Below are 57,671 nucleotides of genomic sequence, written 5' to 3' on the forward strand. Positions count from 1 at the left end.
ACGCAATTCTTGAAAACATTCAAGATAAATTAACGAATTACCAAGTACTTCATTTTGCTACTCATGCTTCTGCTAACGATGAATATCCAGACTTTTCATATTTGGCTTTTACGCCAACAGAAAATCAAAGTAACTTATGGTATATTAAAGATATTTACAACACCAAATTAAATGCCGATTTAGTTGCACTTAGTGCGTGTCAAACTGGAATTGGAAAGGTAGAAAACGGAGAAGGAAGCATTAGTTTAGCGAGAGCTTTTTCTTACGCTGGTGCAAAATCACTTGTTAAAAGTTTATGGAAAGTTAACGATAGATCTTCTTCTGAAATTATGAGTCTTTTTTACGGCAAACTTAATAAAGGAACCAACAAAAAGAAAGCTTTGCAAAGTGCTAAAAAAGAATATTTAGAACAAAGTGTTACTGAGCTTCAACATCCTTTTTTCTGGGCTGGTTTCATATTAAATGGAAATACCAAACCTGTAACTAATTCATATAATTATATCTGGCTTCTTTTTATTGGAATTCCTTTAGGATTTGTATTTGTTTTCAGGAAAAAACTATTCAATTTTTTCAAGTAAAATTTTAGATTCTTTTTTCTTAAAATCACCCGTAGAATTTATCACCTCAAGTAAATATTTTTTTGCTCTTTCTTTTTTACCTAATTGTAGATTTGATAAAGCTAAATACCAGTTTGCTTGAGTTCTATATTTTGTTCCTTGAGTCAAATAAAATTGTAAAATTTCACTTCCCTCCTGCTGTTTATTTTGACTTAATAATGAAATTCCTTTGTAGAATAACAATTCTATATTTTTTGATTCTTCATAAGCTTTGTTAAGTAATTTTTCAGCTTTTGAAAAATCGCCCATTTCATATGCTATAAAAGCATTTCGCTTAATATTATGTAATGTTTCACTTCTAGTGATTGGATATTCTACATTACTGTAAGGAGCAAAATAAGCTGCATATAATTCTTCGTTAGAATTACCATCTGAATTAAAAAAATATACGGTTCCCAAAAAAGATAACATTAATGAAATCGAAGCTGCGACCAACCATTTTTTCGAAAGAACAAACCTGTTTTTAATGGTATAGTTTTGTTCTAACTCTTGGAGAAACAGTTTCAAACTTTTTCTTTCTGCTAATTGAATAGCAATCTGTACATCTTTTTGAAAAGAAAATTCTTTTGCAAAACTCATATCACTTTTTAAAAGTTCATGAAGCGTAATTTTTTCTTCTGAAGATAAATTATTTTGAAAATACTTGTCAATTAAGGAGGACTTGTTCATTTAATATTGATTTTAATTACATGTTTAATATTTATCTTTCTAATTCTTTATCTCATACAACCTTTAATGTTTACATATTAAAAAAGTAAACATTATGTAATCTTTTTTTATTTACATGTTAACCTTTTAAAAGATTCTCCATCAAGTTATAAACATATAATGTTATCATCATTTCTGTAAAAGCGAAATCTTGTTGCTAAAAATGCGCTATCTAATAAAACTTCTAGAAGTTATATAGTAGAAAAGTTGTTTTCCTTTATGTTTTTATTTCTACTAGCCCTACTTAATGTCTTAAGTAGGGTTTTATTTTTCTATAGAAATACAAGGGTTAGAAACTTTTTTTAAAAAAAATCATTAAAAATGTTAACCTCTAAAATTTCACAACATTAATGAGTGTAAAACAACAAATAATAAAAAATGAAAAAATTAACATTCACTCTTTTATTCATAGTTCTTTCAATTACTATGTACTCACAAACTAAAGTTGGACTTCAAGCTGCTTACGGAACAAATTCAGAATTTGGTATCGGTGCTAAAGCTTCATTTAGAATTACCGACAAATTTTTTGCATCTCCTTCTTTTAACTATTATTTCGGAGAAAGTGTGCAAGGAGCAAGTTCATCTATTATTGGAATCAATGCTGATGCGCATTATATTTTTCCTGGAAAGAACGGATTGTCTTTTTATCCGTTAGGAGGTTTAAACTTCACAAGATCTAGCGTATCTGCATTAGGATTTAGCGCTTCAACAACAGAAATCGGATTTAATGTTGGTGGTGGATTAAACTATGATTTATCATCTTCTTTAACAGGAGTTTTCGAAGCCAAATACATATTAAGTGCATTCGATCAAGCTGTATTTAGTATTGGTGTTCTATATAATTTATAATCAAAAAAAATAGTAAAAACATAAAAAGTAAAACAATGAAAAATTTAAAAAACTTATTAATCGTATTCGGGCTAATTATTTTAACAGCTTGTAGCGACAGCAATGAAGAAAATGTTATTGATAACATAGATAGAGATTTATCTGAAGTTAATGACGATTTAGTAGAACGATTAAATGATGTCGTATTACCTGCAAACCTTACAAGTAATTCAAATTTAGGAGCTCAACAAACAACTGCTATATTTAGTACTTTTCAAGCATTAGGAACTTCTTTTACTACGTTATTTAATATTCCTGCAAATGCTAGTTCTAGACAAGCAAATGTATCTTCAAGAAATAGTAATACACTTAACTCACAAACCTACACTTGGTCTGATGGAGTTACTACAGTAAATTATACGATTTCTGAATTAATAGATCGTTTCACTTTTGTTTATGATGTGACTGGACCAGAGTTCACTGGTAAATTTATGGACGGATATAATTTAAAAGATGGAAGCTATGCTGAATTCAATATTTATGATACTGAAAATGGTGGAGTTGCTTTAAACTTCAAGCTAACAGTAACATCTACTTCTGTTACTTGTGAATTTACTGATAACGATGGAAACAGATCTATATTAGTTTCTAACAGCGATGGTTCTGGTAACCTTGAAATCTATGAAAATAACACATTAACAATAAGATCTACTTGGAATGCTAACGGAAGCGGAACATTAACTGATTTTTCTTCTGGAGAAACATTCACTTGGTAGAACATTATTTTTTTTCATATCATTTATTTTAATTTAATGAAGACTCATTTTTAATCATCTAAATGAGTCTTTTCCTTAAACTTGAATAATTTTTAAGTATCCTCATATAATAGACCCTAATAAAAAAAGCACCTTAATAAAGGTGCTTTTTTAGTTCATTTCAATTATTTAAATAACTTATAGTGACGCAGCATACGTTAATAAGTCTACAATTTTAGTTGCATACCCATATTCATTATCGTACCAAGAAATCACTTTAAAGAAATTCTCGTTTAATTCGATACTTGCTCCAGCATCGATAATAGATGTTCTAATGTCAGATACGAAATCTTGAGAAACAACCTCATCTTCTGTATATCCAACGATATCTTTTAATTCTCCTTTAGAAGCTTCTTCTAACTTCGCTAAAATTTCTTTTAATGAAGTAGCCTCTTTAGTTCTAAAAGTTAAATCTACCAAAGAAACATCTGCGGTAGGAACACGTACAGCCATACCTGTTAATTTCCCTTCTAAAGCTGGAATTACTTTAGTTACTGCTACAGCAGCTCCAGTAGAAGTAGGAATCATGTTACGTAATACAGAACGACCTCTTCTCCATTTAGAATTTGGACCATCAACTGCATCTTGACCAGAAGTTGCAGAGTGAATTGTAGTCATTAATCCTTCTTCTAAACCAAAATTATCATGTACAACTTTAGCTAAAGGAGCTAAACAGTTTGTAGTACAAGAAGCATTAGAAATAATAGTTTCATCTGCAGTTAATGTGGTATGGTTTACTCCCATTACATACATATTAGCATCTTTAGAAGGAGCTGAAATAATTACTTTTTTAGCACCACCTTTAATATGTAAGCTTGCTTTTTCTTTAGTTAAGAAGAAACCTGTAGATTCGATAACATAATCTGCTCCAACTTCATCCCACTTTAAATTCTCAGGATTTCTGTCAGCTGTAATTCTAATTGTTTGTCCGTTTACAACTAAGTTACCATCTTTAACTTCAACAGTACCGTTAAAACGACCGTGAACAGAATCGTATCTTAATAAATAAGCTAAATATTCTACATCTAATAAATCATTTATCGCTACTACTTGAATATTGTCTCTTTGGATAGCAGAACGGAAAGCTAATCTTCCGATTCTACCAAATCCATTAATTCCTATTTTAATCATTTTTATTGTTTGTTTTTATTTGATTTATGTCGTCATGATATCCGACACTCTTAATAATTCTTTATCTATTGAGTTTTGTCCCTTTATTGCTTTTTCTAGATCAGTCGAAACAACTTCGTTATCCTTTAACCCTACCATTAAATTAGATTTTCCATCAATTAATAGTTCTACAGCACTTACTCCTAATCTTGAAGCTAATACTCTATCAAAACAACTAGGTGAACCACCTCTTTGCATATGTCCTAAAACAGAAACTCTAACTTCATATTCAGGCATATTGTCTTCAACGTAATCAGCAAGTTGATAAACATTCTTACCAGATTTATCACCTTCAGCAACCACTACTATACTAGAAGATTTACCTGATCTTCTACTTTTCTTTAATGATTCTAACATACGTTCTAAACCTAAGTCTTCTTCAGGAATTAGAATTTCTTCTGCTCCTGCTCCAACTCCAGCATTTAAAGCGATAAAACCTGCATCTCTTCCCATTACTTCCACAAAGAATAATCTATTATGAGAAGATGCTGTATCTCTAATTTTATCGATAGCTTCCATTGCTGTATTTAAAGCTGTATCGTAACCTAAAGTGTGAGATGTACCATAAATATCATTATCAATAGTACCTGGTATTCCAATTACTGGAAAATTATATTCACTATTAAAAACTACTCCTCCGGTGAAAGATCCATCTCCTCCAATAACTACTAAACCATCTACACCTTCTTCAATAAGGTTTTCATATGCTTTGGCTCTACCTTCTTTAGTCATAAACTCCTTTGAACGAGCTGACTTTAAAATAGTTCCTCCTTTATGAATAATATTGTTTACGCTACGCGCAGACATTGGAGTGAAATCTCCTTCAATCATACCTTGGTACCCTCTATATATTCCGATACATTCTGTACGATAATATGCTGCTGCCCTTACAACAGATCTAATTGCTGCATTCATTCCTGGAGAGTCTCCTCCAGAAGTCATAACTGCTATTTTTTTTACTTTTTGTCCCATAAATGTTGATACCAAAGTTACTTATATTTTGCTGTTTTCTGAGATAAAAATGCGAAATCGTTTTCGATTTTTCTAGTATTTTACAGCTTTTTAAAATAATTATTTACATTAGCATAAACTTAGTCAAATGAAGCTTACAATACTCGATTACTCCATAATTATAATTTTCTTTTTACTATCTCTTTACATAGGAATTAGAGCCTCTAAATCGGCTAAGAAAAGTAGTGCAGAATATTTTTTATCTGGTAGAAATATGCCTTGGTGGCTTTTAGGTATTTCTATGGTAGCTACAACTTTTGCTGCTGATACTCCCGGTTTAGTAACAGAATTAGTTCGTACTCATGGAGTTTCAGGAAACTGGGTTTGGTGGGCTTTATTGTTAACAGGAATGCTAACTGTGTTTTTTTATGCCAAGCTTTGGAGAAAATCAGGTATTACTACAGATTTAGAGTTTTACGAATTACGATATTCAGGTAAAGTTGCCGGTTTTTTAAGAGGTTTTAGAGCGATATATCTTGGTGTTATTTTTAATGTAATTACTATGGCTGGTGTATGTTTAGCTGGAGCAAAAATTGCTAATATTTTATTAGGATTATCGCAAGCTGAAACTTTATTATATTCCTCTATAATTATAGTTATTTATTCTTCACTTGGAGGATTAAAAGGTGTATTATTAACCGATTTTGTTCAATTTATTATTGCAATGATCGGTTCGATTTGGGCTACTATTTATATTGTCAACTTACCAGAAATTGGTGGTTTAGATCAATTATTACAACATACTGTTGTTAATGGAAAATTAGATCTTCTTCCAGATTTTTCTAATAAAGAAATGTTAATCACATTATTTATTATTCCTTTTGCTGTTCAATGGTGGAGTACTTGGTATCCTGGGGCAGAACCTGGTGGCGGCGGATATATTGCACAACGAATGTTAGCTGCTAAAGATGAGAAAAATGCCACTTGGGCAACTCTTTTCTTCAACTTTGCTCATTACGCCATTCGACCATGGCCATGGATTTTAGTTGGATTAGCTTCATTAGTTATCTTTCCAGATATTTTAAGTATTAATAATACTTTTCCAAACTTAACTAAAGAAATGCGAGGGGATGATGTTGCTTATGCTGCTATGATGACGTATTTACCTGCTGGTTTATTAGGGTTAGTACTTACTTCTTTAATTGCTGCTTTTATGAGTACAATTTCTACTCAGTTAAATTGGGGAAGTTCATACATTGTAAATGATTTTTACAGCCGTTTTATAAATAAAGATGCTTCTGAAAAACAAAAAGTTATTGTAGGAAGATTATCTACAGTAATCTTAATGTTAATGGCTGCTTTGTTCTCTTTTTATTTACAATCTGCAAAAGATGTTTTCGACTTACTATTACAAATTGGTGCAGGAACAGGGTTGTTATTTATATTAAGATGGTTCTGGTCTAGAATAAATCCATATAGCGAAATTGCTGCAATGGCTATTTCTTTTATTATTGCGATTTTCTTTTTTATAAATAGTAAAATGTCTGAACCTTTTATCGAAATTAAAGGATATTGGCAACTTATCATTGGTGTTTTTGTTACTACTTTAGGTTGGATTATAGTTACGCTAGCTACTAAACCTACAAACAAAGAAACTCTAGATTCATTTAATCAATTAATCTTTGAAGGAGATGATAAGTTTAAAAACATAGGAACTAAAATTGTAGCTTTCTTCTGTTCTGTTATTGGTATCTACGGATTCTTATTTGCCACTGGTAATTTTATCTACGGAAACCTAGGATACGGAGCGATTCTTACAGTAATTACGATTGTTTGTAGTATTGTAATACAACAATTATGGAAGAAAAAATTATTAGAATAAACTAAGAATGATTCAAAATAAAATTTTGAAATTCATCTTCATTGAAAATACTTGGAAATAAATCTTTGATTACTTTATGATGATTAAAGTTTATTTCCAATCCTTTTTTTAAGTGATTAAAAGCGTATTCTTCTTTATTATTAATTTTGAATAAACCGAATAAACGATATTCTATTTCAGCAAAGTCTTTATAAACTTTTTTGGCTTTTAATAAGATATTTAAAGCATCATCAAACTCACCTAAGAAAAGTAAAACATCAGCAATTGCAATATAAACTTCAATATCAATATCTCCTAGATTAATACACGTTTGAAAAGCTTTTACTGCTTCCTGATAAAAATTAAGTTTTATATTAATTTGCGCATACTTTCTCCAATACATCGGATTAGAGTCATCTATCTGCAGCGCTTTATTTACGTAATAAACTGCTTTATGATAATTACCTTGTTCAAAATAAGCATCTGTAAGCAATAACCATCCTCTATCTAACAAAGGATCTTCATACACAGCTTTTTTAAAATATTCTACTGCTGTTTGCTTATCTTTCAATTTATCGTAGCACTCTCCCACTCTTATATACGCATAAGCTGTAGGATCATCTAATTCTAAAGTTACTATGTAATTTTCAATTGCTTCTTGATAACGACCTAAGTTTTCTAAAGTTTTGGCTTTTTCAAGATAACCACCAATAAATGTTTCATCAATTAAAACAGCATACTCAAAAGCTTTTAAAGCTTTATCAAACATATTCAATTCGTAATATTGCTTTCCTAATTGATGCCAAGCAACTTCACTATACGGATTTTTATCAATGTAAACTTTCAAATAGTTTATAGACTCTTCAAAATTTTCTTCCATCTCAAAACAATAAATAATATTGTAAAGTGATGAGTAATCTTCAAAATCTACATCTATACATTTTGCAAAATTAAACCTTGCGTTTTCATAATCATCTAGGTATAAATACTCCATACCTAACATAGCCCAAACATCTACAGGATCTTCAACAAAATCTAAAGATTGTTTTAAAACTTCTATAGCCTCTTTATGCTTTTTATGTTTTGATAAAATTGTGGCTTTCTGTAAAAATACCTCGTCATTATGAGGTTCTATAGCTTCTATGTCTGCTAATAATTTTACAGCTTTTTCAATTTCGTTATCAAAAACTAAAATTTCAACGTTAAGTAATTTGAGATTTATTGATTCTGGATGCTGTTCTAATCCTAACTGAAGCGCCTTTTTCGCCAATGAATGCTTCCCAACATTCAAGTAATGCTCAATTATGTTTTCAAACTCCGAAGTATCGAAAAAGTATACCTCGTTGGTTTTTAACATAGATTCGAATTTTGACAAAGACATTTAGAATAAAATTAGATTTACTATAAAGCTAATACAAGAAGTTTTTTTTTTGACACGAAGAGATTTTAGTTTTCAACAAAATAATTAACAGGTTTTATGCGGGTAAATTCAATGTTTAAAATCATTATTACTACAAGTTCGCTTTCGTTTGATTTACCTAAAATATTTTTCTATATTTGGAATGATGTTGAAAAAAACAAAATAACTAATATTAAAAAATTATGAGCAAATTTGACGAAAAAGTAGAACTGTACACGAAATTTATGAATGAAAAAAACTTAAGTTTTGATGCAGATTTATTAACGGCTGTAACTAAAGGTTTAGGACCATCTATTTATAAAAGAGATGCAGAAACTGTTTCTGGTTCAGATCCAAAAGAATTAGAAACTGTAAAGAAAAACTTCTTAATCAAGAAATTAGGTTTAGAAGACGGTCCTAGTTTAGACGAAGCTATTGCTGAAGTAGTTGAACAAATCGGTAAATCTGAAAGAAACAAATATCGTGCTGTTGTTTACTATCTTTTAACTAAGAAATTTGGTAAAGAATCTGTATACGCAAAGTAAACTAGCGTTCTAGACATAAAAAATAAAACCTGTATTGTATTTTCAATACAGGTTTTTTTATTTTTGTTTTTACAAACAACCTAAAACTTATGTCACAATTTATTAGCGTCTTCGATATGCTAAAGATCGGTGTAGGACCATCGAGTTCGCATACACTTGGACCATGGAGAGCTGCTCAATTATGGATTAAAAGATTAAAAGAGCTTGATTGTTTTGATAATATACACCATGTAAAAGTAGATTTATACGGTTCTTTATCATTAACAGGTAAAGGCCATGCCACAGATTTAGCTGTATTATTGGGCTTAAGTGGAACTGACCCTGAATTTATTCCAATAGATTCTATAACATCTATTATAGATAAAATCAAAGAAGACAATATTCTTTTTTTAAACCTTGAAAAAGAAATCGATTTCGTAGAAAATAACATCGAATTTCATAGAGAATTTCTTCCTTTTCATGCCAACGGTTTAACTTTTAGAGCTTTTGATAAAAATGATAACGAAATTTCTACTGAGACATATTATTCTATTGGTGGTGGTTTTGTAATTCAAGAGAATGCTCAGAAAGAGGCAGCAACAAATACAGAAGTTTCTTTTCCTTATCCTATAAGTAAAGCCAAAGATTTAGATCAATATTGCAAGGAAAATAACAAATCTATCTCTGAAATAGTTTTTGCAAATGAAATTAAACTTCGTTCTGAACACGAAGTAAATGCGAAATTAGATTCTATTTGGGAAACTATGTTAGAATGTATGTACATTGGATGTCATACTGAGGGAATATTGCCTGGTGGGTTAAATGTAAAGCGAAGAGCTTTTTCTACTCACGAAAAACTGATTAAAGGAAGTCAATATAAAGACAAAGACGAATGGATTTCTGCTATAAGAAGTACTGAAGTTAAATTTAGAGAAATCTTGAAATGGGTAAGTTGTTTAGCTTTATCTGTAAATGAAGTAAATGCTTCTTTAGGTAGAGTTGTTACAGCTCCTACAAACGGTAGTGCTGGTGTGATACCTGCTGTTTTAATGTATTATATGGTTATTGAAAATCATGACGCTACATTAGAGCATGTTCGAAAATTCTTATTAACTGCTGGAGAAATTGGTAGTATTTTTAAGAAAAACGCTACAATTTCTGCTGCGATGGGTGGATGCCAAGCTGAAATCGGAGTTTCTTCTGCGATGGCTGCTGCGGCACTAACTGAATTATTAGGTGGTACTCCTGCTCAATGTTTAGAAGCTTCTGAAATAGCCATGGAACATCATTTAGGTTTAACTTGTGATCCTATTGGTGGATTGGTTCAAATACCTTGTATTGAAAGAAATGCAATGGGAGCCATTAAAGCAATTAATGCTGCTGAATTAGCCTTAGAAGGAAATCCTGAAGATGCCATTGTTCCTTTAGATAAAGTAATAGAAACTATGTGGGAAACCGCAAAAGACATGAATAAAAACTATAAAGAAACGTCAGAAGGTGGATTAGCAATTACTGTTGGCTTAGCTGACTGTTAATCTTAAAAAATGAAATACGTAAAAACAAAAAGCGATACTTTTAAAAGTATCGCTTTTTTAATATTCTATAGTGTATTTCTATTATCTAGTAAATACCAATTCGTTTTCTTTAGACAACTCTTCTGAAAATCCATAACCATCGATATCAAAAGCTTTTAATTGATCAACAGTTTCCACATCATTATCAATAATGTAACGTACCATTAATCCACGAGCTTTTTTAGCAAAAGTCATAATGGTTTTATATTGTCCATTCTTAAAATCTTTAAATACTGGAGTTATCATTGGAACTTTCAACACCTTTTTTGGAAGCGCTTTAAAATATTCAGTACTTGCCAAATTCACTAATAATTCACCATCTTCTAGTTCATCATTTAAAGAATCTGCTAAAGTAGTATCCCAAAACTTATATAAATTTTCTGTTCTTCCTACCTTTAATTTTGTTCCCATTTCTAATCGATATGGTTGAATTAAATCCAAAGGTTTTAGTAATCCATATAATCCTGATAATATTCTAAGTTTATCTTGTAACGCAGGAATCTTATCTTCTTTTAATGTCATTACATCAATTCCTCTATACACCTCTCCTGTAAAACTAAATACTGCTTGTTTTGCATTATTTAAATCAAACGGCATATTCCAACTTTGGTTTCTATCGTAATTAAGCGCACTTAAATCATCAGAAATTTTCATAAGCTCTGATAACTTCTTTCTTGATAAAGTTTTAAGCTTTTTATTTAATTTTTCTGACTGATCTAAAAACCTCGGAGTTGAATAATCTTCAGTAGTTGCTTTAGTCTCAAAATCCAAAGACTTTGCTGGAGAAATAATTATTTTCATCTTAAGTCTGTTTTTATAGTAAGTAAAAATACAACCCTAGATATAATTAAAAAAATTACTTCCAGTTTAAAATCCTATTGTAGAATAAGTTTTTTGAATACTAGATTTTAATTAAATAATAAACAATAATAACACCCACCAGAAAATTGGTATTCCTTCAATCCAAAATGAAGTATAATACTTCTGTTGTTTTATCGAAGCTCTTTGTAAACCAAACAATAACGTGAAGAATATAATCGCATAAACAAACTTAATACTTGGTGTTGGCGTGATTACAAATTCAATACAAACCGAAACTAATAATAGTATGAAACCAACTTTTTTAGTTCTTTCTACTCCGATAATTTGTGGTATGGTTTGTAAATATTTTTTATCATACTTCATATCTCTGATATCGAATGGTAATGTAAGCACTACGACAAAAAGAAATCTTTGAATGAAATGTAAAGTTTTAACTCCATTTGAAATATCGTGATTTATTAGAGGAATTAAAGAAGTAACTCCTGCCCAAACTAAAGCTATAATAAAAATCTTTATTGTTCCTATGCTTCTAAGATTTTTAGATAAACCTTTAAATACTGGTACTGCATAGAATAATGTTAATAGTGAAAATGGAACAAAATAATATAGAATTTCAAAATCTATCTTGGTTACATAAAACAGCATCAATAAAAAACATACTAGAGAAAACAACTGAATTAATCTCAAATTCTTAGTTAAACTCATGTGATGAAGTTTTGCTATCCCTGCATATTTCACAAAATTATACCCAGTAATAGTTCCATAAAAAATAAAGTAATTCAACTCTTCTTGATAAGGAAGATGAAAATAAAATTCTGTAATTCTTATAAAAGAATACACCGATAAGGCAACATGTAAACTTGAATTTATATAGAATTCAAATATCAATTTTAAATATTTCACTCTGTAAAAGTAATTATTTGTTTAGAACTATTATGGATAGTTGAAAACTTGTGTATTGAGATTTAAAAAATTTTCAATATTTAGTTATTTTTGCACATTAAAATTAACAACACAACAAAATGAATACAAATTTATTTCAATTACGACATATTGGACCTAGAGCACATGAAAAGGAAACTATGTTGAAAACAATTGGTGTAGATAGTATTGACCAACTAATTTACGAAACCATACCTGATGATATTCGTTTACAAAATAATTTAGATTTACCAGCAGCTTTAAGTGAATATGAATATTTACAGCATATTAACGAACTTGGTGCTAAAAATAAAATCTTTAAGAGTTATATCGGGTTAGGATATCACGAGGCAATTACTCCTAGTGTTATCCAAAGAAACATTTTAGAGAATCCAGGATGGTATACAGCTTATACTCCGTATCAAGCTGAAATCGCTCAAGGAAGATTAGAAGCTTTATTAAATTACCAAACTATGGTTTGTGATTTAACAGGAATGGAGTTAGCTAATGCTTCTTTATTAGATGAAGGAACAGCTGCTGCAGAAGCAATGGCTTTATTATTTGATGTTAGAGAACGTGCTAAAAAGAAAGCTGGTGCAAATAAGTTTTTTGTTTCTGAAGAAATACTTCCTCAAACATTATCTGTTCTTGAGACAAGAGCTATTCCAATTGGAATTGAACTAGTAATTGGAAATCATGAAAAATTTGATTTTGCTGATGAATTCTTCGGAGCAATATTACAATACCCAGGAAAACACGGTAGCTTAGTAGATTATTCTGAATTTGTAAGCAAAGCAAATGAAGCGAATATTAAAGTAGCTGTTGCTGCAGATATTTTATCTCTTGCTATTTTAAAAGCTCCAGGAGAATTTGGAGTTGATGTTGTAGTTGGTACTACACAAAGATTTGGAATTCCTTTAGGTTACGGTGGACCTCACGCTGGTTTCTTTGCTACTAAAGAAGCTTACAAACGTAGTATTCCTGGTAGAATTATCGGACTTACTAAAGATAAAGATGGCGGACCAGCATTACGTATGGCGCTACAAACTAGAGAACAGCACATTAAACGTGAAAGAGCAACTTCTAATATTTGTACTGCTCAGGTTTTATTAGCTGTTATGGCTGGTATGTATGCTGTTTATCACGGTAAAGAAGGAATCGAATATATTGCAAATAGAACACACAGTGCTACACAAACTTTAACTTCTGCGTTAAATCGTTTAGGTTTTAAGCAAAAGAATCAGTCGTATTTTGATACAATCGTTGTTGAAGTAGAAGCTGATCAGTTAAGAACTGTTGCTGAAAAAAATGAGGTAAACTTTAATTACATTGATAAAAACCATGTTTCTATTTCTTTAAATGAAACAGTAGGTTTAAAAGAAATCAATGCAATTGTTGATTGTTTCGAGCAAGCTTTCAATATTCAAGATATCACGATCACTGAATTTATCTCAGAAGATATTATTCCTGAAAATATTAAAAGAAATACTTCATTCTTAGACCACGAAGTATTTAACACGTATCATTCTGAAACAGACATGATGCGTTATATTAAAAAGTTAGAGCGTAAAGATCTAGCTTTAAACCACTCTATGATTTCTTTAGGTTCATGTACAATGAAGTTAAATGCAGCTTCTGAAATGTTACCTTTAAGTAATCCACAATGGGGGAATATTCACCCATTTGTTCCTTTAAATCAAGCTGAAGGATATCAAACTGTACTTAAAAACTTAGAACACCAATTAAATATTGTTACTGGTTTTGCTGCAACTTCTTTACAACCTAACTCTGGTGCGCAAGGAGAATTTGCAGGTTTAATGGTAATTAGAGCTTATCACCAAGCAAACGGAGATACGCATAGAAATATTTGTTTAATTCCATCTTCTGCTCACGGAACAAATCCTGCCTCTGCAGTAATGGCTGGAATGAAAGTTGTTGTTACAAAAACAGATGAAAAAGGTAATATTGATGTTAATGATTTAAGAGAGAAAGCTGAATTACACAAAGATAATTTAGCTGCTTTAATGGTTACTTATCCTTCTACTCACGGAGTATTTGAAAAAGCTATTAAAGAAATTACTCAAATTATTCACGATAACGGCGGACAAGTTTACATGGATGGTGCAAACATGAATGCTCAAGTAGGATTAACAAATCCTGCAACTATTGGAGCTGATGTTTGTCACTTAAATTTACATAAAACATTTGCGATTCCTCACGGTGGTGGTGGACCAGGAGTTGGGCCAATTTGTGTTGCTCCTCAGTTGGTTCCTTTCTTACCTACTAACCCAGTTATTACTACTGGTGGAGATAATCCTATTACTGCTATTTCAGCTGCTCCTTGGGGTTCTGCTTTAGCTTGTTTAATCTCTTATGGATATATCACAATGTTAGGTTCTGAAGGATTAACAGATTCTACTAAAATTGCAATCTTAAACGCAAACTATATGAAAGAGCGTTTACAAGATCATTTCCAAACTTTATATACAGGTGAAATGGGACGTGCAGCTCACGAAATGATTTTAGATTGTAGAGAATTTAAACAAAAAGGAATTGAAGTTGTAGATATTGCAAAACGATTAATGGACTATGGTTTCCATGCTCCTACAGTATCTTTCCCTGTTGCAGGTACAATAATGGTTGAACCTACAGAAAGTGAAAGTTTAGGCGAATTAGATCGTTTCTGTGATGCTTTAATTTCTATTCGTAAAGAAATAGAAGCAGCTTCAAAAGATGATCAAAATAATGTATTGAAAAATGCTCCACATACATTAGCTATGCTTACTAATGATAGCTGGGATTTTCCTTACACAAGAAAAGAAGCAGCTTTTCCTTTAGAATATATTGAAGACAATAAGTTTTGGCCTACTGTTAGACGAGTAGACGATGCTTATGGTGATAGAAATTTAATTTGTTCTTGTAATCCTATTGAGGATTATATGGAAGCAGAAGTATAACACTAAAAAAAGCCTTGCGAATTGCAAGGCTTTTTTTATTTATCTATGTATGAAATAATCAATAATGTGTCATCAACAGAGTTTATTATAGTATTAGAACCTACGGATAATAAAACTCCTTCATTTACATATTCTCCTACAACTTCAATAGTGCCTTTAACAACATATACTAAACTTTCTCTATTTAAAGTATAACTTTCTTTTCTAGATAAATTTGCAACATCTATTTGTGTAGAATTACCATCTTTTCTCCCATATACATTTACAACCTGATCTTTCTCTGCTTTATGAACTCTAAAACTAGCCTTATCCTCTACTCTTTCAGGAATTAACCATAATTGTAGCATTCTAGTTGTTTCTTTTCCTTTATTGATTTCATTATGCATGAAACCTTCTTTTCCTGATTTTTGAACCTGAAAATCTAACGACTCTAAACTTACACCATGCTCTAAAGAACCTTCATGATCTAATTGTCCATCTACTACAAAAGTTAATACATCTATATATTGATGCGGATGCAAACCTGTAGCTACTCCTTCTCCAAACCAACTATCTGCAAAATATACTAAATTGCCAATCCCTTCCCAAGTTCCATCTTTTACTCCAGATCTTGGTCCGTATTTAGAATTTACGATTAATCTTTTCTGAACGATTCCGTGAAAACCTCCTGTTTCTATAGAATTTCTATCTAGTTTTTCTATTATATTTTTCATTTGCTTGGATTCTAACACGAACTTAGTCTACAGGAAACAAAGAAAATTACATTAAAAATGAGCAAAAAAGAAACCGCAACTCAGAAGCTTAAAAAATTATTGAGTTGCGGCAAAATTGAAATTTTTAGATATATAACACTACGATTTACCCCAAAAATGATTTGTGTTATAAGAAGTTCTTCAATTTTTAGCTAAGTAATTTCAAATTTTAAACAAACCCTTCTAAACGTTTAAAATTTGTAATAGCTTTATAATAGTTTACAACAAATAAACTCAAAACTGTATAATCATAAAATGAAAGCTAATAGCAATTACTTTCATAGCTACTGTAAATATACTAATTACTTAGCATCAAATTGTTAACGGACTGCTAAATTTCTGTAAATTATTTTTCCGTAAAAAAAATAAAAGGAAACAGCTTCTATAAGAAACCATTTCCTTTTTCCCAAAATGTTAATAATTGTGTTAATAATCCCAGTTTAAAGTTACAGAAACTATTAACTTTCTATTCTATTATTCAGATTAATACACTAAAAAGGATCGATAAAATTAACATATGTTAAGACGAATGGTAATTTCACACCCTATAAAATATTTGATTAAATACTTAATTTCTATATTTAAGAACTAAAAACACTAATTGCATAACATGAAAAACTTAGCCTTAAAAATTGATAAAAATGATTTGGAAGAACTACAAAAAGCTAAAGAATTACTGGAAAATCCTGGTATAGCAATTAAACTAAGTGTCATGATTGGAAATCCGATTCAGAAAGGTTTAGAAGCACTTCCTAAAAATTGGAATGAAAAACTATCAGACATTACTAAAACTTCGCTTTTAAAAGCAGCAGATGCCGCAATTTTCACTATTAAAGATAATAATAAAGAAAAATCTAATAATCTTATGCATAAAATTGCTGTTGGTGCAACGGGTACAATCGGCGGAATATTTGGATTATCTGGACTTGCTGTAGAATTACCACTCACTACTACGATTATTTTACGTTCAATTGCAGATATTGCACGTTCTCAAGGTGAATCTGTAAAAGAGTTAGATACAAAGCTAGCTTGTTTAGAAGTTTTTGCCTTAGGTGGAAATAGTGTTGAAGATGATAATATCGAGACAAGTTATTATACTTCTCGAGCTTTTTTAGCAAATACAATAGCGCAAACTAATAAGTTCGTGGCACAAAACGGAGTTTTCCATGAAGGAACTACTGTTTTTTTAAATGTTATTGGTAAGGTAGCAGAACGTTTCGGAATTCAGGTAACTGAGAAAACCATAGCACAATCTGTTCCTGTAATTGGTGCTGCTGGTGGAGCTTTAATAAATACACTTTTTATTACTCATTTTCAAGATATGGCTAAAGGTCATTTCACCATTCGAAAATTAGAACGTAAATACAATAAAGAATTAATTCAACAAGTTTACGAACAACATAAAAAGGTTTAGTTAATTTTTACTTTGTTAATATAATTTAAGAAAAGTAGCAGTTTTAAGCTCATTTTTTATCATAGTTCTAACTTCATATTAACGCTTTCTTAGTAGAGAAAGCAACGCTACAAGAATAGTTTTGGCTCGTAAAAACCAATTAAATTTAATTTTTATGAAAAAACTATTATTCTTAACTCTCTCATTTTGTGTCTTTGCTATGAGTGCGCAAAATAATGAGGGGAAATTTGCTATTGAAAAAGGAACATGGAACATTAGTGGAAATTTATCTATTGAAGCTAGTAACTCTACCACTGAAAGATCTGAGAATACTACAAACTTTGAAAGCAGTAATTCTGGATTTAGTTTTACTCCAAGTGTCTCCTACTTTCTAAGTAACAATCTTTCCATAGGCTTGGCTGTTGGATATGGATACTTTGAAAATGAAAATACTAATGGAATAAATCAAAATTTACAGTTTAGAAACCAATATTCTATTGCTCCTACAATTAAAAAATTATTTCCTGTAGGTAAAAATTTTGCTTTCTCTTTACAGGGTGAATTAGGTTATATGCACTCTAAATCTAATACTTCTGATGGTGCGTATAGACTTTCTCAAAACACATACTCTATGACCTTAAGACCTGGTATCGATTTTTTTGTCACCAAAAAGTTAGCTTTACAAGCAAACATAGGAGCATTACAGTATAGAAACATGAATAGTAAGAGTGACAACAGCATTAATCCAAGTGCTTACTCTAAAGGAAACTCACAAACTTTCAATTTCAACTTAAATAGTGCAAATATTTTATTTGGATTATCTTATTACTTGTAAAAAAATTAAAAACCCCAGTAAACTGAGTTTATTGGGGTTTCATTAATTCAAATAATTTTCTTCTTTTCAAGCTACACTAACAATCCTTTGTAATGGTATTAAAGTAGATTTCTTAAGAATTACAGATTTATCTGTAACTCCCCACACTGTGGTTTCTACTCGTTTGTACCCTTCTTGATCTACAAAAACAATTTTTACTTTTTGTTGTTCTAGATTTCCTAGTGAAAGCGCTCTATTCAACTCTAATCTTCTATTGATTTGATCACTTCTTCCTGCTAACACTTCGTTTTTAGGGAACTTAAAATACTTTATTTGTTCTTTCTCAACATTTTGAACACTATTATTTAATTTCATATGGGGTAGGGATTAAAAATTAATTAAAGTAATGTGCTTATTTACACGTTACTGCAATATAAGATTAATATTTTCATTTTAACAACATATCAGTCTAAAAAAAAACACATACCTAACAAAACAAATAAATTATTTACACAATTTTAACAAAACTAACATTTCTTTAAATAATTAATAGTTTAACTTTAATCATCTTTCGCGAAATAGACAAACCCTTGAATGTCTTAAAATCATCAAGGATTTTTAATTTTAAAATATCTTAATTATGAAAAAACAAATTTTAAATCTGGGAAAAGTTTTAAACAAAGCAACACAACAAGAAGTTAATGGAGGAATACTAAGACCAATTCAACAATTATGTGTTGGAACTGGTACAGGAGGCGGGAGTAGTGAAGGAAATTCTACTGCATGTATAGGAAAGCCTGCTGGTTTTAAATGTACCATAAATGGTTATTTAGCAGCATGTAGTGGTAACGGAACTGGTTTCTGGTTCTACTAGAAACTAAACTATTTTAAACACGAAATAATTTCAAACTTTTTATTGAAGTGAATAATAGTAACTTCAGTAAAAAGTTTTTTTAAATGCACTTTATAATTCAAGTGTTTATTCGCTACTAAGACAAAACGTCCTTTATTTTTTAAGCAATCTTTTACTTGAGAAAATAGATCTAAACTTACTTCTATATTATTTTCATGTTCAAAGTGAAAAGGAGGATTACTTAGTACTAAATCATAATTTTCTTTAGGTAGAGACTTTAAATTATTGTCACAAACAAAATTAGTACGTTCTGTAGGAAGATTCATTTTAGAAGAATCAACGGCTAAATTAAAATCATCTACAACAGTAACTTTGGCTTCGGTATTTAATTCTAACACTTCACTTGCTATAATACCATTTCCTGAAGCTACATCTAAAACATTTAATTCATTTGAGTTTACTTCTAGATGGCTTAACAAAAATTGCGTACCTATATCTATACTTTTTGAAGAAAAAACACCATAGTATTGTTTTAAAACTCTATCCCTCCAAAGTATTTCATTAATTAACTCTTCATTTTTTAAGATGTTAGGTTTAGGACTTTTAAGAATTAGTAACCTAGCTTTTTTCCACGCTTTACTCTGCGAAACATCCTCAAAGTATTTTTCTACGATTTTCAAAAAAGAAGCACTGAAATATTTTGTCATGAACCCACAAACAACCTCAGTTTGCTCATTAGAATTTGCATGTATATTTGAAAGGAATAACTCAAAAAGCTCTAAAGATTTTGGGATCTTTATTAGAGCACATTCCACAGAACCAAAATCATCTAAAGATGTTAAAAAACTATTTTGACTTTCAAGTTTATTCGCTAAAATGTTTTTTTCAATTGCTTTTTTCTGACTAGCATACGTCCAAACCGTATGAAGTTTTTCTGTTTGTAAAATACAGTTCCAAACACCAAAACGATCATTAAACAAATGATAACTGCCAAAGTTTTTATCCTCTAAATAATTTAGAACTAATAACTCAGCAGCACTCCACGCTTTTAAAGACTTATCGTTTGTTGCTGGATATCTATGTAGTTGATATTCTTTCTCCTTAAATTGAAGTAACGTTTCCAAATAAAATTAATTAGTGTAATACTTTTTCAGAAAAGTAAATTTTTTCTAAAGATGTTAAATCTCCTGCTTTGTTTCTTCTAAATACATCTTTTGCTGTAATATCATCAATTGAAGATTTTCCCATTGCTGAAACCATTTCTTTAACCGCTAAAATTGTTTTAGTATGGTAATTTTTTACTCTTATATTTTTGTCTTTAACGACCAGTGCTTCAACTAAATCTTCATCTTGTGTGGCAACACCAACTGGACAAGTATCTAAATTACATTCTCTAGCTTGAATACAACCTAAACTCAACATAAAACTTCTAGCCATTCCAATAGCATCAGCTCCTAAAGCTTTAAATTTTACAATATCAAAAGCATCAATTGCTTTACCACTAGCTATAATTTTAATCTGATCTTTAAGACTATATTTTATTAGCATTTTATTTACAAAAGCAAGTCCCTCTAATAAAGGTGTACCAACATAATTTGAAAACTCTAAAGGAGCAGATCCAGTTCCTCCTTCTCCTCCATCTACTGCAATAAAATCTGGATAATTTTTAGCTTCAGCAAAAGCTTTAATCATAGCTTCTATTTCTTCATTATTCCCAACACAAAACTTAATTCCAATAGGCTTTCCGTCACTTAACTCTCTAACTTTCTGTAAAAAAGCGATCATACCTTTAAAATCTGAAAAAGCAGAATGTGAAGGCGGTGAATCTACTCTTGTAAAAGGTTCTACAGAACGAATTTTTGCAATTTCTTCTGTATTCTTTTTAGCTGGTAATATTCCACCATGACCAGGTTTAGCACCTTGTGATAATTTTATCTCTATCATTTTCACTTCTGGTCTAACAGCATTTTCTTTGAAAATTTCATCATCAAAATAACGCTTTCCATCAACAGTTTTTCCTGCTCCAAAATATCCTGTACCTACCTGAAAAATTAAATCTCCACCTTGTAAGTGATACGGAGAAATACCTCCTTCTCCTGTATTGTGAGCAAAATCTCCCATTTTAGCACCTTGGTTTAATGCCATAATTGCATTTTTGCTTAAAGAACCAAAAGACATTGCTGAAATATTAATGATAGAACTTTCGTATTTCTGAGAACATTTATCTGAACCGAAAGTTATTTTTTCTCCTACTACTTCTTTATAATCTGTAGGAAATAAAGAATGCTTTACAAATTCATAACCTTTTTCATAAACATTATGTTGCGTTCCAAATGGAACAGTTTCTACTTCTTTCTTAGCTCTTTGATATACTATACTTCTTTTTTCTCTGTTAATTGGCGTACCATTTAAATCATCTTCAATAAAATATTGCTGAATTTTCTCACGCTCTTCTTCAAAAAACCATCTTAATCTTGCTATAATTGGAAAAGCTCTCATTAAAGAATGACTTTTTTGAATGAAGGCATCGTAAAACGCTAACAAAGTAAAAGCAGAAGCAATAGTTAATAATATGAAATTTCCTAGGTCTGGCATAAAATAAACCAACACACCACACAATAGGTTTATCACAATAACTATTGCTAAAATAGTATCTCTCATTTTTCTTGAATTTTGTTTGTTTACAGGCTAAGATACAAGATTTAACTCATAAAAAAAGCACTAACAATGTTAGCGCTTTTATATTTTTATGTTTGAAAAGTTTATTTCTTAAACTTCGCGTATTTGTTCTTGAACTTGTCAATACGTCCTGCAGTATCTACTAACTTAGACTTACCTGTGTAGAATGGGTGAGACGTTCTAGAAATTTCTAACTTAACTAATGGATATTCTACTCCTTCAACTTCAAGAGTTTCTTTTGTATTAGCAGTAGACCTTGTTAAGAATACATCTCCGTTAGACATATCTTTAAAAGCCACCATTCTATAATTTTCTGGGTGTATACCTTTTTTCATCTTTAAAACTTTTAATTTAGTGTGAATTTGTTTAAAATTGGTAAAGTTTTAAACGCCTTCAAGTAAAATCAAAAACCTGCAATGGCTATTTGAGGGTGCAAATTTAACCCTTTTTTTTAAATTGCAAACAAATAAATTGTTTTATTTGTAGTGAAATAAAAGAACTAATACATTCAACCACATTTTATATGAAAGTTTCGTGTTTTTCAAGCATCATTATCGCCTTAACATTCACTTTATCATCTTGTAGTGAAACTAATTACGATTTCAAAATACAAAGTAAGAAAAAAGTAAGTTTTGGTGAACAAGTCCAAGTAGATTTAAAAGAATCGAGCAACAAAAAAGTCGATAGTATTAAAATATATTTGGATAAAAAGGAACTGGCATTAACAGATAACAAAACTACAATAAATACTAAAGAGTTTGGTATTGGTAAACACGACATTACTGCATTAGCTTTTGTTCCTGGAAAAGTTGAAAAAGTTCGTACTTCACTTGAAGTTTTCTCAAATGTAACACCTAAAGTGTATAAATTTGAAGTGGTAAATACTTTTCCTCATGACAAAACATCGTACACACAAGGTTTAGAGTTTCATAATGGTTTCTTATATGAAACTACAGGAAGAAAAGGTGAATCTAGATTACGTAAATTAAATGTTGAAACTGGAGAAGTTCTTCAGCAATACGATCTTAGCGACAAGTATTTCGGTGAAGGAATGACGATCTTTAACAATGAAATTTTTTGGTTGACATGGCAAGCTAGAAAAGGTTTTGTATTTGATTTGGAAACTTTTAAAATGAAAAAGGAATTTTCTTATGGTGACAGTAATCAAGGTTGGGGATTGACTCATTCTGATTCTGAATTAATTAAAACCGATGGAAGTAACAAAATTTGGTTCTTAGACCCAGCTACACAGAAAGAAAAAAGAAACGTTCAAGTTTATGCGCTTAAAAAACCTATTAATAAACTTAATGAAATAGAATATATTGATGGTAAAATTTACTCTAACTACTGGAAAACTGGTAAAGAAATTAAACCTACAATTGCAATAATTGATCCTAACTCTGGAAGTGTAGAAGCACTTATAGATATGAAAAGCTTACGCCAAACTATACTTAGAGAACAAAAACTAGAAACAGACGATGTATTAAACGGTATTGCTTACGATACTAAAAACGATCGTTTATTCGTTACTGGTAAACACTGGGGTAAATTATTTGAAATCAAAATCATAAAAGAATAGAAATTATGACCAAGCTTATACAGACTGTTTTAATTATCGCATTAATAACTATAGTTAGTTCTTGTAGAAAAGATTTCAGCACTGTTCCTAGCTTTGGTAATTTAGAATTTTCAAGAGATACTGTTTTTCTTGATACTATTTTTACAAATATTGGATCTGCAACTTACAACTTAAGAGTTTACAACAGAGGCAACAAAGCTATTTCTATTCCTCAAATTCGTTTAGAGAATGGGACAACTTCTAATTATCGTTTAAATGTAGATGGCATTCCTGGAAAAACATTTGAAGATATAGAAATACTTGCCAACGATAGTATTTTTGTTTTTGTTGAAACTACTATAGATTTTTCTTCTATTCCTGATCCACTCTACACAGATCGAATTCTATTTGATAACGGTATGAATCAACAAGATGTGGATTTAGTTACTCTTGTTCAAGATGCCACATTTATTTTTCCAGATAGAGATCCGATAACAATGGAAATTGATAATCTAACTTTAGATGGGCAACAAACTACATTACAAGGTCGATATTTAGAGGATAGCGAACTTACGTTCACCAAAGATCGTCCGTATGTAATTTATGGTTATGCCGCAGTTCCTGCAAACAAAACATTAACCATAGAAGCTGGTGCTAGAATCCATTTTCATGATAATTCCGGTCTAATAATCGATAAAGAAGGAACCTTAAAAGTTAATGGAACTTTAGATGAAAAAGTTGTATTTGAAGGTGATCGTTTAGAAAACTCTTTTAGTAGAGTTTCTGGTCAATGGGGAACAATTTGGATGCGTGCTGGAAGTAGAGAAAATGAAGTGAATCATGCGCAAATTAAAAACGGTATTATCGGAATTTTAGTAGACAGCATTGGTTCTAATAATGCTCCTACACTACGATTAACAAATACAGAAATCTATAATCAAACTAGTTTTGGAGTTTTAGGTAGACAAGCAAACATTGTTGGAGAAAATGTTGTAATTGGAAATGCTGGTCAAGTTTCTTTTGCAGGAACTGTTGGAGGAGCTTATAACTTTACACATTCTACTTTTGCAAATTATTGGAATAGAAGTTTACGTTCTTTACCTGCTGTTTTAATTAATAACTTCTTTTCTTTTGAAGATGAAAATGGTCAAGAAATTATACAAACTAGAGATTTAACAGCCGCTAACTTCACTAATTGTATTATTGCTGGAAATAACAATATTGAGTTTATTCTAGATCGTGCTCCTAGTGGAAGTACATTTAACTACTCCGTACAAAACACGATGATTCAGTTTGATGATTTCAATAATAATTTCCAAAATAATAACGAATTGGATTTCACTGATACTTCTCGTTATCAAAATATCATCTTGAATGGTAATCCGGATTTTAAAGATACTTCTAAAGAAGAATTTATTATTGGTGATAATAGTGATGCAATAAACAGAGCCATAGTTACTCCTGTTTCTATGGATATTCTTGGAGTGAGTAGAACTGTAAACCCTGACTTAGGAGCTTATCAACATATTACTTTTAACTAGAGTTTTTTTTAGCTTGATCTAAGGAAAAGCTACCATTCGTCGAAACTAAAACATAAAAACCAAGCATTCTTCTATCTTTATGAAAAGTTTGTTTTATTATAATTATTTATAGTAGTTAATTTGGTTTGTTAAAAAAGAACTATTTGTCAATTAAGAAAACAAATAGTTCTTTTTTTATTTAAGAATAAGAAGAATTTGCAACAACAATATTATAGGTTTACAGTTTCGGGGGGAATATGTAAACAATATTAAGAGAAGCCTTAGGGCTTCTTTTTTTATAACATTGTTTTTACATGAGCTACAAAAGCTTCTTTATTATCAATTAACACCCCTAGTTTAGTTGTTGTTTTTTGTAAACCATAGAATTGTTTATAACTCACTGCTTCCTTAAATTCTATCAAAATATTATGAGATGTCAAACCTCCAATAAAAGCTAAATGATTTATTTCATTTGCATCATTTCCATTAGATAACGTTATCGATTTTATATTATCAATTTCTACTTCCGCAGTACCTAAAAAACTAAATCTCAATAATAACTTTCTATTTTCTTCATCAATAAAAACTGGTCTACTTCGTAACGATTTAAAAATAGCTAGGAATTGTAATAACGTGTAAATACTTAATCCACTTATTATCCAAGCAAAAGTTAAACTCCACTTCACCACTAAAACATGTAAAACAAAAGTCTCGATAAGAATAACTAACATCACTCCTATTAGTACTCCGTTATATGTTCCTTCTTTATGATAAGAATATTCGTTTTTTTGTTCTCTTCTTGATCTCCAATTGAAAAAAACATAATAAAACACTGTAATTTCTGTAGCTAAAAAACTAGCGATTTTAGAAGGCAGTAATTCTTTACTTGCTGTAGTGATTGCTTCAAAAAAGTCAAAAGAACCTGCACTACTATTTTTAAATTCTTTATATAATTTCCTTGCTTTTATAACCAATACAGAAAATATTCCCAACTCCAATATTGGTACTAAATATGATTTTATTGGTAAAAGTATACCTTGATTTTCTTCTGGTATTAATAAACTTGATAATAAAACTCCTAAAACAAAAACAGAAAGCACAGTTATTTTATGAATTTCTTTTTTTCTGATTAATAAGAAATAAACGAAAGGTATCGTAAACAAAAAATCGATAATAATGTATGGAGCTAAAGATATTTTGTATAGAGAACTTGTGCTTAAAACGATTAATGAAACTACAAGTAATAATGGAACAAGTACAAAATTGAATCTATTGAAATATGTATTAATTTTAATCATAATATGTGACTTTATACTTCATCTCAATTAGTATACTTATAATTTAAAATGTTACACAATTTCATTAAAAAAATCACTTAAAAATGAACATAAAAAAAGCTCTTACAGATATATAAAAGCTTCCTTTATTTTTAGTTAAATATTTCTCTTTAATTTTCTTTATATACTTCTCCGTTTTTCATTACAAAAACTACATTTTCAAGAGTTTTTACATTCTTTAATGGATTTTCATCTACAGCAATAATATCAGCAAAAAAACCTTTTTTTACCTGACCAATTTCTGTTTCCATTTTTAAAATTTTTGCATTTGTGATTGTAGCTGACTGAATTGCTTCAATTTCTGGCATTCCTGCTTCAACCATGTAACCAAACTCCTTTGCATTTCTACCATGCTGAAAAACTCCAGCATCTGTACCAAAAGCAATACCTACTCCTCTCTTATAAGCCTTTGCAAACGTTCCTTGAATTTGTGGACCAACAGCCAATGCTTTAGGAACTACAATTGCTGGATAATATCCTTCAATTTTTGCCTTCTCCTCTACTTCTTTTCCAGCAGTAATCGTAGGAACTAAGTACGCGTTATGCTTTTTCATTAAATCCATAGTTGCTTCACTCATATATGTTCCGTGTTCAATAGTTTTTACTCCACCAATTACAGCACGTTGCATACCAACATCCCCATGTGCATGAGCAGCTACATGCATTCCATAATCTTTAGCAGTTTCACAAATTGCTTTTACTTCTTCAATAGTAAACTGAGGATTATCTCCACTTTTCGCGACACTTAAAACTCCTCCTGTAGCAGTGATTTTTATACAATCTGCTCCGTTTTTATAACGTTGACGAACAGCTTTTTTTGCATCTTCAACACTATTTACAACACCTTCTTTTGGTCCAGGATTTCCGATTAAAACTCTTCTACTTCCGTTTGTTGGATCTGCATGTCCTCCGGTAGAAGCAATCATTTTTCCAGCAGTAATGACTCTTGGACCAGGAATTTTTCCTTTATCAATTGCTTTTCTGATCGATATATTCACACCTGTTCCTCCTAAATCTCTTACCGTAGTAAAACCTTTTAAAAGTGTAATTTTTGCAAAACCTACAGAGTTAAATGCAATATCAGCTTCATCTAAAATATATCGATCTAAACGTGTTGTGGGTCCGAATTCATTTTCAATATGTACATGCATATCTATTAAACCAGGCATTACATATTTATCTTTAAGATCTACAATCTTATCGTTTTTTCCTTTAGGTGAAATATACCCGTTAACAACATCTACAATCTTGTTCTTTTTAACAATAATGGTTTGTTTAGATTGTAATTTGCCTGATTTAGTATCTAAAAGATTACCGCAAAAAATGTGAGTAGTTTGAGCTAATACAGAAGTTTGTATAGCTACTAATACACACAATAAAAGATATTTTCTCATTATTATTAAGTTTTTTGGGAGTTAAACTATCAAAGTTAAAGCAAAATTCTAAAAGTTGTATACTTTAAAATAATATTGCATTTTTACGTTGAATTATATAAGATTCTATGGATTTCCTTAATCGTTTACAATCAGAAAAAAAGCGTTTTGCTTACTTTGGAAAAGGAAGTGAATTTGCTGTTATTTTTTTCAAAAACCTTTTATTGACTATTCTTAGCTTAGGATTATATTATCCTTGGGCCAAAGTAGAACGTTTAAAATACCATTATCAATCTACTGAACTAGACAAGTCTAGATTTGCCTTTCATGGAACAGGGAAAGAAGTATTTAGAGGTTTTATTAAAGTATATATATTTTTCTTTATTGTTTATGTATTCTTAATTTATGCTGTATTTAGTAACAATGCAACAACTATTGGGATTGCTCTTGGTAGTTTTTACCTACTAACTTTATTTTTAATTCCTTTTGCTATTCATGGAGCTATGCGTTACAGAACTTCTCGAAGTTCTTGGAAAGGTATTTATTTTAAATATTTAGGAGATCGCATGGAGTTGTTCTGGAAATGCTTGATCGGAATGTTATTAACCATATTTACTTTAGGAATTTATGCTCCATGGTTTATAATTGATATTCGCAAATACATTTTTAGTCATTTACGCTTTGGTAATTTATCTTTTGATTTTAAAGGTGAAGGAAGTACATTATTCTGGATTAATCTAAAGTTTGTCTTCTTATTCTATTTAACGTTAGGAATTTATTCTTTCTGGTATTACAAAGAACTTTGGACTTTTTATGCTGACAATACCGAGATCACTCAAAATGGTAAAAAAGTAAACTTCTCTTTAAACATGAAAGCTGGTGATGTTTTCGAACTTGTTGTTGTAAACTTCCTTTTAATTTTATTTACTCTTGGTATAGCAACTCCTTGGGTTATTGCAAGAACTCATAAGTTCATGTTCCGTTTTCTACAAATTGAAGAAGGATTAGATACTAATAGTATTAAGCAAGTTAAATATGACAATTATGACAACGCAGCTGGAGATGACTTTTTAGATTTCTTAGATCTAGATTTAATATAAAATGGCTTTTAAAGCAACTTTTTACGATGGAGAATCATCTGCTTCTTATGATGTAAATATACATCCATATTCAAATAACTGGCGTATTAGTTTTACCGATCAGACTGATAAAGAAGTAAACTGGAAAATTGATCTTATCAAGAAATCAGATGTTTTTACGAAAGATTTAGTTGCTTTTACATACGGAGAATCATTTCCCTTTCAAAGAATTGAAAGTTCCGATTCGAGTTTTATTAATTATATAAACAGTAGAGAAGAATTCAGTAATAGTTTAGATGTTGTTCTTCATAAATCAAAAAACACTTCTATACTTTTTTTACTATCATCGATTGTTGGTATTTCTTTACTTATGTATTTTTTTGTACTTCCATCTTTAACCGTGAGTTTTGCAAAAAATCTTGACAATAAAAACGTGATTCAATTTGGAAATTATGTCTACGAAAGCTTAGAAGAAACTTTAGACATAGATAAAGATCTATCAGAAAAACTACAAGATTTCGTTGATGTTCTTACAATCAATTCTGAATTTCCAATAACTGTTGAAGTAGCTAATGACAATCAGTTAAATGCTTTTGCTATTTCAGGAGGTAAAGTTGTGATCTATTCTGGGTTATTAGAAAAAATAGAAAATGAACATCAGCTCACCGCATTAATCGGACATGAAGTTTCTCATATTGAAAATAGACATATCATAAAAAATTTAGCAAGAAATATTTCTGGAAATTTATTTATTTCAATTGTTTTTGGAGACATTAATAGCGCTACTAATATTTTAAGTGAAAATGCACATTTGTTTTCTCAACTATCGTTTTCAAGAAGTTTAGAAAAAGAAGCTGATCTTTATGGACTTGATGTAATGAAAGAAAATAATCTTGATTTACATGGAATGCCAGATTTGTTTGTGATATTAAAAGAAGAAACATCGTCGTATGCGCCAGAATATTTAAGTTCACATCCAATGCTAGATGATAGAATAGAATACACGAAAGAAATAGCAGAAAAAGAAAATAGACTTTCTAATAATTCTATTTTAAAGGAAAAATGGAATATTATAAAACTTAGACTAAAAGCATCATTATAAAAATGAGTAAACATATCGTAATTACAGGAACAAGTAGAGGAATCGGATTTAAATTAGCCTTACAATTTGCTGAAAGCGGACATAAAGTATTGGCTTTATCTAGAAATACAAGTTCTTTAGAAAAAGTAAATCATCCAAATATTACAACCTTAGCTACAGATCTTTCCGACGAAAACAGCATTTTAACTGCGGCTAGTTACGTAAAAGAAAACTGGGGTTCGGTTGATATTTTAATCAACAACGCTGGTATGCTTATTAATAAACCTTTTGAAGAATTAAATACAGACGATTTCTTAAAAGTATATCAAGTAAATGTTTTTGGTGTTGCTTCTTTAACTAAGTATATTCTTCCTTTTATGAAAACTGGAAGTCATGTTGTTACCGTAAGTAGTATGGGCGGAATACAAGGTAGTATGAAATTTCCTGGTTTAGCTGCTTATAGCTCTGCTAAAGGTGCTGTAATAACTTTATCAGAATTATTAGCAGAAGAATATAAAGAACAACAAATCGCTTTTAATGTATTAGCTCTTGGTGCTGTACAAACAGAAATGCTAGAAGAAGCTTTCCCGGGATATCAAGCTCCTTTAACAGCTAAAGAAATGGCTGATTATATTTATAATTTTGCATTAACTGCTAATAAATTTTATAACGGAAAAGTATTACAAGTTTCTAGTTCAACTCCTTAAAAATTAGTTTTAACATATTCTTATTACTTGATTAAAACTCCATGATATATTATTGTATGATTCATTTGTTTTCTTCGGAAAGCAAACGTACCGTACAAGAAACATTAGTATTTATTAGGAATGACAAAGAAAGAAGCTGAAAAATTAGTTCAAACTTATTTGGAGGAAAATGAAAAAGATTTTTCCGTTGTACCAGAATCTACAATTGAATCTAAATCTTGTTTTGCCGTTTTTTATCAATCAAATGAATTCTTAAAAACTAAAAAATTCGAAGATGCAGCAATTGGACAAGGACCAACAATTGTATCCAAAAATGACGGAAAATTATTTAAAACAGGTTCAGGTCGTTTTGTTGAAGATTCAATTGAATCGTTCGAAAAATATGGAGATCCATATTTAGAAAAAGACAATTCTCGAATTATTTTATCCTTAGTTAAAAAGGAAAAAATTGATTCATTACCTATGATATCAATATTAAAAAAAATGACAAGTAAAGGAATACTTGAATCTAAACAAATTTTAACTGATTTGATAAATGGAGGCTCTATTAATTTTGAAAATAATTTAACCGAAGATGACTTTAAAAAATTGGATAAATATGGGTTTATAATTGACTATCCTTGGCTTGACTAAACAAAATCACAAATACTAATAATTAGGTATTTATAGTACGAATATATTTCAATGAACCTAACTGCTTTTTTCAAATACCACATTGATATCAACTTTTTAAATTTAGTTTTTTCAATAATTCTGATAATTTCTTCAGGAGCATTTTGGGCTACAGTTAATTTTTCTTCATTAGGGATTTTGATCGGTTTTTGGGGATATCATTTATTCAAAGAACAAGAGTATTACATGTACTATAATTTAGGATTCACCAAGAGGAAACTACTGTTATTAGTCTGGATTACTAACATGCTAATTTCAGTTCCAATTCTTGGTTTGATTTTTCTATTTCAATCATGAAACTCGAAGCTTTCGATATCAATAAAAGGTTTGGAAAAAAGACTATTCTAAACAATATCAACATCACTTGTAATACAGGTGATATTATTGGTGTTTTTGGCAGAAACGGTTCTGGAAAGTCAACACTTTTAAAAATACTATTCGGAAGTATCAATGCAAATTCAATTGATTTAAGAATAGATGCTAAACAATTGATTTCAAAACAAATTATTTCAAAAAAATTAATTAGCTATTTACCACAGCAATCATTCTTACCTAAAGAAAAAAGTGTACGAGAAATCATTCCTCTATTCTTTTCTAATGCAGAAAATCAAGAAAACATTTTTTACAATCCAAAAATCGCAAGTATTGTAAGTCAAAAAGTCGGTACCTTATCTCTTGGTGAATTACGCTATTTAGAATTACTACTTATAGGAAATTTAGAACACCCATTCTTACTTTTAGATGAACCTTTTTCTATGATTGAACCAAAATACATCGCAATCATTTCTTCATTATTAACGGAACTAAAAGAGAAAAAAGGAATTATGATTACCGATCATTATTACAAAAATGTGCTTAAAATTACTACTGATAATTTTTTACTGAAAGACGGAAATAAAATAGAGATTAAAACAGAAGAAGATTTAGTTATGAATAACTATTTATCTGAATAAGCTTATACACTTCAAAATTAATAGAGTAACTTTTTCTTATCAAAAAATAGAATTTTAAGCTAAGAAAACTAGCGTAACGATAATTTTTATTATAGTTTTAGCTTTTTAAATTCTTACGAAATTATCCCCACAGTAATTTCTTAACCAGTACATTATTCAATTGAGAGAAACACTTTTAGCATACATTCCAGAAAATTCTGCTCCATTAGTAGAATATTTGATTAAAAAATATGCTATCAATCTTAAAATTGTGAATGAGCGACAAACTAAACACGGAGATTTTAGGACATTCGCTAATGGTAAAACTCAAATTACTGTAAACAACAACTTAAATAAGTATCAATTTCTTTTAACCTTAGTTCATGAAATTGCACATCATGTAACTTACGAGAAATTTGGAAGAGTTCAACCTCACGGAAAAGAATGGAAAACGGTGTTTCAACACTTAATGATACCTTTCTTAAGGCCAGATATTTATCCAAATCATATTCTACCGCTTTTAGCAAACCATTTTAAAAATCCAAAAGCAAGTACCGATTCTGATCCGAAGCTTTCCTTAGCTTTAAAGGGAAATACTGCTGAAATAGGTAAGAATTTTGTCTTTGAAATTCCTGAAGGAAGTATATTTAGATACAAGAAAAACACCTATAAAATGGGAAAAAGGCGGAGAACTCGATACGAATGCTTAAATTTAAGTACCCAAAAGGTCTACCTTTTTAATCAAAACATAGAAGTTTCCTTAATAAAAAACAACCTCTAATGACGAAAAACTATTACGCAATAATTATGGCTGGTGGAGTTGGTTCTCGATTTTGGCCAGTAAGTACACAAAAGTTTCCAAAGCAATTTCATGATATGTTAGGAACAGGTCAATCGTTAATTCAAAGAACATTTGAACGTATTAACGAATTAGTACCAACAAATAACATCTTAATTGCAACCAATAATAATTATGAGAAACTAGTACTACAACAGCTTCCACAATTAAATAACAGACAGTTATTATTAGAGCCTGTTATGCGTAATACAGCACCTTGTATTTTATATGCTGCTTTGAAGATTTACAATCAAAACCCTGATGCAGTAATGCTAGTTGCTCCTTCTGATCATTGGATAAAAGATGAAGGTGAGTTTTTACGCAATATCAAAACTTCTTTTGAAGCTTGTGCTAAAGACGATATTTTAATGACTTTAGGAATTCAGCCAGATCATCCTAATACCGGTTACGGATATATTCGCTATGAAAGAAGTGATTCAGAAATTAAAGAAGTAACTCGATTTACAGAAAAACCAGATTTAGAAACTGCTCAACAATTTTTAGATAGCGGTGATTATTTATGGAATGCGGGAATTTTTATTTGGTCTGCAAAAAGTATCATTAAAGCTTTTAAAGATTACTTACCTGATATGGTTGATGTTTTAGATGATAAAAACAAAGCTTATAACACTGATTTTGAAGAGGATTTTATAAACGAGAATTATGGAAAATGTGAGAACATATCTATCGATTTTGCTATCATGGAAAGAGCAGAAAATGTTCTTGTTCTTCCTGTTGATTTTGGTTGGAATGATTTAGGTACATGGGGTTCTCTTTATGGAAAATTAAAGAAAGATGAAAACGAAAATGCAGTCGTTGGTGCTAATGTAATTTTTAGAGATGCAAAAGGCAACATGATTCGCACACAAAATGGTAAACGTGTCGTCATTCAAGGTTTGGAGGATTTTATTGTCGTTGAAAAGAAAGATGTAATTATGATTTGTCCTAGAAAAGACGATCAAGACATTAAAAAGATAATGGCAGAAGCAAGAGATTCTTTCGGAAAAAAATATGTTTAATATCTAAAATTTAATATTTCATTTTCCTTTAAAGTCTTCCATTTGTTTTCAGAGATCAATTTATATTGAGGGAGTTTGACTAGATTCCACTCTCTCATATCTTGACCTCTTATTAGACTTAAGTTATTCTCTACGACAAACTTTAAAAACTGTTCAATTTCATTATAATATTCTTCATCTTCCTTATTTAAATGTTCTCGTATCAAATCTTCTTGAAACATTGAAAAAAGCGCTGTTTCTTCATTTGAAATCCAATTTACTATACCCATTCCATCATAACAAAAAATCGTATCGTAATTCTCTAAGACATTTAGAACTTCTTCTGTAACTGAATTTGCTTTATAGTTTATTACAGTTCTTATTCCTCTTTTACCGCAAATAACGTATGGAGAAAAATCTGCACAATATTTAAAAATGTAGTATTCTAAAAACTTACCAAAATCGTAAATAAATTCTATGGCATTTAGATACTTTTCTTGTTCATTCCAATCTTCAATAAAATTAAAAACTTCATGAACTTTGAAAGTTTTATCTAATTGGTTAGAAATATTATGGATACCTTTAACTATAAGACTGACTTCTTTATCTAATTCTTCAGGAGACATATGTATTATTCCTCCTGTTTTATGACTAGCATAAAACTCTATAAAATCTTCTTTTATACATCCTTTTTCTCCTCGTAACTTAGGAACAACTTCATTATAGAAAATTTCATTACTAAACACATGCATTGTATTCCATGCTCCCATAAATATAAGTTAACTTAGTTTTATTACTTTTTCTAATTCATTAAAACTTCTTGGCTATTTTATCAAAAAATGAGTAATAATATTCAGGTAAGTAAGCTCCATTTTTTCTACCTAAAACCTTTCCTTTTTTATTTATCATAATCATTGTGGGAAAAGAACTTTGGTCGTATTTCTCTCTCAACTCATTGTTAATTTTCTTATTTTCTGTACTTACTAAATCACTATTTCTGGGAAAATCTGCGATATAACCAATCATTTTTCCTTTAGCGAAAGTTTCGAATTTTTCAGTATGAAATAATTTTTCATCTAAATTAATACATGGACCACACCAATCAGAACCTGTAAAATAAATTAAAATAGGTAAGTTTTCCTTAGCAGCTTTTTCTAGAGCTGATTTAAAAGTTGGTTCCCAAATTGTATTACTTGAAGTATTTTCTGAAGTTAATGTTTCTTGTGCGCTAACACATAGAGTTAAAGAAAACATTAGTAAAAAAATAGTAACTATTCGTCCCATCATTTTTGAGTTTATAAGTTTTGAGGGGCAAAAACAATGCCAATATACAAATTTAACTTTGTATGAAATTCAATACATCAGTAGTAAAACTATCTTCTTTATTCAAGAATTTTGTTTCAATGTCAATATACACAAGGTTAGAAATTTTTCCCTTTAATCGCATGTAATCTTTTTCAGTAGTTAAAATTATTTTATTTACTGATGTTATGCTTTCATATGTAGTATTAATTTTTGAAACATCTGAAGAAGTAAAATTATGATGATCTGGAAAGTTAATATGCTGAAATTTTAACTGATTTCTATCTAAAAATTGAAGTAATGGTTTCGGATTAGCAATTCCTGTTACCAAAACTATTTCGCTGTTTTGTAATTCTGATAATAAAACTTCTCGATCTCCTTTTAGAGTTTCATTATATCCAATTGAAGTAAAATAAACTTCCTGATCTGCTGTTGGTTTTAGTTTCTTCTTTATTCTTTCTTGTTGATCTTCTGATAAATTTTGCGGACATTTAGTGACAATAATCGTATTTGCTCTAGATCGTCCTCTCCTACTCTCTCTTAAATTACCAGTTGGTAACAAAAAATCATTTGCATATAATTCATCAAACTTGGTCAATAAAATATAATAACCTGCTTTTACCTTTCTATGTTGAAAAGCATCATCTAACAAAATAACTTCAGGATTTATATCTGTAATCAATCGTTGAATTCCTTCGGTTCTATTTGCATCTACAGCAACATCAATATTCTTAAACTTTGAAAAGAACTGTAAAGGTTCATCACCTACATCTTCTGCATTATGAGTATTGTTCAACAACAAAAAACCTTTCGTTTTTCTTTTATACCCACGACTTAATACAGCAACTTTATATCTATCTTTTAATAGACGAATTAAATATTCAATTTGTGGTGTTTTTCCTGTTCCTCCCGTACTTAAATTTCCTACTACAATAACTGGTAACTGAAACGATGTTGACGTAAAAACACCTGTATCGTAAAAAAAATTACGAATCGCAGTTACTATATTGTATAGTATAGCAAACGGAAATAATAAGTACCTAATCACTTTCATTGCAGCGAAAATACATTAAAAATATTAACTTTGAACTTAGGAAAATCGATACAATGATTATAAGAGATATAACAAATTATATAGAAGAATTAGCTCCACTTGCTTATGCTGAAGATTTTGACAATGTTGGCTTATTAGTGGGGAATTACAATACAGAAGTTTCTGGTGTATTAGTTACTTTAGATACATTAGAAGCTACAGTTGATGAAGCTATTGAAAAGAACTGTAACTTAATCGTAAGCTTTCATCCTATAATTTTTGGTGGTTTAAAAAAGCTAAACGGAAATAATTATGTAGAACGAGTAGTTTTAAAAGCTATTAAAAATGATATTGCTATTTACGCTACTCATACTGCCTTAGATAATTCTAACCAAGGTGTATCTGCAAAAATGTGCGAGGTTTTAGGATTACAAAATACTAAAGTTTTAATTCCTAAGAAAAAACAAATCAAAAAGCTAACAACCTATGTACCGCATAATGATGCTAGTAATCTGAGAACAGCTTTATTTAAAGCTGGTGCAGGTAATATTGGTAATTATGATGAATGTTCATTTAATGTAAATGGTAAGGGAAGTTATAGAGGAAACGAAAACTCTAATCCGACTAAAGGAAATAAAGGGACTACACATTTTGAAGAAGAGACTTGTATTGCAGTAACTTTTGAAAATCATTTAGAAGGAAAAGTCTTGAGCGCATTGTTTAAAAATCATCCTTATGAAGAAGTTGCCTATGAAGTTATTACTCTAGATAACAAAAATCAATTAGTTGGTATGGGGATGATTGGTGAGTTTTCTGAGCCAATGAATGAAGTGGAATTTTTGAAATTTATTAAAACTACTTTTAAAACTGGATGTGTTAGACATTCTGAATTACTAAATAAACAAATACAAAAAGTAGCTGTTTTAGGTGGTTCTGGGAGTTTTGCAATTTCTAATGCTATTCGAGAAAAAGCTGATGCATACATAAGTGCAGACTTTAAATATCATGAGTTTTACAAGGCAGAAAGAAAGATTTTATTAGCCGATATTGGACATTATGAAAGCGAACAGTATACAAAAAATCTTTTAGTTGATTATCTTACAAAAAAATTCACTAATTTTGCAATTATTTTAAGCGAAAAAAACACGAATCCTATACATTATATTTAAAGATGGCAAAAAAAGAAGTAACGGTAGAACAAAAGTTAAGAGCGCTATACGATTTACAGTTAATCGATTCTAGAATTGATGAAATTAGAAACGTTCGCGGAGAATTACCTTTAGAAGTAGAAGATTTAGAAGATGATGTTGCCGGATTAAATACTAGACTTTCAAACTTAGCTCAAGATATTTCTAACTTAGATACAGACATTAGTAATAAAAAACTAGTTATCGAAGAAGCTAAAAGTTTAATCAAGAAGTATCAAGAACAACAAAAGAATGTTCGTAATAACAGAGAATTCGATTCTTTAAGTAAAGAAACTGAATATCAAGAGTTAGAAATTCAATTAGCTGAAAAGAGAATTAAAGAATTCAAAGCTAAAATAGCTCAAAAGAAACAAGTTGTTGAAAACACTAAAGAGAAATTAGCTCAGCAAGAAGGACATTTAAATGCTAAGAAGTCTGAGTTAGATGCTATTTTAAAAGAAACAGAAAAAGAAGAGAAGTTATTACATGAAAAATCTCTTGAATATTCTGAATCTATCGACAGACACTTATTAACTGCATATAAGAGAATTCGTAATAAAGTAAAGAATGGATTAGCTGTTGTTTCTATCGAACGTGGAGCTGCTGGAGGTTCTTTCTTTACAATTCCTCCACAAGTACAATTAGAGATTGCTAACAGAAAGAAAATTACAATCGATGAGCACAGTGGTAGAATTTTAGTAGATGCTGCTTTAGCTGCGGAAGAGAAAGAAAAAATTGACAATTTATTTTCTTAATAATATCATCAAAAACTCACCAAACGGTGAGTTTTTTCTTTTTATATAACTTGCCTAACTATGAAAAGACTTTTTTTGATAATTAATTTATTTGTAATTATTTCGTTGTTCGGACAACGTAAAGAAGAGGCTTATTTTCATAAATCATTTACTAAACGAGTAGATACTTCAAAAATTAGTAAACGTAGTTATATTAGGTCTTATGTATTTTTAGATTCTCTTACCAAAGTAACTGATGCAAGAATTTCGTATCAAAGAAAGAATGATAAAAAAGTAAGAGAAGCTAATTTTTATGGCTGCTCAAACAGTAAAGAAATTGATGCTTTTTTTAGATATCATTATTTACTTCCTTTTAAATATGATTCTATCCCAGATTTAAAAAATAAATATGCAATAGTTCGTAACTACACCTATAAAGGAAAACTAAAATCTATTGAGTTGTTTAAAAATAGTAGCGTAAAATACATTCAATACTTTTCTTTTGATGACAGACCAATTCTTGTAAAAGGTAATGGTGAATATTCTAGAAAACTTGAAAAAACTGATGCTACTAATACAATGATTTTTAAAGATTCTCTTTTAACTCATAATTTTTTATTTCGCCACAAACAAAGAGATACGGTGTATTTGAAAACAGATGTTGCTGCAAAACCTTTAGGAGGAATGAGGAATTTTCATAGAACTATATCTACAAAACTGAAATTTCCAGAAAAAGCTTTACGATTAGGAAGAGAAACTTCTATTACAGTTCAATTTGTAGTAAATGAAGAAGGAAAATTAGTTGATTTTGAAATCTTTGGAAAAAGAGGTAATTATAATTTTGGTAAAAAAACAATTAAAACAATACAAAAGCTACCAAAATGGCAACCTGGTATGTTAAATAACAAACCTGTAAAAACAATGTATCGATTACCGGTTACTTTTGCTTTAGAAAATTAAAACCTCGAATTTGAATTCGAGGTTTTTAATTTTTAATTAACATGTAACTAAAAATAAACTATTCGTTATCCAAAAAGCGGAACACCACATACTTCGTAGCAATCTAATGCACAATCGACGAATTCTCCAAAATCATCACCAGATTGAGCATCACAACCTCCTACACATCCAGAAATACAAACATCGCCACTTCCCTTTATAGACATTAGTTCTACTCTACTTAACTTTTTTACTCCGTTTAAATTTAAAATTGTTGATTTCATTTTATAAATATTTAAGATTAATTTTTAATTCTTGGCATCGCTATAGTCACTCTTGGATTAGAAGTTGCACATTGACTATCTGTTAAACAATCGTCTTTTCTTTCATAAGTAAATGTGGTATTTAATTCATACTTTTTGAGTGATCGACTTCCTTCATACGATCTTATATTTAATTCGTTAGAAAAGGTACTATCACTTTTAGACCCAGATTTCTTTTCATTCTTTCTAAACCTTCTTCTTCGTTCATAACTATAAGAAACATTTGCTGTTAATCTAGTACTAATTGCCCTAGGATCATTATCTGAACAGCCTACATTACCTCTGTACTTAATTTTTGATTGTAATGAAAAATATATCCCTGCTTTTTGATATACATGTTTTGCATCTGCTAGCCATCTTTTACAATCAAAACCTGAATCACAAATAACTTCTGATTTAATAACTTTTTTATCTTTTAAAAAGAACGTTGAACTATCTAAACTTTCCCCTATTACACAATCTGTAGTTCTTCTACTTACATGATTTACAGGTTCTGAAATCATATCCATTCGCTCAGATAAACTAGCAATTGTTAAAGTACTTTCTGTATCATCTTCTAAAAGTGATAAAACATCATCTTCGGTACCAAACCAACGAATATTCGGATTTGCAAAATCTTTACTTTTTAATGCAGTAATATTTGAATTCATACTTGTAACCCCAACAATTCCATGATTTAAGTCAATTAAAAGTGTCCATTTACCGATAGTTAACATACCATCTTTATTTAATACATTTAGAATTGGAGCATCTTGAGTCAAAAACTTTTGTTCTACTTCATTTGATTTACTTGAAATAGCACTACGCTTTTCCGCTTCTTTATGTAAACTATTAAAAGCTGTATACAACTGTACACTATTTTCTAAATTATCTGACGATAATAAATCATTACTTAGCATATCTTCATAATCTTCTATTGAAGCAAATTTTAACATACCATTTTGGATAGAAATAGATTGTTCTGGGATTTCTATTACCTCTCCATCATCTTCTGTATTACATGAAAAATAAAGTGTTGCCATGCATAAGAAAACGATACATGTTTTGATTTTTCCTTTTAAACTGTTTTTTAAAACCTTGGTACGGTTTCTTTTTAAGTCTATTTTTTTAATAAACATAGTTTTGATTGATTACGGTTTTTAGTTTTCTCTGATCTTTTAGGGACATTCAGAGATTATGTCTTTTTCTATACTAGCATAAAATGTTTGATGATGAACTGCATGCCTGCTAACATCACTTTAAAACTAGATTTTAAAAAAACAGCTTGTAATTTGTACCATAGAAAAGTGCTGTATTCTTTGTAAAATGTGTTGGTTTGAAGTTTGAAAATTTTATCCCAAATTGAAAAAGGGATAAATTTTAAATATTTAGGGATGAATTAATTTCACTTTAACTCAATAGTAAACAACTACTTCACTCATAATACCTTATATTTATAGAGCGAAAAATAAAAAGTAAAAATTTATGAAAAAATCAATTCTACAATTAGGGAGAATTATTCCTAAAAATCAGCAACAATTAATTCACGGAGGAGACAGTCGAGAAGGATGTGAATACGGAACTTGTCCTGAAGGTTATACTTGTTATAATGGCGGAGGTAAAAATTTCTGTTCAGATGAAGATCAAGGTTTAAATGCTTTTGCAGTATCAAAGCCTAAAATTGAAGTTCCCAAGTTTGATAAGCCTATCTTTCCAAGATATATAGAGGAATAAAATTTAAGATTATAAATAAAAAGCTCAGATAAAAATCTGAGCTTTTTTTAATTATGAATATTACTTTTTAATAATCTAATTTCTTCAAATAATCTAACTTCATTTGCCAGATATCTAATTCATCTTTAAAGCCTTGAATACCTTTTCGAACATTTTGTACTAAAGGATTGTCTTCTGTTGCGTTTGAAATAAAGCTTAAGTTATTTTCTAACTGTTGCATTTCTCTAACTGTTTCTGTTATCTTTTTACGGATAAAGAATTGTTCGCTATCTAATTTTCTGTAATCTTCTTGAGCTAAATAACCATCTACAACATTCTTAAATTTCATTAACTCAATTTCCTCTCTTCCTAAGTTTAATTTTGCTAAACTTTCATCTACAGCTTTATTGAATTTGCCATCTAAATGACGGGCATTTCTTGGTAAAAAACCTAAAGCCCTCCATTTTTGAATATATTCTTGAACTTGCTCAACAGTTAATCCTTCTAAAGCTTTGAAATCATCTATAAATTGTTTTTTAGCAACTACAACTGCTTCTTGTTCTTGACTTACACCATCTCTGTGTGCATTTAATCTATTGAAGAATCCATTACAAGCTGCTTTAAAACGATTCCAAATTTCATCAGAATATTTACGAGGAACATGACCTATCTTTTTCCAATCTGCTTGAATTCGCTTCATGGTATTTGTAGTTGTTTCCCAGTCTTCGCTATTTTGTAAACTCTCTGCTAATTCAACTAATTCCATCTTCTTTTTCAAATTATCAGTTTGAGAAGACTTCTCTTGCTTATAAAAAGCATTTTTAGCTGTATTGAAACGTTTAGTAGCTTCTTTTAACTTTTGCCAAACAACTTCGCTTTTATTGTATGGTAATTTTCCTGCATCAAAATATTGTTTCCGTAACGCTTCAACTTCTTTAATACTCTTTTGCCAATCTTTATGTGTTTGGTTTTTAGAGAAATCGTAAGCGTTAATTTTATCGATGATAACTAATTTCGCATCAATAATTTCTTGATGTTTAGATCGCAAATCTTTGTAGTAATCGTGTCTTTTATCATGTAACTTTTTAGTAACATCACTAAAACGATTCCAAACATCTTCACGATTTTCACGGTTAACAGGACCAATATCTTCTTTCCAAATTCGATGTAATTCTTGTAACTCTTTAAAAGCAACATTAACGTCTTCAACAGCTAATAAAGATTCTGCTCTAGAAATTAACTTTAACTTCTCTTCTAAATTATGTTTGAAATCTAACTCTCTAAAATCTTTATTTAAATGTAAAAGATCATAGAAACGCTCTACATGGTGGTGATAAATTTTCCATGTATCGTTATATCTTTCTCTAGGTACAGCTCCAATATTTTTCCAACGTTCTTGAATTTTTTGAAATTCGTTATACATTGTTTTAGGGTCTGCATTTTCTATTAACGATTTTAATTCATCAATAATAACGTTACGCTTTTCTAGATTATCTTTTAATTGATTCTCTAGTTGTGAATAATATGCGTCTCTTTTAACTTTATACTCACGTAGCAATCCGTTATAATCTACTTTAACAGGACTAGAAAATTGAAAATCGATGGAATTTCCACCTTCCGCTAAGAATGCGGCTTTTTTCTCAGATAAAAGTTTTCCAAACTTAATATTAAATGCATTTTTAATTCCATCTGCATTGTTTTTGATAAGCTGGACTGGATGATTTTTTATTAGTTTACGTAACTCAACAACGAGTTGTTCTAATTCCATACTATCATAATCTAGCATTGGAATTTCTTCTTTTTTCTCGTCTTTTTCGGAATTCTCAGCTACCATATCCTCTACTTCATTTACCGCAGATTGTGTAGCTTCAGAAACCGTTTCTTTATTCGTTACTTCCTCATTAGAATTCTCTTCTATACTTTTATCTTTGTTTTCTAACATATTAAAAATGTTTATAGTTCCATTTGATTCTGCACATAAAGATAAGGAATATTGAAGAATACCTAGCCTAAATAAAATATTCCTTTAAAATAGAATCGAAAAAAATAAACTAGTTCCAGATTTTCCAAGCTTTCTCTGCTTGTAACTCTAACATTTGTAATCCGTTTTTAATCGTTGCTCCTTTTTCTTTACCTGCTTTTAGAAATGCAGTTTCGGAAGGATTATAGATTAAATCGTAAAGAATATGATCTGCTCCAAGGAATTGATATGGAATATCTGGCTTTTTATCAATATCTGGTGAAGTTCCTAAAGGTGTACAGTTAATTATTAATAAACTTTCTTCTATAGTTTCTTGATCAATTTCACTGTAATTCAACATGTTTTCACCTGAACCCTTTCGAGAAACAAATTTATAAGTGATATCTAACTTTTTTAAAGCAAATGCAATTGCTTTAGATGCTCCACCTGTACCAAGAATTAAAGCTTTTTTGTGCTTTTTATTTAGTAATGGTTCTAAAGATTTTTTAAAACCATAGTAATCTGTATTGTATCCTTTAAGTTTTCCTTTCTTGGTTATTTTAATTGTATTTACCGCCCCTATTTTTCTTGCTTTCTTATCTAACTTGTCTAAAAAAAGCATTACTTCTTCTTTATATGGAATGGTAACATTCATTCCACTTAAGGTAGATTTATTTTCTTGAATAATATCATCGAATTGATTGATGACATCAATATCAAAATTCACGTATTTATGATTATCCAAGTTTAATAATTCAAACTTTTCTTTAAAATATCCTCTTGAAAATGAATATGAAATATTTTTTCCTAGTAGTCCAAATAATTTCTTATTTCTTTTTTCTTCCATAAAAATCTATAATTAATATCAGTGCTATTCCAAAAATGATAAATCCGACGGTTAACCAAGTATTTGCATCTTGAAAATCAGGAATAAAACGTTGGTAATTCTCAACGATTTTATTTCCTTTTTTATCTAATAGGTAAACACCTTCTTCTATTTTATAAATTGTTTTTTTCCAAGGCCAAACAATTCCTAAAGAGCCGCTAATAAAACCAATAATTACGGCAGTTATAATGGGTTTATAATGTTTTAACACATAACCTAAAACATGAGAAATAGACACTAATCCGAAAGCTGAACCTAAAGTAAAAACTGTAATTATTTTTAAGTATCGAACTTTAACAGCATCTTTTAGAGCCGAAAAATTCCCTGTTAACATTTCTGAAACTACGCTACCTAAAACGTTTACACTATCTACTAATAACAGTACGTAATTTCCTAAAAGAATTAATATAAAAGAACCAGAAAGTCCTGGTAAAGTCATTCCAGAAACTCCTATAATTCCACATAAGAAAACAAACCATAAATTATCGTTTTCTTTAGCTGGAGTCATAAAGCTAATGGTTAATCCGATAGCAGCTCCTACTAATAATGAAAATACACTTTTGAAATTCCAGTTTCCAAAATCTTTAGAAATGTAATATATCGAACCTATAATCATTCCAAAAAACCATGCCCAAACATATAACTCATAGTTTTTTAGAAAATAGTCTAATAGTAAAGAAACACTAAAATAGCTACACATGCTTCCGAGCATTACCCAAACTAAAAACTGAAAGTTTGTATAACGTGCAAAACTTTTGAATTTCCCGCTAAAAAGTAACTTAAAAGCTGTTTTATTAACTCTTTGAAATGTAAAAATCAACTCTTCGTAAAATCCCATCACAAAAGCTACCATTCCACCAGAAACCCCAGGAACTTTATTTGCTCCTCCCATGGTTAAACCTTTTACAAAAAGATTTATTTTCTGTAAGAAAGTACGCTCTTGATGCATAAAAATTGATTTTGAACTCGTTATTTTTTAACTGCTAGTTTTTCTAAAAGTAGAATTAAACTAAAGCCAATCAAAGATAATATGATTGCGTATAATAATTGAGGATCTCCATCATAAGAAAAAGGAGAAATTGATAATTCGTTAAATGGCTCTTGCTCACCATGAGGATTAGTTCTGTAAGTAAGTACTTTTTTCCAAGGCCAAATTTTATTTAATGAACCGATAATAAAACCTGTTAATGCTGCTAATGTGTAGTTTTTATAATTCGCAAATAACCATTTTAAAATTCTTGAAAAAGATAATAAACCTACTATTGATCCTAATGCGACAAATAAAATGGTTACTATATCTCTAGAACTTACTGCATTTAAAATTGGTTTGTACGCTCCTAGAAGGACAAGAATAAACGAACCTGATATTCCTGGTAATATCATTGCACATATTGCGATTGCGCCTGATAAAAATAAAAATAAATTAGATGAACTTTCTGAAACTAATGGCGGTAATGTTGTGATTACATATGCTGCTATTGTAGCTAAGACTAACAAAATTACAGAAAGGATATTCCATTTTTTTATTTGTTTTCCAATATAAATAACACTTGCTAAAACTAAACCAAAGAAAAATGACCAGACTAAAATAGGTTTGGTTTCTAATAAATATGAAATGATTTTAGCTAAAGAGAATACACTTATAAATATTCCTGAAAAAAGAGCTAAAAGAAAATTTCCGTTTAAGGCTGTCCAAGCTGCTTTAAATCCTTCTTCTTTTAATGTTTTAAATAGCCCCAATTTGATGTTGCTTATCGATTGTAATAGCTCTTCATAAATACCTGAAATAAATGCAATTGTTCCTCCTGATACACCAGGAACAACATCTGCAGCTCCCATTGCCATTCCTTTTAAAGCTAAAACTACATAGTTTTTAGTTGTTCGGCTCATTTTTGATTTTTGTAGTGTCTTGTTTGGTTTTGAAGTTAATTAACTTCCTTTTCTTTACAATAATACTATCTTTTTCGGCTTCTTTTTTCTTTTTCTTTTTCTTCTTTACGCCTAATTTTTCTCTTAACTCTCCTAAAGTATTAAAATTAACTTGATAAGACAAACCTAATCCTTGTGTATATCCCTCATTATTAATATCAAACTGTAAATCGTTAGGTCTATTAAAGAATGTTCCTCTTAATGTTCCTTCTTCATTTAACAAGACTTCTACCTTAACATCTACAACACTTGTTTGTGTACTTGTACCAATTGGTACACCTAAAGCTCCATTTACTAAAACGCGATCTGAAATTTGTGTAGAAAATGACAAATCTACTTGATCATCGATATTGTTTTGTAATTGTTCTACATTGGTTCTATCACCTTGAGTATATCCTACTCCAACTTTTACTTTACTATCTTCTCTATTGATTACACTCGATAAGATATTAGATGCTACTTGAGCTGCTGTTCCTGTCAAACCAACTGAAGCACTATTACCGATATTTTCTTCATTATAAAATGTACCGAAAGCCATTAAGAATGTAAAATGCTGCATCTTGGTATTGATATCATTTTCATTCAGTTTGAATTCTAATTCTGAAGCTACTGTTGAGTTTGCATTAGGAATTTTAATATCAAATTCTTGTTTAGAATCAAATAAACCACCAGTAATGTGTGTGTATAAATCGATTGGAATTTTTCTTGTCGAGTTTACATTATCTAGTAATTGGGCTGGATTTGCCTTCGTCTGATAAATTGCGGTTAAATCTAATTGTGCTTTTAAAGGATCACCAGTCCAAGAAATAGTTCCACCTCGCTGTACAATAAATGGTTTACTAATAATTCCTCCATATTTAAAATTATAAGTTCCGTTATCGATAGTAATTGCTCCATCCATAATAAACTTACCACGAGTATCAATTTCAATATTTAAATTTCCATTTCCACTTCCTTTAAGATCACTACCAGAAACTTTATCAATTACGACTTGTGCAATGGCGTCTTTCGTAACAGTTAAATCAAATTTTAAGTTTAACCCCTTAATTTTATCAATACTGATTTGCTTCTGATCTACCTCTTCTTCAGTTTTGAATCGAATTAATTTGTAATTATCAATAGTCGTAACATCATTCAACGGAATAACAAATAAAGTTCCTTTTTCTGTTCTACCATTTACATTAATACTCAAATTACTTGTTAGTCCTCGTATTTGAGCGTTCCCTCTAATAAAACCTTTTCCGTAGTAAGGAACATCTTCAGCTTCTTTGGTATCTAACACTAATAAATTAGGTGTATTTAAATCTAACTTCATATACCATTGTTCGAAGTTTTGATGTGTAATACTTCCTTCTAAATATCCTTTAGTATCGTATTTCGTATCTTCTAATACGATATTATTCATGATAAAAGATTGTCCAGAAAGCTTAACATTCGCATTCTCTATTAAATCGAAATCGATATTTAAATATGGAAATGTAAGTCCGGCATCATCTAATTTTAACTCACCTTTAAAATCTGGATTATAAGCTAAGCCTTTTGCAGTAAAATCTCCAGATAATCTTCCTCGTATGTTAGATATTACGTCACCACCAAACTCAGAAAAACCATTTAATTCGTACTCTTTAAAGTTAACTTTTAAATCTACTTGCGGTTTTTTAGTATCAGTAAAATCAAATCCTCCAGTGATTTTTAAGTTATCAAACTGATAATCTCTTAATGAAAGATCTACTTTATATTTATTGAAAGAATTTTCTCCTTCAATATTCATTTTTAAAGTACCCTGAGAAAAATCGTTTACTAAAATATCTTCAATTACAATATTCGCTTTAGGCTCTATTAATTCTTCAGTTTCTTTTAAACCTAAATCACCAGTTAAAACACCTCCTAAGGTTAAACCTTCCATCTCTGGAAGAAAACTTTGTAACTGTACTTGATTAAATTTTGCTTGAAAATCTTTATTCTTCTCACCTACAAAACTTCCTGCAAAATCAATTTTTTGTTCTCCTGAAATTAATTGAAAAGGACTGATGATGTAACTATTTTCTTTTAGATTAAATGCGACTTTATTGTTACTATCTGCTTTCGGATTTACAGTCCAATCAAAATTATTATGATTGAAATTCGATTTTTGTAAACCAACTACAGATTCATGTTTTTCGTTAATCGTGTAAAAGAAATTCAGATTGAAACTTTCTTTTTCTAGCTTTCCTCCTTTAAAGGTTGATTTAAAAAACAAAGTATCGTTTGAAGTTCTGTTTACAAGATTCAACTTACTAATGTCGTAGTATTTTGTTGCAAGCTTTTGAGCTGTTAAATGCGTATTGTATAATTTATTCTTATTATCGACACGAAGTAAAACTTCATCTATCACATTTCCGTAAGCATCTATATTTGGGGAAGAAAATGTGAGTCGGACTGAGTTTTTATCTGAATTAATTTTTCCTTTTACTCTGGTATTTTTTCCAATTGAAACTCCAGGTAAGAAAACACTTACTATCTGATTATAAACTGTAAAATCTAAATCTAAAAACTGGTGTTTATCTACAGGAATCGGTTCATAGTTTGTATACACACTACCCAATGCGTTTTGAAACACTGGTAAAATATCTTTGAAGTAAAACTTACCTTCTAATTTTCCTTTTACAATATCTTTTGAATTGACTTCAATTGTTTTAATACTATCTTTTACAACAGAATTGATATTAAAATCTTTAAACGAAAATGTTTTGTTTTCGTTTCTGTATCCTAACTCTTTAAAAGTTGCTTTTCCTACAATATTATCTAAAGTATTTCCAACAATATCAAGTCTTATTTTACCTTTTAAAATAGCTATACTATCTCTTTTAAATAGGTTTGTTTTTTGTAAATCTAGCTTTTCAATATCGGCAACAAAATCAAACTTATTAATCTTTGAAGAAAAATCTGCTAACCCTTTAAAATCTAGTTTAAAGTTTTCATCATTGGATTGTAGGTAACCGTCAAACTTTTTATTCTGAAACTGACCGTTTACATTTAAATCTTGATATGTATACCCTCTAAAATCTAGTTTTGAAACTTTACCAATGATAGAAGAATTGATATTATCTACATTAAATCCACTACCGTGAACATCTGCCTTTAATGATACATTCTTAAAATCGTCGTTCTCTGCAAATTTTCCAATATTAAAATCGATGAATTCAATAACCCCGTCGTAAGTAGCATTATCAATTTCGTCGATATTAGTTAATTGTAAATCAGAAACTGTACTTCCTAAATCAGAATCTAAATTTAAAGTTGCATCCATTTGTTCTGGAGTTAACTTTAATAATCCTGATACTGAGAAATTACCAATTCTCTTGAATGTAGTTGGTAATGTTTTTCCTAAAACGTTAGGTAAAATACTTTTTAGCTGATTATAATTTGAAGACACTCTTTCAAGATCTGCGTCAAATAGAAAACCTCTTTCAGAATTGAATGAATTCACAAACCCCATGTCTCCTCTAATTACCATTCCGTTTTTAGAGTACATATTAATTCGATTTGCATTGAAATTATTCAATGTTCCATCTACTTTTCCAGTAAAAATTAGTTTATCATTACCTTGCAATTCTCTATAGAATTTTGATGCATCTTTTACAGCTAGCGTACTTTTTTCAAAATTTGCTTTAACCTTCACTTTATCAGTAAAACTAGCTAAGTCTTTTCTTTTGTAATTAAATTGAATATTTGATTTTAAGAAAGAACCATTATCGGTTTTAATCGTTGTCTCTTTAAAATCCATTCTAGTCTTACTGTATGAAAAATCTGTAGTTAGATTAGAAACATTAAGTCCTCTATTATCTGTTAAATACAAACCTCTAATATTTGCATAAACATTAGGTCCTTCAACTTTAAAATCTTGAATACTTCCACCAGCATTGTAGGCTCCATACTGCAATGGAGACTTTAAATTTTCATCCGTAAGTTTATAATTCAAGCCTTCTATGTAGATGTTTTTGGCTTCTAAAATAAATGGAGTACTGCTTTTCTTTTTCTTTTCACCATCTTCAAAACTTTCAATAAAAACGGCTAAATTATCTTCTTTTTCATCTTTATATTTTTTCATATAAAAATGAACTCCAGACAAACTTACATCTCCTAAGTTTACCTTATTATCAACAATTTTCTTTGCGTTTTTTAAAGATGTTTTAAGGTTTTTTACAAAAATTAATGTGTCTGCATGATGATCTCTAATTTCAATATCTTTTAATTGAACATTACCCAATAAGGATAAATCAATTCTTTTGATTACTATATTCGTATTGAAATCTTTATTGATAACTTTAGTAACTCTTTTAGCAATGTTACTTTGTACCGCAGGAATGGATAAAACTATTACCAGAAGTAACAAAAGGATTGCAATAATTCCTATCAGTCTAAACGTTATTTTCTTTAATCTTCTAATGATGTTGCCCTACTATTTTCCAGAAAGAAACTACAAAAATTTTGCCTTATTGCAAAGAAACGCCAATTTTAACGAATATCTAACGTATTATGAATATTTTTGCATTGGTAAAAATTAGACTATTTTGAGCAAAGAATCTATTTATATTTTAGGAATTGAAAGCTCTTGTGACGATACTAGTGCTGCAATAATTAAAGATGGAAAAGTATTAAGTAATATTGTTGCCAATCAAGAAGTACATGCAAAATACGGTGGGGTTGTTCCAGAATTAGCTTCTAGAGCGCATCAACAAAATATTGTTCCTGTAGTTCAGCAAGCTATTGCACAAGCAGGAATCACAAAATCAGATTTAAGTGGTATTGCTTTTACTAAAGGTCCGGGATTAATGGGTTCTTTACTTGTAGGAACATCTTTTGCTAAATCTTTGGCTTTAGGATTAAACATTCCTTTGTTAGATGTAAATCACATGCAAGGTCATGTTTTAGCTCATTTTATTGAGGAAGAAGAAAGTAAGATTCCTCCTTTTCCTTTTATCTGTTTAACCATTAGTGGTGGACATACACAGATTGTTAAAATTTCTAATCATTTTGAGATGGAAGTTTTAGGTGAAACGATTGACGATGCTGTTGGAGAAGCTTTTGACAAATCTGCCAAAATTCTTGGCTTACCATATCCTGGAGGTCCTTTAATTGATAAATATGCCAAAGAAGGAAATCCGAAAGCATTTGCTTTTACGCAACCAAAGGTTGGTGATTTAGAATTTAGCTTTAGTGGTTTAAAGACTCAGATTTTATATTTCATTCAAAAAAAAGTGAAAGAAAATCCGGATTTCATCAAAGAAAATCTAGTTGATATTTGTGCTTCTATTCAACATACTATTATTGAAATTTTAATGAAGAAGCTTAAAAATACTGTAAAACAAACTGGAATTAAACATATTGCTATCGCTGGTGGAGTTTCTGCGAATTCTGAAATTAGAAAACGTTTACAACTTTCAGAAAAACATTGGGGATGGACAACATACATTCCTAAATTTGAATATACTACCGATAATGCTGCAATGATTGCTATTGTAGGATATTTAAAATATTTGAATAAAAATTATGCTGATTTTTCAGTAACGGCAAAAGCCAGATTAAAAGTAACAGAATAAAAAACTACTTTACCTAAAATAGGTAAAGTAGTTTTAATTTATATATTCTGTAAAAATTTTATTCTTCGTCTACTAACCAAGAATCTAAAGCTTTTACAGCTTCATCTGTGTAATCGGTAAATAAACCATCTACACCTGCATTAAAAAATAAATGATACTCAGTTTCTGGATTACCTCCACTCCATTGTGTATTTTCATTTCTGAATGTATAAGGATGTACTTGTAAATCATAATCGTGTGCTAATTCAATAAAATTTGTTGGTGATAACACAGTAATATTATTACTTTCATCAGTTTTATAAGAAATAATAAATGGCTTCCACGGACCAATTCCATCTGCATAACTTGCTGTAAACTCCATTCCTTCTTTAGTTGTGAAAAATTCATAAGTTCTTTGATCGCCATTAATATGAAAATCGTAAGGAGAACCGTAAGAAATAAAATCCCCATCTGGTACATTAAAATCTAAAGAACCATCTTTATTGATATTATACGTTGATATTAACTGTACTAATTTTACTGGTGATTTTGTATTGATATATTGTAACGGTTCAACCTCAAAACACTGCACAAATATTGGAGTATTGAATGTATTAAAATTGTTTTCTTTTAAAACTTCAATCAATTTATCTTCCATAAAATGAGTACCAAAAACTTCATTATGAAAATAAGGGTGTTTGATTTCAGGATAAATACCGATTGTTCTTCCAGTAGTTTCTGTTTGTTGTTTAGCTAAATTAATAACCTCTTCAAATGTTGGAATATCAAACTGATTATCAAAGTTTGTAGGTCTACCAGCATACGCTTGTTTTGCTTTTAATTGTTTGATTTGTGCCAACGTAAAATCTATAGCAAACCAATCAGTTACCATTTTTCCATCTAAATTCTTTGTTGTTCTCAAATTTGCAAACTCTGCAATTTCACTAACATTTGTTGTTCCAGAAAGCATTGGTTCGTGTCTAACAATTAAATAGCCATCTTTTGTTAGCACTAAATCTGGCTCGATAAAATCGGCATTTAGCTCTATTGCTTTTGTAAAACCTTCAATGGTATGTTCTGGTAAAATAGATTGCGCACCTCTATGAGCTATAATTAACGGTCTTTTCTCGTTATTGTCATTGCCGTTATTGTCATCATCACATGATACAAACAAACAAATACTTAATAATGTTAGTGGGATAAATTTTCGTAAATTCATTTTGGGACTTCTTTAAAATTTACGCCAAATAACAACAAGCAACTTCAAGTTGAGTTAAATTAAAATCAACGTATCCTGATAAAAAAATCAAGAAATTATTAAGAAAATTATTGTTTGGTTAACAACCAAAACATTCTTCCTCTTTCTTTAAAAGTTTATACGATATTGTGTATTTATATTCTATAATTTCTATTATATTTATAATTACAATTAACACTCCTACTCCACATTTATGCATTCATATCAAACTCAGCAAGATGATAAAAATTCTGCTACTGAAAATCTTGGTTCAGAATCTCAAATGTTTCAATTAAAGAACAATAGAAAAGACGCTAGTAAACACGATTTTCTAAAAAATAGTATTACTAATAGTGATAAAATGATAGCTCAAAAAGCTAAAGCAAATTCTATTACAAATACTCCAATTGTTCAACGACAAGAAAATAACACAGGGTTACCTGATCAATTAAAATCTGGAATTGAAAGTTTATCTGGAATGGATATGAGTGATACACGAGTACATTATAACTCTTCTGCTCCAGCTCAATTACAAGCTCATGCATTTGCTCAAGGAAATAATATTCATATCGCTCCAGGTCAAGAACAACATTTACCACATGAAGCTTGGCATGTTGTACAACAGAAACAAGGACGCGTAAAAGCTACAACACAACTGAAAGGTAAAACTTTAATAAATGATGATGCTGGATTAGAACGTGAAGCTGATATTATGGGAGCTAAAGCGATGCAAGGAGGAAATGGAGAAGTTGCTTCCTTAAAAAAAGTTTCTGCAAGTGGACCCGTTCAACGAAAAATCGGATTTGAATTTGAAGATAACTCATGGGAAGTATATGAAGGAATTCAACAAGCACAACCTCAGTTAGCTGAAGACGAAGCAGATCAAGCTCAAGATCAAAACGCTATAGTAAAAACTCGAATAACATCTAAAGATGAGGCAGAATGGCCTGCTTTTGTAAAAGCTTATATGGATGAAGTACCTAAGTTTAAAGAACTACGAAAAGAGGTACTCTCAGAAACTTTTGAGACTGCTCAAGAGGCACATGATTTCATAGCCCAAGCCATTGAGAAGTCAGAAGACAAATTATCTTTTTATGAGAAATATACGACCATCTTCCGAATGAATTCAGAAGCTCATGATGAGTTTAAAACATCTCAAGAGATGGGCGATGAATCTGGAATTAAAGACTATTTACTAAGTATTTTAACAACTTCTGTAAATGTAGGTGATTATGAATTTCCGATGACTCCAGATGGAGATATTGTGGTATTTCCAAGTATGGGGAAAGAAGAAGATGAAGATCATATTGATAAAGCCATGGTTGATCACGGAGTAAAAGCAGCTCCAAAAGTATGGCGTATTCATGGGGGAACACATTATTCTTTAGAAACAGATGGTCCTTATGAAAATGGAAAAATGGATATCGAATTGGTAACCAAACCTTTTGAGATGACAGATGCAGGATATGCAACTATGGTCAGTACATTTTCTGAAATTGAACGAAATGTGATTAGTATATTAAGGCGATTTGGAGGACAAAAGAATGCTGCGGAAGGAGATTTTGTTACTCCAGATGATCATGGTTTCCAAAATCGAAATGCATATTTAGCCGGAGGTCAAGCAACAACTGCTTTTAAAATGCAAGTTACACATGGAGTAAATTTAGCAGATTTACCAACACTAATGAAATATTTTGGTGCAAAACAAGACGATGAAACGCAGGCAGAAACAAAGAAACGAAAGAATGCACGTAAACTAGGTTTTGGATATGAAGATACAAATGATGATTTGGCTGTTATTATTGGAAGATCTCCAGGATTGGCAAAAAGAGCAATAGCATCATTGAAGGATGACCACATTTTTGATCAAGAAGCAGATACTAAAGCTTTAGAAGGTTTTATTTCGTACATGCTCATGTATATTCAAGGATTATCTAGAACTTCATTCAAAGGTATCAAGTTAGCTTTACCGTTTTTATCGCGTTTTTCAATAAATACTTTATTTGCAAAATTACCAGATGCACAAAAAACTCCTCTAGAGCAAGCTAATGGAATTAGAGCTTTAGTAAAAGCGATAGATAGTGTAATGCCAAGTGATGTTGTAAAGAATGGAACTGATGAAGATGGACAACGCGTAGAGCGTTCTATGATGCATGTGCACGATAAGTATCTTAACAAAGTAGTAAAACCAGAGAGAGCTCAATTCTACAGACACGTTAAACAAATGACTGTACGAGAGTGGGTAGAAGGTATTTGTAATGGAGTAGACTTTTTAACTAAGGAAGGTATTCTTACCTATTTTCAGAATAAACAAACAGATATATCAGGTTACGAAAAAGCATTTAAAATATTCTTAAGAGGACATGCGGATACCTCAAATGTTGTTCAAGAGGATGGAAATGTTCAGGATAATCTATTAGCTGTAATGGAAAATAGATTTATTAACCCTAAAGAGACTGGTGGTCCTATTACATTTGAAGCAGTTAGAAGTTCTGCTAAGAGTTATTTTAAATTCATTAAAGCTGTAAATCAATTACAAGGAGCTTATAGTGAACATAAGTTTAGAAAAGTTAATAATTTATAAAAAGATAGAATTTTCATGAGTACTTACTCTCATAAACACGAATCGAAAACCAAAAAATCCCCAAATAAAAACAGTAGTAATCAAGCAGCTCAATTGAAAGATAATAGAGAAGCTTCTGAAAAACAAAACCTATTACAAAGTAATTTAAATAATAGTTCTAAAGTTTTACAGCAAAAAGAGAAAGCCGAAAATATTTCTAATGCTCCTATTCAACGAGTAGAGAATAAAACAGGTTTACCAGATCAGTTAAAATCGGGAATTGAAAGTTTATCGGGAATGGATATGAGTGATACTAGAGTACACTATAATTCTTCTGCTCCAGCTCAGTTGCAAGCTCACGCATTTGCACAAGGAAATAATATTCATATTGCTCCAGGGCAAGAACAACATTTACCTCACGAAGCTTGGCATGTAGTGCAACAAAAACAAGGACGTGTAAAAGCTACGAAACAACTAAAAGGAAAAACAGCAATTAACGACGATGCAGGTTTAGAGAAAGAGGCTGATATTATGGGAGCTAGAGCTTTACAAATGAAAACAGCATCTAGTTTATCTGCTAATCGTAGAGAAAATTTACATCAACTAAAAAGTTTAAAAAAGGTATCTACTTTTTCTAATCAACCATTCCAGCTTGTTTCGTTTCAAACCACAAAAGACTTGAAAGAATGGATTATGAAAGAGTATAGTGTTGGAATAAAAGAAGCAAGTTCTGCAATAGAAGCATTACAAGCTAATAAAAGTAATTTAACTAAAAATTTAAAAACAGATAGATCAGAAAATGAAATAAGAGCATTAGTAAAGATAGCATTATTAGATTTAGAAATCCAACAAGTAGATCATGCTTTAGATTTGAATAGAAAAATGTCAGAGCAACTTAAACAAAAAACTAAAAAGATACTTTTAGGTTATCATGGAACAGGAAAAGATGTGGGAGACAAAATCTCAAATGGAATAAAACCTTGGAACATGGGAGATAAAAATCTACAATTAGGAAAAGGTTTTTATGTTGCGGCGTCAAAAGATGATGCTAAAGAATATGCAGAATATAAGGATTTTAAATTAAGGAAAGATCCAGACTTATTTGAAATTTGGTTAGATTTAAGTTATTTAAGTACTGTAGCTAAAGATGATCCAATTTTTCATGTAGTACCAGTGTTACAATGGTGGAGTGATGACATAAATCAGATTAAAGCTGAAGATCATAAAGCCTCAATAAAAATTTCTAGAATTACAGGTAACATTAAATCAACTCAATACATGGTTCCCGAAAAAATTTATCCTTATTTAAAAGCAGTAAGAATTTCTTTATAAAACATAAATTATTTAAACTTACATCGATATGCATTAACAACGCCTTTTACTATTTTAAATAAAGCTTCTATTAAAAGTAAAATAGCGTAAAAACTAATACCATGTTTCCAATGAATTTCTATGTGAGGCACATCTGCTTTATATACTTCTTCTATACCGATAATAATTAGTCCGATAGAAGTTAGTAGTTTAACATAAGGATTATCTACAATTTTAGAAATATAAGACATTGTTTTTTGCATAGGGGTAATATATATTTTTTTAGAAAGTAATGGTTGTTTTTTTATGAAATATCGACATCTTCTTCTCCTGCGTTATCAAAAGAAATTGAACCTAACCAAAGGCACTTACATGTGCTTCCGTCATCTAAAGCATTCATACTATTGATAAAAACATCTGAAATCCCAGGTGTCCAAGGTGTTACCGTACATGGTACGCAAGGTGCTGTTGTTGTTGCGCCACTTGAAGAAGCTATTACAGAAGATACTGTTGGATTGGTTGTTGAAGAACATTCTCCAAAAGATAAGATATTAACTAACGGAATATAATCATTAATAGTCGCCGCAGGCATGCTATCAGTATTTACCATATTTACTGGTAACACTGTAAATGTTGATGATGTTGATCCGAATGAACATGAAATCGATGCTCCACTACATGCTAAATTTGCCATAATTCGATTTTTTAATTAAATGTTTTATTTGATTTTTGATATTCTCTTTTAATTCCAGTCATAATATTTTTATAACTGATTTTCTTTTCTCCGCTTTCTGCAGCTTTAATTGCACAATAGCGAAGTACATTAATCATTTCACCTCCAGACATTTCATATTTCTTCGCTATTTCATCTAAAACATCTTCACCTTCACTAATTTCAAAAGTATTAGCAAACATTTTAGTCCACAGAATTTTGCGTTCTCTATATTTTGGTTTTGTAAAATGAATAGTATTTTGAAAACGTCTTAAGAACGCTTCATCAATATTTGTTTGAAGATTTGTTGCTAGAATTACCAATCCGTCAAAACTTTCTACACGCTGCAATAAATATGCTACTTCTTGATTTGCATGTCTATCGTTCGATGAATTCGTATTTGTTCTTTTACTGAATAAAGCATCGGCTTCATCAAAAAATAAAATCCAACCTTTAGAGGTAGCTTTATCAAATAATTGTCCGAGATTTTTCTCAGTTTCACCTATATATTTGGAAACAATCATAGATAAATCTATTCTAAAAACAGGTGTATCAATTGATTTACCAAG

The 57,671-nt window shown here is 30.1% G+C and carries 53 protein-coding genes (2 of these 53 running past the window's edge); 26 read left to right on the top strand and 27 right to left on the bottom strand.

Features of this window, described 5'->3' with window-relative positions; genetic code table 11:
• Positions 1 to 578, top strand: partial view of a CHAT domain-containing protein gene (locus Q1A15_RS14670; RefSeq protein WP_299625478.1) — the 3' portion only. Its footprint begins 2,227 nt before the window's first position; 578 of the gene's 2,805 nt are visible here — the last part of the coding sequence; its start codon lies off the left edge, out of view; its stop codon occupies positions 576 to 578.
• Here Q1A15_RS14670 and Q1A15_RS14675 read toward each other — a convergent pair.
• Positions 558 to 1,286, bottom strand: coding sequence for a hypothetical protein (locus tag Q1A15_RS14675; protein ID WP_299625481.1), 729 nt, complete (start codon positions 1,284 to 1,286; stop codon positions 558 to 560). The two genes, Q1A15_RS14670 and Q1A15_RS14675, sit on opposite strands and share 21 nt — an antisense overlap.
• A 417-nt stretch (positions 1,287 to 1,703) precedes the next feature.
• Here Q1A15_RS14675 and Q1A15_RS14680 point away from each other — a divergent pair, with 417 nt between their 5' ends.
• On the top strand, positions 1,704 to 2,174 hold the full coding sequence (locus Q1A15_RS14680) for an outer membrane beta-barrel protein (protein ID WP_299625484.1): 471 nt from the start codon (positions 1,704 to 1,706) through the stop codon (positions 2,172 to 2,174).
• 35 nt (positions 2,175 to 2,209) lie between these two features.
• Entirely contained in the window at positions 2,210 to 2,929 is a 720-nt protein-coding gene (locus Q1A15_RS14685; protein ID WP_299625487.1) for a hypothetical protein, read from the top strand.
• A gap of 177 nt (positions 2,930 to 3,106) precedes the next feature.
• On the opposite strand, the gene gap is transcribed toward Q1A15_RS14685, so the two are convergent.
• Positions 3,107 to 4,099, bottom strand: coding sequence for a type I glyceraldehyde-3-phosphate dehydrogenase (gene gap / locus Q1A15_RS14690; RefSeq protein WP_299625490.1), 993 nt, complete (start codon positions 4,097 to 4,099; stop codon positions 3,107 to 3,109).
• A 24-nt stretch (positions 4,100 to 4,123) separates the two neighbouring features.
• Positions 4,124 to 5,110: a 6-phosphofructokinase gene (pfkA, locus tag Q1A15_RS14695; protein ID WP_299625493.1), complete on the bottom strand. Its 987-nt coding sequence runs from the start codon at positions 5,108 to 5,110 to the stop codon at positions 4,124 to 4,126.
• Positions 5,111 to 5,237: 127 nt separating this feature from the next.
• On the opposite strand from pfkA, the gene Q1A15_RS14700 reads away from it, so the two are divergent.
• Positions 5,238 to 6,971 (top strand): sodium:solute symporter family protein, encoded by a 1,734-nt coding sequence (locus Q1A15_RS14700; protein WP_299625496.1) that lies wholly within the window; start codon positions 5,238 to 5,240, stop codon positions 6,969 to 6,971.
• Position 6,972: 1 nt separating this feature from the next.
• Here the strand turns inward: Q1A15_RS14700 and Q1A15_RS14705 are convergent, their stop codons facing one another.
• Positions 6,973 to 8,307 carry a tetratricopeptide repeat protein gene (locus Q1A15_RS14705; protein ID WP_299625499.1) on the bottom strand — a complete coding sequence of 445 codons (1,335 nt, stop codon included), beginning with the start codon at positions 8,305 to 8,307 and terminating at the stop codon, positions 6,973 to 6,975.
• A gap of 245 nt (positions 8,308 to 8,552) precedes the next feature.
• Here Q1A15_RS14705 and Q1A15_RS14710 point away from each other — a divergent pair, with 245 nt between their 5' ends.
• A complete protein-coding gene (locus Q1A15_RS14710) occupies positions 8,553 to 8,894 on the top strand; it encodes a DUF2853 family protein (protein WP_299625502.1) in 342 nt (113 codons plus the stop codon).
• Positions 8,895 to 8,983: 89 nt separating this feature from the next.
• Positions 8,984 to 10,408: an L-serine ammonia-lyase gene (locus tag Q1A15_RS14715; protein ID WP_299625505.1), complete on the top strand. Its 1,425-nt coding sequence runs from the start codon at positions 8,984 to 8,986 to the stop codon at positions 10,406 to 10,408.
• A gap of 81 nt (positions 10,409 to 10,489) precedes the next feature.
• Here the strand turns inward: Q1A15_RS14715 and yaaA are convergent, their stop codons facing one another.
• Positions 10,490 to 11,248: a peroxide stress protein YaaA gene (gene yaaA, locus Q1A15_RS14720; protein WP_299625508.1), complete on the bottom strand. Its 759-nt coding sequence runs from the start codon at positions 11,246 to 11,248 to the stop codon at positions 10,490 to 10,492.
• Between the two features lie 111 nt (positions 11,249 to 11,359).
• Entirely contained in the window at positions 11,360 to 12,157 is a 798-nt protein-coding gene (locus Q1A15_RS14725) for a hypothetical protein (RefSeq protein ID WP_299625511.1), read from the bottom strand.
• 134 nt (positions 12,158 to 12,291) lie between these two features.
• Here Q1A15_RS14725 and gcvP point away from each other — a divergent pair, with 134 nt between their 5' ends.
• Positions 12,292 to 15,147 (top strand): aminomethyl-transferring glycine dehydrogenase, encoded by a 2,856-nt coding sequence (gcvP, locus tag Q1A15_RS14730; protein ID WP_299625514.1) that lies wholly within the window; start codon positions 12,292 to 12,294, stop codon positions 15,145 to 15,147.
• 35 nt (positions 15,148 to 15,182) lie between these two features.
• Here gcvP and Q1A15_RS14735 read toward each other — a convergent pair whose 3' ends face one another.
• Positions 15,183 to 15,860 carry a pirin family protein gene (locus tag Q1A15_RS14735; protein ID WP_299625517.1) on the bottom strand — a complete coding sequence of 226 codons (678 nt, stop codon included), beginning with the start codon at positions 15,858 to 15,860 and terminating at the stop codon, positions 15,183 to 15,185.
• A 649-nt stretch (positions 15,861 to 16,509) separates the two neighbouring features.
• On the opposite strand from Q1A15_RS14735, the gene Q1A15_RS14740 reads away from it, so the two are divergent.
• On the top strand, positions 16,510 to 17,313 hold the full coding sequence (locus tag Q1A15_RS14740) for an EcsC family protein (protein WP_299625520.1): 804 nt from the start codon (positions 16,510 to 16,512) through the stop codon (positions 17,311 to 17,313).
• Positions 17,314 to 17,467: 154 nt separating this feature from the next.
• Positions 17,468 to 18,127, top strand: coding sequence for an outer membrane beta-barrel protein (locus tag Q1A15_RS14745; RefSeq protein ID WP_299625523.1), 660 nt, complete (start codon positions 17,468 to 17,470; stop codon positions 18,125 to 18,127).
• A gap of 66 nt (positions 18,128 to 18,193) precedes the next feature.
• On the opposite strand, the gene Q1A15_RS14750 is transcribed toward Q1A15_RS14745, so the two are convergent.
• Entirely contained in the window at positions 18,194 to 18,481 is a 288-nt protein-coding gene (locus Q1A15_RS14750; RefSeq protein WP_299625526.1) for a hypothetical protein, read from the bottom strand.
• A gap of 265 nt (positions 18,482 to 18,746) precedes the next feature.
• Between Q1A15_RS14750 and Q1A15_RS14755 the strand changes: the two genes are divergently transcribed.
• Positions 18,747 to 18,980, top strand: a complete 234-nt coding sequence (locus Q1A15_RS14755; RefSeq protein WP_299625529.1) for a hypothetical protein — start codon at positions 18,747 to 18,749, stop codon at positions 18,978 to 18,980.
• Between the two features lie 8 nt (positions 18,981 to 18,988).
• Here the strand turns inward: Q1A15_RS14755 and Q1A15_RS14760 are convergent, their stop codons facing one another.
• The 3 genes from Q1A15_RS14760 to Q1A15_RS14770 all read right to left on the bottom strand — a co-directional run bounded on the left by Q1A15_RS14760 (position 18,989) and on the right by Q1A15_RS14770 (position 21,973).
• Complete coding sequence (locus Q1A15_RS14760) at positions 18,989 to 20,083, bottom strand: methyltransferase (RefSeq protein ID WP_299625532.1); 1,095 nt, start codon at positions 20,081 to 20,083, stop codon at positions 18,989 to 18,991.
• Between the two features lie 10 nt (positions 20,084 to 20,093).
• Positions 20,094 to 21,620 carry an FMN-binding glutamate synthase family protein gene (locus Q1A15_RS14765; protein WP_299625535.1) on the bottom strand — a complete coding sequence of 509 codons (1,527 nt, stop codon included), beginning with the start codon at positions 21,618 to 21,620 and terminating at the stop codon, positions 20,094 to 20,096.
• Between the two features lie 101 nt (positions 21,621 to 21,721).
• Complete coding sequence (locus tag Q1A15_RS14770; protein ID WP_100925256.1) at positions 21,722 to 21,973, bottom strand: type B 50S ribosomal protein L31; 252 nt, start codon at positions 21,971 to 21,973, stop codon at positions 21,722 to 21,724.
• Positions 21,974 to 22,161: 188 nt separating this feature from the next.
• On the opposite strand from Q1A15_RS14770, the gene Q1A15_RS14775 reads away from it, so the two are divergent.
• Both Q1A15_RS14775 and Q1A15_RS14780 read left to right on the top strand, forming a co-directional pair.
• Positions 22,162 to 23,217 (top strand): glutaminyl-peptide cyclotransferase, encoded by a 1,056-nt coding sequence (locus tag Q1A15_RS14775; RefSeq protein WP_299625544.1) that lies wholly within the window; start codon positions 22,162 to 22,164, stop codon positions 23,215 to 23,217.
• A gap of 5 nt (positions 23,218 to 23,222) precedes the next feature.
• Positions 23,223 to 24,737, top strand: a complete 1,515-nt coding sequence (locus tag Q1A15_RS14780) for a hypothetical protein (RefSeq protein ID WP_299625547.1) — start codon at positions 23,223 to 23,225, stop codon at positions 24,735 to 24,737.
• 275 nt (positions 24,738 to 25,012) lie between these two features.
• On the opposite strand, the gene Q1A15_RS14785 is transcribed toward Q1A15_RS14780, so the two are convergent.
• Together Q1A15_RS14785 and Q1A15_RS14790 are read right to left on the bottom strand one after the other, a co-directional pair.
• Entirely contained in the window at positions 25,013 to 26,014 is a 1,002-nt protein-coding gene (locus Q1A15_RS14785; protein ID WP_299625550.1) for a hypothetical protein, read from the bottom strand.
• 149 nt (positions 26,015 to 26,163) lie between these two features.
• Entirely contained in the window at positions 26,164 to 27,447 is a 1,284-nt protein-coding gene (locus Q1A15_RS14790) for an amidohydrolase family protein (RefSeq protein ID WP_299625553.1), read from the bottom strand.
• 107 nt (positions 27,448 to 27,554) lie between these two features.
• Here Q1A15_RS14790 and Q1A15_RS14795 point away from each other — a divergent pair, with 107 nt between their 5' ends.
• From Q1A15_RS14795 to Q1A15_RS14825, 7 genes are all read left to right on the top strand, one after another.
• On the top strand, positions 27,555 to 28,526 hold the full coding sequence (locus tag Q1A15_RS14795; RefSeq protein ID WP_299625556.1) for a DUF898 family protein: 972 nt from the start codon (positions 27,555 to 27,557) through the stop codon (positions 28,524 to 28,526).
• Position 28,527: 1 nt separating this feature from the next.
• Entirely contained in the window at positions 28,528 to 29,607 is a 1,080-nt protein-coding gene (locus Q1A15_RS14800; protein WP_299625559.1) for a M48 family metallopeptidase, read from the top strand.
• 2 nt (positions 29,608 to 29,609) lie between these two features.
• Positions 29,610 to 30,293, top strand: coding sequence for an SDR family oxidoreductase (locus tag Q1A15_RS14805; RefSeq protein WP_299625562.1), 684 nt, complete (start codon positions 29,610 to 29,612; stop codon positions 30,291 to 30,293).
• A gap of 120 nt (positions 30,294 to 30,413) precedes the next feature.
• Positions 30,414 to 30,926, top strand: a complete 513-nt coding sequence (locus Q1A15_RS14810; protein WP_299625565.1) for a YrhB domain-containing protein — start codon at positions 30,414 to 30,416, stop codon at positions 30,924 to 30,926.
• 332 nt (positions 30,927 to 31,258) lie between these two features.
• Positions 31,259 to 31,918, top strand: a complete 660-nt coding sequence (locus Q1A15_RS14815) for an ATP-binding cassette domain-containing protein (protein ID WP_299625568.1) — start codon at positions 31,259 to 31,261, stop codon at positions 31,916 to 31,918.
• Positions 31,919 to 32,078: 160 nt separating this feature from the next.
• Positions 32,079 to 32,678, top strand: a complete 600-nt coding sequence (locus Q1A15_RS14820; protein ID WP_299625571.1) for a SprT-like domain-containing protein — start codon at positions 32,079 to 32,081, stop codon at positions 32,676 to 32,678.
• Positions 32,678 to 33,754, top strand: a complete 1,077-nt coding sequence (locus Q1A15_RS14825) for a mannose-1-phosphate guanylyltransferase (RefSeq protein WP_299625574.1) — start codon at positions 32,678 to 32,680, stop codon at positions 33,752 to 33,754. The genes Q1A15_RS14820 and Q1A15_RS14825 overlap by 1 nt, the downstream gene beginning before the upstream one ends.
• Here Q1A15_RS14825 and Q1A15_RS14830 read toward each other — a convergent pair.
• The 3 genes from Q1A15_RS14830 to lpxK are packed head-to-tail and all read right to left on the bottom strand — an operon-like array spanning position 33,751 to position 36,089.
• Complete coding sequence (locus Q1A15_RS14830) at positions 33,751 to 34,503, bottom strand: hypothetical protein (protein WP_299625577.1); 753 nt, start codon at positions 34,501 to 34,503, stop codon at positions 33,751 to 33,753. The two genes, Q1A15_RS14825 and Q1A15_RS14830, sit on opposite strands and share 4 nt — an antisense overlap.
• A gap of 40 nt (positions 34,504 to 34,543) precedes the next feature.
• Positions 34,544 to 35,017, bottom strand: a complete 474-nt coding sequence (locus Q1A15_RS14835) for a thioredoxin family protein (RefSeq protein WP_299625580.1) — start codon at positions 35,015 to 35,017, stop codon at positions 34,544 to 34,546.
• A 52-nt stretch (positions 35,018 to 35,069) separates the two neighbouring features.
• Complete coding sequence (gene lpxK / locus Q1A15_RS14840) at positions 35,070 to 36,089, bottom strand: tetraacyldisaccharide 4'-kinase (RefSeq protein WP_299625583.1); 1,020 nt, start codon at positions 36,087 to 36,089, stop codon at positions 35,070 to 35,072.
• Between the two features lie 53 nt (positions 36,090 to 36,142).
• Here lpxK and Q1A15_RS14845 point away from each other — a divergent pair, with 53 nt between their 5' ends.
• The 3 genes from Q1A15_RS14845 to Q1A15_RS14855 are packed head-to-tail and all read left to right on the top strand — an operon-like array spanning position 36,143 to position 38,949.
• Positions 36,143 to 37,237: a Nif3-like dinuclear metal center hexameric protein gene (locus Q1A15_RS14845; protein ID WP_299625586.1), complete on the top strand. Its 1,095-nt coding sequence runs from the start codon at positions 36,143 to 36,145 to the stop codon at positions 37,235 to 37,237.
• 2 nt (positions 37,238 to 37,239) lie between these two features.
• The gene (locus tag Q1A15_RS14850) at positions 37,240 to 38,010 is read left to right on the top strand and encodes a hypothetical protein (protein WP_299625589.1); all 771 of its coding nucleotides are present in this window, start codon (positions 37,240 to 37,242) and stop codon (positions 38,008 to 38,010) included.
• Positions 38,011 to 38,070: 60 nt separating this feature from the next.
• The gene (locus Q1A15_RS14855; protein WP_299625592.1) at positions 38,071 to 38,949 is read left to right on the top strand and encodes an energy transducer TonB; all 879 of its coding nucleotides are present in this window, start codon (positions 38,071 to 38,073) and stop codon (positions 38,947 to 38,949) included.
• A gap of 65 nt (positions 38,950 to 39,014) precedes the next feature.
• Here the strand turns inward: Q1A15_RS14855 and Q1A15_RS14860 are convergent, their stop codons facing one another.
• Both Q1A15_RS14860 and Q1A15_RS14865 read right to left on the bottom strand, forming a co-directional pair.
• Complete coding sequence (locus tag Q1A15_RS14860) at positions 39,015 to 39,212, bottom strand: hypothetical protein (protein ID WP_299625595.1); 198 nt, start codon at positions 39,210 to 39,212, stop codon at positions 39,015 to 39,017.
• Between the two features lie 17 nt (positions 39,213 to 39,229).
• Entirely contained in the window at positions 39,230 to 40,369 is a 1,140-nt protein-coding gene (locus tag Q1A15_RS14865; RefSeq protein ID WP_299625598.1) for a hypothetical protein, read from the bottom strand.
• Positions 40,370 to 40,715: 346 nt separating this feature from the next.
• On the opposite strand from Q1A15_RS14865, the gene Q1A15_RS14870 reads away from it, so the two are divergent.
• Positions 40,716 to 40,964 carry a hypothetical protein gene (locus tag Q1A15_RS14870; protein WP_299625601.1) on the top strand — a complete coding sequence of 83 codons (249 nt, stop codon included), beginning with the start codon at positions 40,716 to 40,718 and terminating at the stop codon, positions 40,962 to 40,964.
• A gap of 67 nt (positions 40,965 to 41,031) precedes the next feature.
• Here Q1A15_RS14870 and Q1A15_RS14875 read toward each other — a convergent pair whose 3' ends face one another.
• The 5 genes from Q1A15_RS14875 to Q1A15_RS14895 form a co-directional block, all read right to left on the bottom strand.
• Positions 41,032 to 42,885: a DUF349 domain-containing protein gene (locus tag Q1A15_RS14875; protein WP_299625604.1), complete on the bottom strand. Its 1,854-nt coding sequence runs from the start codon at positions 42,883 to 42,885 to the stop codon at positions 41,032 to 41,034.
• 109 nt (positions 42,886 to 42,994) lie between these two features.
• Positions 42,995 to 43,750, bottom strand: coding sequence for a shikimate dehydrogenase (locus Q1A15_RS14880; protein ID WP_299625607.1), 756 nt, complete (start codon positions 43,748 to 43,750; stop codon positions 42,995 to 42,997).
• Positions 43,731 to 44,738, bottom strand: a complete 1,008-nt coding sequence (locus Q1A15_RS14885) for a DUF368 domain-containing protein (RefSeq protein ID WP_299625610.1) — start codon at positions 44,736 to 44,738, stop codon at positions 43,731 to 43,733. Before Q1A15_RS14885 ends, Q1A15_RS14880 begins: the two co-directional genes overlap by 20 nt.
• Before the next feature lie 20 nt (positions 44,739 to 44,758).
• Positions 44,759 to 45,679 (bottom strand): DUF368 domain-containing protein, encoded by a 921-nt coding sequence (locus Q1A15_RS14890; RefSeq protein ID WP_299625613.1) that lies wholly within the window; start codon positions 45,677 to 45,679, stop codon positions 44,759 to 44,761.
• Positions 45,663 to 50,093, bottom strand: coding sequence for a translocation/assembly module TamB (locus Q1A15_RS14895; RefSeq protein ID WP_299625616.1), 4,431 nt, complete (start codon positions 50,091 to 50,093; stop codon positions 45,663 to 45,665). The genes Q1A15_RS14890 and Q1A15_RS14895 overlap by 17 nt, the downstream gene beginning before the upstream one ends.
• Positions 50,094 to 50,271: 178 nt before the next feature.
• Here Q1A15_RS14895 and tsaD point away from each other — a divergent pair, with 178 nt between their 5' ends.
• Entirely contained in the window at positions 50,272 to 51,300 is a 1,029-nt protein-coding gene (gene tsaD / locus Q1A15_RS14900) for a tRNA (adenosine(37)-N6)-threonylcarbamoyltransferase complex transferase subunit TsaD (protein ID WP_299625619.1), read from the top strand.
• 58 nt (positions 51,301 to 51,358) lie between these two features.
• Here the strand turns inward: tsaD and Q1A15_RS14905 are convergent, their stop codons facing one another.
• Positions 51,359 to 52,498 (bottom strand): glycerophosphodiester phosphodiesterase, encoded by a 1,140-nt coding sequence (locus tag Q1A15_RS14905; protein ID WP_299625623.1) that lies wholly within the window; start codon positions 52,496 to 52,498, stop codon positions 51,359 to 51,361.
• A 232-nt stretch (positions 52,499 to 52,730) separates the two neighbouring features.
• Between Q1A15_RS14905 and Q1A15_RS14910 the strand changes: the two genes are divergently transcribed.
• Complete coding sequence (locus Q1A15_RS14910) at positions 52,731 to 55,100, top strand: DUF4157 domain-containing protein (RefSeq protein ID WP_299625626.1); 2,370 nt, start codon at positions 52,731 to 52,733, stop codon at positions 55,098 to 55,100.
• 15 nt (positions 55,101 to 55,115) lie between these two features.
• Positions 55,116 to 56,411, top strand: coding sequence for a DUF4157 domain-containing protein (locus Q1A15_RS14915; RefSeq protein ID WP_299625629.1), 1,296 nt, complete (start codon positions 55,116 to 55,118; stop codon positions 56,409 to 56,411).
• Between the two features lie 8 nt (positions 56,412 to 56,419).
• On the opposite strand, the gene Q1A15_RS14920 is transcribed toward Q1A15_RS14915, so the two are convergent.
• The 3 genes in view from Q1A15_RS14920 to Q1A15_RS14930 are tightly spaced (at most 41 nt apart) and all read right to left on the bottom strand, a layout consistent with a single transcriptional unit that may run on beyond the window.
• Complete coding sequence (locus Q1A15_RS14920) at positions 56,420 to 56,653, bottom strand: hypothetical protein (RefSeq protein ID WP_299625632.1); 234 nt, start codon at positions 56,651 to 56,653, stop codon at positions 56,420 to 56,422.
• 41 nt (positions 56,654 to 56,694) lie between these two features.
• Positions 56,695 to 57,084, bottom strand: a complete 390-nt coding sequence (locus tag Q1A15_RS14925; RefSeq protein ID WP_299625635.1) for a DUF4280 domain-containing protein — start codon at positions 57,082 to 57,084, stop codon at positions 56,695 to 56,697.
• A gap of 11 nt (positions 57,085 to 57,095) precedes the next feature.
• A protein-coding gene (locus tag Q1A15_RS14930; RefSeq protein ID WP_299625638.1) for an ATP-binding protein crosses the window boundary here: on the bottom strand, positions 57,096 to 57,671 show its 3' end. The gene runs 774 nt beyond the window's last position; only the last 576 of its 1,350 coding nucleotides appear in the window; its start codon lies off the right edge, out of view; it ends in the stop codon at positions 57,096 to 57,098.

Source organism: uncultured Tenacibaculum sp., assembly GCF_947495995.1.
Classification (GTDB): Bacteria; Bacteroidota; Bacteroidia; order Flavobacteriales; family Flavobacteriaceae; genus Polaribacter.

Excerpts from the sequence above, each read along its gene's own strand:
- Q1A15_RS14870 (WP_299625601.1), top strand. The coding sequence starts at position 40,716 with ATGAAAAAATCAATTCTACAATTAGGGAGAATTATTCCTAAAAATCAG.
- Q1A15_RS14825 (WP_299625574.1), top strand. The coding sequence starts at position 32,678 with ATGACGAAAAACTATTACGCAATAATTATGGCTGGTGGAGTTGGTTCT.
- Q1A15_RS14795 (WP_299625556.1), top strand. The coding sequence starts at position 27,555 with ATGGATTTCCTTAATCGTTTACAATCAGAAAAAAAGCGTTTTGCTTAC.
- Q1A15_RS14700 (WP_299625496.1), top strand. The coding sequence starts at position 5,238 with ATGAAGCTTACAATACTCGATTACTCCATAATTATAATTTTCTTTTTA.
- Q1A15_RS14910 (WP_299625626.1), top strand. The coding sequence starts at position 52,731 with ATGCATTCATATCAAACTCAGCAAGATGATAAAAATTCTGCTACTGAA.
- Q1A15_RS14885 (WP_299625610.1), bottom strand. The coding sequence starts at position 44,738 with ATGCATCAAGAGCGTACTTTCTTACAGAAAATAAATCTTTTTGTAAAA.
- Q1A15_RS14790 (WP_299625553.1), bottom strand. The coding sequence starts at position 27,447 with ATGAGAAAATATCTTTTATTGTGTGTATTAGTAGCTATACAAACTTCT.
- yaaA (WP_299625508.1), bottom strand. The coding sequence starts at position 11,248 with ATGAAAATAATTATTTCTCCAGCAAAGTCTTTGGATTTTGAGACTAAA.
- Q1A15_RS14785 (WP_299625550.1), bottom strand. The coding sequence starts at position 26,014 with ATGATTAAAATTAATACATATTTCAATAGATTCAATTTTGTACTTGTT.
- Q1A15_RS14880 (WP_299625607.1), bottom strand. The coding sequence starts at position 43,750 with ATGGAAGAAAAAAGAAATAAGAAATTATTTGGACTACTAGGAAAAAAT.
- Q1A15_RS14810 (WP_299625565.1), top strand. The coding sequence starts at position 30,414 with ATGACAAAGAAAGAAGCTGAAAAATTAGTTCAAACTTATTTGGAGGAA.
- Q1A15_RS14750 (WP_299625526.1), bottom strand. The coding sequence starts at position 18,481 with ATGAAATTAAATAATAGTGTTCAAAATGTTGAGAAAGAACAAATAAAG.
- gap (WP_299625490.1), bottom strand. The coding sequence starts at position 4,099 with ATGATTAAAATAGGAATTAATGGATTTGGTAGAATCGGAAGATTAGCT.
- Q1A15_RS14680 (WP_299625484.1), top strand. The coding sequence starts at position 1,704 with ATGAAAAAATTAACATTCACTCTTTTATTCATAGTTCTTTCAATTACT.
- Q1A15_RS14775 (WP_299625544.1), top strand. The coding sequence starts at position 22,162 with ATGAAAGTTTCGTGTTTTTCAAGCATCATTATCGCCTTAACATTCACT.
- Q1A15_RS14805 (WP_299625562.1), top strand. The coding sequence starts at position 29,610 with ATGAGTAAACATATCGTAATTACAGGAACAAGTAGAGGAATCGGATTT.
- Q1A15_RS14815 (WP_299625568.1), top strand. The coding sequence starts at position 31,259 with ATGAAACTCGAAGCTTTCGATATCAATAAAAGGTTTGGAAAAAAGACT.
- Q1A15_RS14850 (WP_299625589.1), top strand. The coding sequence starts at position 37,240 with ATGGCAAAAAAAGAAGTAACGGTAGAACAAAAGTTAAGAGCGCTATAC.
- Q1A15_RS14770 (WP_100925256.1), bottom strand. The coding sequence starts at position 21,973 with ATGAAAAAAGGTATACACCCAGAAAATTATAGAATGGTGGCTTTTAAA.
- Q1A15_RS14800 (WP_299625559.1), top strand. The coding sequence starts at position 28,528 with ATGGCTTTTAAAGCAACTTTTTACGATGGAGAATCATCTGCTTCTTAT.
- Q1A15_RS14845 (WP_299625586.1), top strand. The coding sequence starts at position 36,143 with ATGATTATAAGAGATATAACAAATTATATAGAAGAATTAGCTCCACTT.
- Q1A15_RS14735 (WP_299625517.1), bottom strand. The coding sequence starts at position 15,860 with ATGAAAAATATAATAGAAAAACTAGATAGAAATTCTATAGAAACAGGA.
- Q1A15_RS14675 (WP_299625481.1), bottom strand. The coding sequence starts at position 1,286 with ATGAACAAGTCCTCCTTAATTGACAAGTATTTTCAAAATAATTTATCT.
- Q1A15_RS14915 (WP_299625629.1), top strand. The coding sequence starts at position 55,116 with ATGAGTACTTACTCTCATAAACACGAATCGAAAACCAAAAAATCCCCA.
- Q1A15_RS14855 (WP_299625592.1), top strand. The coding sequence starts at position 38,071 with ATGAAAAGACTTTTTTTGATAATTAATTTATTTGTAATTATTTCGTTG.
- Q1A15_RS14905 (WP_299625623.1), bottom strand. The coding sequence starts at position 52,498 with ATGAATTTACGAAAATTTATCCCACTAACATTATTAAGTATTTGTTTG.
- Q1A15_RS14835 (WP_299625580.1), bottom strand. The coding sequence starts at position 35,017 with ATGGGACGAATAGTTACTATTTTTTTACTAATGTTTTCTTTAACTCTA.
- Q1A15_RS14860 (WP_299625595.1), bottom strand. The coding sequence starts at position 39,212 with ATGAAATCAACAATTTTAAATTTAAACGGAGTAAAAAAGTTAAGTAGA.
- Q1A15_RS14740 (WP_299625520.1), top strand. The coding sequence starts at position 16,510 with ATGAAAAACTTAGCCTTAAAAATTGATAAAAATGATTTGGAAGAACTA.
- Q1A15_RS14830 (WP_299625577.1), bottom strand. The coding sequence starts at position 34,503 with ATGGGAGCATGGAATACAATGCATGTGTTTAGTAATGAAATTTTCTAT.
- Q1A15_RS14710 (WP_299625502.1), top strand. The coding sequence starts at position 8,553 with ATGAGCAAATTTGACGAAAAAGTAGAACTGTACACGAAATTTATGAAT.
- Q1A15_RS14865 (WP_299625598.1), bottom strand. The coding sequence starts at position 40,369 with ATGTTTATTAAAAAAATAGACTTAAAAAGAAACCGTACCAAGGTTTTA.
- Q1A15_RS14685 (WP_299625487.1), top strand. The coding sequence starts at position 2,210 with ATGAAAAATTTAAAAAACTTATTAATCGTATTCGGGCTAATTATTTTA.
- Q1A15_RS14920 (WP_299625632.1), bottom strand. The coding sequence starts at position 56,653 with ATGCAAAAAACAATGTCTTATATTTCTAAAATTGTAGATAATCCTTAT.
- Q1A15_RS14780 (WP_299625547.1), top strand. The coding sequence starts at position 23,223 with ATGACCAAGCTTATACAGACTGTTTTAATTATCGCATTAATAACTATA.
- Q1A15_RS14925 (WP_299625635.1), bottom strand. The coding sequence starts at position 57,084 with ATGGCAAATTTAGCATGTAGTGGAGCATCGATTTCATGTTCATTCGGA.
- Q1A15_RS14745 (WP_299625523.1), top strand. The coding sequence starts at position 17,468 with ATGAAAAAACTATTATTCTTAACTCTCTCATTTTGTGTCTTTGCTATG.
- pfkA (WP_299625493.1), bottom strand. The coding sequence starts at position 5,110 with ATGGGACAAAAAGTAAAAAAAATAGCAGTTATGACTTCTGGAGGAGAC.
- lpxK (WP_299625583.1), bottom strand. The coding sequence starts at position 36,089 with ATGAAAGTGATTAGGTACTTATTATTTCCGTTTGCTATACTATACAAT.
- Q1A15_RS14875 (WP_299625604.1), bottom strand. The coding sequence starts at position 42,885 with ATGTTAGAAAACAAAGATAAAAGTATAGAAGAGAATTCTAATGAGGAA.
- Q1A15_RS14755 (WP_299625529.1), top strand. The coding sequence starts at position 18,747 with ATGAAAAAACAAATTTTAAATCTGGGAAAAGTTTTAAACAAAGCAACA.
- Q1A15_RS14890 (WP_299625613.1), bottom strand. The coding sequence starts at position 45,679 with ATGAGCCGAACAACTAAAAACTATGTAGTTTTAGCTTTAAAAGGAATG.
- Q1A15_RS14715 (WP_299625505.1), top strand. The coding sequence starts at position 8,984 with ATGTCACAATTTATTAGCGTCTTCGATATGCTAAAGATCGGTGTAGGA.
- gcvP (WP_299625514.1), top strand. The coding sequence starts at position 12,292 with ATGAATACAAATTTATTTCAATTACGACATATTGGACCTAGAGCACAT.
- Q1A15_RS14705 (WP_299625499.1), bottom strand. The coding sequence starts at position 8,307 with ATGTTAAAAACCAACGAGGTATACTTTTTCGATACTTCGGAGTTTGAA.
- Q1A15_RS14765 (WP_299625535.1), bottom strand. The coding sequence starts at position 21,620 with ATGAGAGATACTATTTTAGCAATAGTTATTGTGATAAACCTATTGTGT.